The sequence below is a fragment of the Bradyrhizobium tunisiense genome (assembly GCF_042263385.1).
Taxonomy (GTDB): domain Bacteria; phylum Pseudomonadota; class Alphaproteobacteria; order Rhizobiales; family Xanthobacteraceae; genus Bradyrhizobium; species Bradyrhizobium tunisiense.
This window is the reverse complement of sequence record NZ_JBHLEV010000012.1, coordinates 111908-168978: the sequence shown is the minus strand read 5'-3', so window position 1 is coordinate 168978 and position 57071 is coordinate 111908. Positions and strand designations below refer to the sequence as shown.

The following is a 57071-nucleotide window of genomic DNA, read 5'->3' as shown; positions in this document are numbered from 1 at the left end:
GTTCAGCGTCGACCATTCGACGCGGACGGTGACGTCGCCGTCCATCAGCTCGGCTTCGTCGAACTGCGTCAGCGCGGCAGTGGTGCCCTTGTCCGCCTTGTCGACCCGGATCGCCTTGAATGTGGCCACGACTGAACTCCCTGACTTATGTTTGTCGGGGATGTTTAGCCGATCAGGCAGGCTGCGCAACTGCCCGATGAACCGGTTTCTCCACGATCGGAAGATTGATGAGCGCCGAGAGCACACCGAACAGGATCGAGAGCCACCAGATCGGCGTATAGGAACCGAACCGCTCGAAGACGATGCCGCCCAGCCAGACGCCGAGGAAGCCGCCGACTTGATGGCTGACGAAGGCGAAGCCGTAGAGCGTCGCAAACCAGCGCGTGCCGAACATCAGCGCCACCAGCGCCGAGGTCGGCGGCACCGTCGACAGCCAGGTCAGGCCGGAGACCGCACCGAATGCGATCGCCGAGAACGGCGTGATCGGAAACGAGATGAAGGCAAGGGTCGCCAGCGCGCGCGTGAAGTAGATGGTCGAGAGGATGTAGCGCTTGGGCAATGAATTCTGGAGATAGCCGACGCTCAGCGATCCCACGATGTTGAACAGGCCGATCGCCGCGATCACCCAGCCGCCGGTTTGCGCGGAGATACCGCGATCGACCAGGAAGGCCGGCAGATGCACGGTGACGAAGGCGAGCTGGAACCCGCAGGTGAAGAAGCCGAGCACCAGCAGCACGTAGGAGCGGTGGCCGAAGGCTTCGGCAAGCGCCTTGGTGAAGGTCTGATCATCCGCCGGCGTCGCGTTCGCCGCATGTGCGACCGGCGGCGTCGAGAGCGCCAGCGACAACGGGATGATCAGCAACATCAGGAAGCCGAACACGGAAATCGCCTGCTGCCAGCCGAAATTGTCGATCAAGGCGACGCCGATCGGCGCGAACAGGAATTGCCCGAATGAGCCCGCCGCCGTGCCGGCACCAAGCGCAAGCCCGCGCTTCTCGGCCGGCAGCAGCTTGGTGAACGCGGACAGCACCAGATTGAACGAACAGCCTGCAAGACCGAAACCGACCATGACGCCAGCACCGATGTTGAGCGACAACGGCGTCGAGGAATAGCGCATCAACAACAGTCCGCCGGCATAGAGCAGAGCGCCCACGCACATCACCCGGAACAGGCCGAAGCGATCCGCGACCGCGCCGGCGAGCGGCTGGCCCAGGCCCCACAACAGATTCTGCACGGCGATCGCGAGGCCAAACACGTCACGGCCCCAGGAAAATTCGTGGCTCATCGGCTGCACGAAGAAGCCGAGCGCCGAGCGCGGACCGAAGCCGAGCATGCCGATCGCGCAGCCGCAGAGAATGATGACGGCCGGAGTGCGCCAATTGGAGGAACGTGAGGCCGGAGCAAGTTCGCCCGCTGATGTCATGGTGTTCCTCGTCTTCTTGGTGGTCTCGCAAAGCGGCGGCTGCGAACATGCGACTTAATGCACTTGCATGAAAATCCCAAGTCAAAAACGGTTGCATTCCACGGGGGGCTACCGGGGGAGCATTGCATTTCGAGGCGGCCTCGCTCTGCCCGTCGGGCCTGTTTGACGGAAATGTGTGAAGCCGGATCTGGCGGCTTCAGCCCAAGCATGTTATCTTTGATTTGCTCAGAGTGAGTATATTTGACCTCGATGAAGTTCGTGCCGCCCCCTTGGGCGGATTATCTAGGCCTTACATATACTCATTATGAGTACAACTGACACGCAAGGGAGGCTTCGATGCCGATCGCTGGAATTTACGGCCCCGACGACTTTGCCAACCGGCCCCAGGGCCACCCCGAGAACCAGGTCGCCGCCTCCCGTGCCGCACCGGCACGAACGGGGCCCGCGCTGCCGGCGCCCTCGCTGGCATGGACGCCGGAAGTCGCGCACGCCACCGCCCCGCTCTATGAGCGTGTGAAGCATGTGATCCCGCCGATCGAGTGGCCGCTGATGGCGCCGACCATCCAGGCGATCAACGAGCTGAAGCGCGCGCGGGGCGCGGTGATCCTCGCGCACAATTATCAGTCCCCGGAGATCTTCCACTGCGTCGCCGATATCGGCGGCGATTCGCTTCAGCTCGCCATCGAAGCCAGCAAGGTGAAGGCCGGCATCATCGTGCAATGCGGCGTGCACTTCATGGCGGAGACGTCGAAACTGCTCAATCCGGACAAGACGGTGCTGATCCCGGATTCACGCGCCGGCTGCTCGCTCGCCGCCAGCATCACCGGCGCCGACGTCCGCCTGCTCCGCGAGAGATTTCCCGGCGTGCCGGTCGTGGCCTATGTCAACACCTCCGCCGAGGTGAAGGCCGAGGTCGACATCTGCTGCACCTCGTCGAACGCGGTCCAGGTGGTCGAGAGCCTGGGCGCTCGAAGCGTGATCTTCCTGCCCGACCGCTATCTCGCAACTTACGTCGCCTCGAAGACCGATGTGAAGATCATCGCCTGGAAGGGCGCCTGCGAGGTGCACGAACGCTTCACCGGCCAGGAACTGCGCGCGTTTCGCGAGGCCGATCCCTCGGTGCAGATCATCGCGCATCCGGAGTGCCCGCCCGACGTGCTGGCGGAAGCCGACTTCACCGGCTCGACCGCGCACATGATCAACTGGGTGCGCGACAAGCGGCCGCGACGGCTGGTGATGATCACGGAGTGCTCGATGGCCGACAATGTCCGCGCCGAGCTGCCCGACGTGGAGATGCTGCGCCCCTGCAATCTCTGCCCGCACATGAAGCGCATCACGCTCGCCAACATTCTGGACAGCCTGCTGACGCTCCGCGAGGAGGTCACGATCGACCCCGCGCTTGCGGCGCGCGCGCGGCGTTCGGTCGAGCGGATGATCAATCTGAAGAACTAGCGTCGCACATAGCCGTCGTACCGGACGAGCGCAGCAAAGCGGAGCGCAGATCCGGGACCCATAACCACGGGAAGATGTGGTGCGAAGAACGACGTTGAACAGCTTCGCACGACAATCTCCGCCGCGGCGTTTGGGTCCCTGCGTTCGCAGGGACGACAGATGAGCAAGAGGAAACATCATGACCAACAACATCCACAACCTCAGCCGCCGCACCGACGACGTCGTCATCGTCGGCGGCGGCCTTGCCGGACTGTTCTGCGCGCTCAAGCTCGCGCCGCGGCCGGTGACCTTGATCTCCGCGGCGCCGCTCGGACAGGGCGCATCATCCGCATGGGCGCAAGGCGGCATCGCCGCGGCGGTCGCCGAAGGCGATACGCCGGAAGCGCACGCCGCCGATACCGTTGCGGTCGGTGGCGGTCTCGTCGATGAGGCCGTCGCATTCGGGATCGCCCGCGAGGCCGCGCCGCGCATTCACGATCTCCTGGCCTATGGCGTCCCTTTCGACCGTGATCTCGAAGGCAGGCTCGCCGTGGGACGCGAAGCCGCACACTCCGCCCGGCGCATCGTGCACGTGCGGGGCGACGGGGCGGGAGCGGCGATCATCGCGGCCTTGAGCGAAGCAGTGCGCCGCACGCCGTCGATCCGTGTCATCGAAGGTCTCGTCGCTGAAGCGCTCCTGACGGAGGATGGCGCCGTCGCCGGCCTTCAACTGCGCGAGGCCGGCAACGCGGCGGCACGGCCGGTCCTGCTCGCCTCGCGCGCGGTCGTGCTTGCAACTGGCGGCATCGGGCATCTCTATGCCGTCACCACCAATCCGGTCGAGGCCAGCGGATCCGGCCTCGCCATCGCGGCGCGCGCCGGTGCCGTGATCGCCGATCCCGAATTCGTGCAGTTCCATCCCACCGCCATCATGGTCGGGCGCGATCCGGCGCCGCTTGCCACCGAAGCGCTGCGCGGCGAAGGCGCAACGCTGGTCAACGGCAACGGCGAACGCTTCATGGCAGCGCGCCACCCGCTCGCGGAGCTCGCGCCGCGCGACATCGTAGCCCGCGGCGTGTTCGCCGAGATCGCGGCCGGGCGGGGCGCCTTCCTCGATGCGCGGCAGGCGCTGGGCGTGCGCTTCGCCGACAAATTTCCGACCGTGCATGCGAGCTGCATCGCCGCTGGAATCGACCCAGCCACGCAACTCATCCCGATCGCGCCCGCCGCGCATTATCATATGGGCGGCATCGCGGTGGACGAACGTGGCCGCAGCTCGATCGACGGGCTCTGGGCCGGCGGTGAGGTGTCGTCGACCGGCGCACACGGCGCCAATCGGCTCGCCTCGAATTCGCTGCTCGAGGCCGTGGTCTACGCCGCACGAATTGCCGACGACATTGCCGGCCGCGCGCTCCCCTCGCCTGCCCGCCTCCCCGACGCACCGGTCGCAGCGCGCGGCGGCACGCCGGATGCCGCGGTCGTGCAGCGGCTGCGGGCGACGATGAGCGCGCATGTCGGCGTGGTCCGCGACGACGACGGTCTGACCGATGCCGTGCACCACTTCGCCGCGCTCGAACGCGAGGCAACGAGCATCGCGCTCCGCAACATGGCGATTTCGGCCCTGCTCGTCGCGGCGTCAGCCTGGAGCCGACGCGAGAGCCGGGGCGCGCATTTCCGCTCCGACCATCCGGCCGAAATCCCTGCGCCGGCGCAGAGAACGATGACCACACTCGCCGCGGCGCGCGAGATCGCAGAAGGCCTGCGCCCGTTGCCGCGCACGGCCCACCCCATGATCGCCTGATGGAGTCCCCCATGATCAATCCGACCTCGTTGCTCAACCCCGACGCCTTCCTTTCCCCGCTCGTCATCGACGACGCCGTGCAGCGCGCGCTCGACGAGGACCTCGGCCGTGCGGGCGACATCACCTCGCTTGCGACGATCCCGGAAGCGACCCGGGTAGAGGCAGTCCTGGTCGCGCGCCAGTCCGGCGTGATCGCCGGCTTGCCGCTGGCGCTGGCGACGTTGCAAAAGCTCTCGCCCGACATCGAGGTGCGCGCGCATGTCCGCGACGCCGCACGCGTGGCCCGCGAACAGCAGGTGCTGACGATCTCCGGCCCCGCGCGGGCCATTCTCACCGCGGAGCGGACCGCGCTGAACTTCGTGGGCCGCCTCTCGGGCGTCGCAACGTTGACGGCCGAATACGTCGCGCGCACCGAAGGCACGCGGATGCGCATCTGCTGCACGCGCAAGACCACGCCGGGCTTGCGGGCGCTGGAGAAATACGCCGTGCGGTGCGGCGGCGGCTTCAATCACCGCTTCGGCCTCGACGATGCGGTCCTGATCAAGGACAACCACATCGCGGTTGCCGGCGGCGTCGGTGCCGTGCTGGAGCGCGCCCGCAGCCACGCCGGCCATCTCGTCAAGATCGAGATCGAGGTCGACACGCTGGCGCAACTGCGCGAAGTGCTGGCGACGGGAATGGCCGACGCCGTGCTGCTCGACAACATGGATCTTGCGACGCTGCGTGAGGCGGTGCGGATCAACGAGGGCCGCCTCAAGCTCGAGGCGTCCGGCGGCGTCACGCTGGATTCGATCGCGGCGATCGCAGCCACCGGCGTCGACTACGCGTCGGCCGGCGCGCTGACCCATTCGGCGCCGAACTTCGACTGCGCGCTGGATATCGAGGCGTGAGGGCACGCAGCCTGCACGAGGTCGTCATGCCCGGGCTTGTCCCGGGCATCCACGGCCTTGCCGCGCGGACCTAAGAACGTGGATGGCCGGGACAACCCGGCGATGACGCGATGGAGACCTTGGCGCTCAGCTACCGCCGCTCGCTCATGCCCATTTCCGCGGAGCTCTTGGCTTCCTGCGCGAGCTCGGCGGAGAGCGCGGCGGTCTGTGCCGGCGTGCCCCAGGCCGGCGCCTCGCTGCCGTCGCCCCATTTGCGTGGGCGGTAGAAGGTGTGCACGCCGGTCTTGTACATCTTCTTCATCTCGGCGACCCAGGACGGGCGCACCCAGTAGGCGTGATAGTGCGTGGACTTGCCGACCTCGGGCAACCAGATCTGGCCGTCGAGCATGGCCTTGGCGATCTTCTTGGCGCGCTCCCACATCTCGGGCTCGCGGATCACGTCGGTGTTGTTGTCGCAGGCGAAGGTGAACTGGCAAGCGAGATGACGGTGCTTGTTCTGATAGACCGCGCCGCACACGGTGTCGGGATATTTGCCGGAGAACACACGGTTCATCACGACCTGCGCCACCGCCATCTGGCCCCGGACGGCCTCGCCGCGGGATTCGAAATAGATCGCTTCCGCAAGACACTTCTCGGACTTCGCGCGCGACTTGTCGTCGAGCGCGAGCCGTTCCGCCGGCGATCTGGTGCGCTGGTTGTCGGCGTTGACCTCGCCCTTTGGCGCGACACTCTCGCCGCTCTCGATGTCCTTGGCAATGTCCACGGTCGGCGGCGATAGCGAGGCCGTCACCTTCATGTCCGGATCGGGCATCACGATCAGCGGCTCGGCGCCGGGCTGCCAGCTCTCGATGCTCTCCAGATTGCCGCCGAGCGAGGCGCTGCCGAAGAACAGGTTCGATGTCTTGACGCGGAAGGGATCGCGCGCCGGTGCCGGCGGAACAGTCGCCTGCTTCAGCGCTTCGAGCGGCTGGACCGCGAACGCACGCGCCGCGTCGCTGGCCTGCGGTGGATTGGCATATTGCGGCAGCGGCGGCGCACGCAGCGCTTCCTGGAGCTCGGGGTCGAGCGCAGCCGCAGTCTCCGGCGACATCGCCTGTGGCAACGCGGCGGTCTTGGTGCCGAATACCGAGCTGTTCGACGTCGCGGGATCTTCCTGCGCCGGTGCCGCAGCCGGCGCGGCCGTTTCGGGAGCCTGGCCCGGTGTGACGATTGCGAGGCGATCACCCTTCATGGAGCGATCGACCTTGGGAAAGTCGGAAGCCTGGTAGCGCGACGGCGCCTGCAGCGCCGGATTGCGGCTGATCGCGCCGGTGACGTCGCGGCCATCGAGGCTCGCGAGGCGAACCATCGCGCTCTGCGGAATGGAGGTGCCGATGGGGCGCGAGAAACTGTAGGTGGCGAGCTGGATGGAGGACGCCGCGGAGAACACCTGCTTCTGCCAACGCTCGGCGACGCCGGGTTGGCGCGCCAGCAAGGAGGCAATGTCCTGATAGCCGGTCTCTCTCGGCATCAATGCGAAGATGCAGAGACCGATGCCGAAGGACGCGAACCGCGCGCCCTTCGGATGGTTACGCAACACTGACATCGTTACGCTCACGCTACGCTTACGCCAGAAAAATCGAGCCGCAGTACATCCGTGCAATTCGATCTTTATCGTAAGTATCTAATTTAGGTTGCCGGGGCGTTAATCCGCGTTGCGCGTGCGGCACACTCAAGCGAACACAGGTGTTTTCACGGGGCGATCGCGCGCGGTGGTAAACGCGTCCTCACGTGAAGCGGTAAACAACCGGTCAACGCAAATGGTGAAGGAACCCTTGCGGGCGCGTATCATTACGGGACGCGCGGTGTTCCCGTTGTCGGTGCGGTGCTTCAACAACCTCGTCATTGCGAGCTTAGCGAAGCAATCCAGAATCCCTTCGCGGAGACGTCCTGGATTGCTGCGTCGCAAGGGCTCCTCGCAATGACGAAGGAGAGAGCATCGGACAAATAGAAAGAGGCGGGGCTTTCGCCCCGCCTCTTTCATTCCAGCATTCCAGTTCTTCTTACGCCTGGCTTGCGATCGCCTTGCCGAGCGCGGCTTGCGCGGCGGCGAGGCGGGCGATCGGCACGCGGTAGGGCGAGCAGGAGACGTAATCGAGGCCGATGTTGTGGCAGAAGGCGACCGAGGCGGGATCGCCGCCGTGCTCGCCGCAGATGCCGACCTTGAGCTTCGGGCGGGTCTTGCGGCCGCGCGCGACGCCGATCTTGACGAGCTCGCCGACGCCCTCCTGGTCGAGCGCCACGAAGGGATCGACCGAGAGGATGCCCTTCGCCACGTAGGGACCGAGGAAGCTCGCCGCGTCGTCGCGGCTGATGCCGTAGGTCGTCTGCGTAAGGTCGTTGGTGCCGAACGAGAAGAACTCGGCCGACTGCGCGATCTCGCCCGCGAGCAGGCAGGCGCGCGGCAGCTCGATCATGGTGCCGACCTGATAGGCCAGCTTGGTGTTGGTTTCGCGCATCACCGCCTGCGCGGTGGCATCGATGCGCGCCTTGACGAGGTCGAGCTCCATCTTGGTGGCAATCAACGGCACCATCACCTCGAGGCCGACGGCCTTGCCGGTGCGCTTCTCGGCCTCGACCGCCGCTTCGAAGATCGCACGCGCCTGCATCTCGGCGATCTCGGGATACGCGATCGCGATACGGCACCCACGGAAGCCGAGCATCGGATTGAACTCCGAGAGCTCGCGGGCGCGGTCGGCCAGGCGCCGCGGGTCGGTGTTCATGGCGCGCGCCACTTCCTCGACCTCGGCATGGGTGTGCGGCAGGAACTCATGCAGCGGCGGATCGAGCAGGCGGATCGTGACGGGCAGGCCCTTCATGATCTCGAACAGCTCGACGAAGTCGGCACGCTGCATCGGCAGCAGCTTTGCGAGCGCGGCGCGGCGCGACTGCTCGTCCTCGGAGAGGATCATCTCGCGCACCGTGCGGATTCGGGTCTCCTCGAAGAACATGTGCTCGGTGCGGCACAGGCCGATGCCTTCGGCGCCGAACTTGATCGCGGTGCGCGCGTCATCAGGCGTGTCACCGTTGACGCGGACGCCAATCTTGCGGACCTGGTCGGCCCAGGCCATCAGCGTGCCGAACTCGCCGGACAGCTCCGGCTCGATCATCGGCATGCGGCCGGCCAGCACCTGGCCGAGCGAGCCGTCGATGGTGATGACGTCGCCGGTCTTGAAGGTGCGCGAACCGATGCTCATGGTGCCGCGGCCGTAGTCGACGCGGATGGTGCCGCAGCCGGAGACGCAGGGCTTGCCCATGCCGCGCGCGACCACCGCCGCGTGCGAGGTCATGCCGCCGCGCGTGGTCAGGATGCCTTCGGCGGCGTGCATGCCGTGGATGTCTTCCGGGCTGGTCTCGATGCGGACCAGGATGACCTTGCGCCCGTCGGCCTGAAGCTTGGCCGCTTCGTCCGAGGAGAACACGATCTCGCCGGAGGCCGCGCCCGGGGACGCCGGCAGGCCGGTCGCGATCACGTCGCGCTTGGCGTTGGGATCGATGGTCGGATGCAGGAGCTGATCGAGCGAGGCCGGATCAATGCGGGTGACCGCTTCCTTCTTGCTGATGAGCCCTTCATTGGCGAGTTCGACCGCGATGCGCAGCGCCGCTTTCGCGGTGCGCTTGCCGCCGCGGGTCTGGAGCATCCACAGCTTGCCCTGCTCGACCGTGAACTCCATGTCCTGCATGTCGCGGTAGTGCTTCTCGAGCAGCGTGTAGATCCGCGTCAGCTCCTTGAAGGCCTCCGGCATCGCCGCTTCCATCGACGCCTTGTCGGAGCCCGACTCTCTCCGCGCTTCCTCGGTGATGTCCTGCGGCGTGCGGATGCCCGCCACCACGTCCTCGCCCTGCGCGTTGATCAGGAACTCGCCGTAGAGCTTGCTCTCGCCGGTCGAGGGATTGCGGGTGAAGGCAACGCCGGTCGCCGAGGTCTCGCCCATGTTGCCGAACACCATGGCCTGCACGTTGACCGCGGTGCCCCAGGATTCCGGAATGTCGTGCAGCTTGCGGTAGGTCACCGCGCGCGCGTTCATCCAGGATGAGAACACCGCACCGATCGCGCCCCAGAGCTGGTCGTGCGGGTCCTGCGGGAACTCCTTGCCGGTCTCGCGCGCGACCGCGTCCTTGTACTTGCCGACCAGGTCGACCCAATCCTCGGCGGTGAGGTCGGTGTCCAGCGTATAGCCCTGGCTGTCCTTGAAGGTGTCGAGGATTTCCTCGAAATGGTGATGCTCGAAGCCGAGCACCACGTCCGAATACATGGTGATGAAGCGGCGATAGCTGTCATAGGCGAAGCGGCGATCGCCCGACAATTCCGACAGCGCTTCCACGGTCTGGTCGTTGAGGCCGAGGTTGAGCACGGTGTCCATCATGCCCGGCATCGAGGCACGCGCGCCGGAGCGCACCGAGACGAGCAGCGGGTTCCTGGTGTCGCCGAACACCTTGCCGGTCAACTTGCCGACATGGTCGAGCGCTTTCTCAACCTGGGCCTGCAATTCCTTCGGATAGGATTTGTCGTGCGCGTAGAAGTAGGTGCAGACCGAGGTCGGAATGGTGAAGCCGGGAGGCACGGGAAGGCCGAGATTGGCCATCTCGGCGAGGTTCGCGCCCTTGCCGCCGAGCAGGTCGCGCATCTCCGTCCGGCCCTCGGCCTTGCCGTCACCGAACGTGTAGACCCATTTGCCGGCCTTGACCGATGCCGGCGCCGCCTTCGCGGGCCCAGCCTTTTTCGGTGCGGGCTTGGCTGCGACCTTCGGCAGAACCGCCTTGGTCATGGCCTTTGCCGCCGGCTTTGCAGCGGATTTGGCGACGGGCTTCGGCGCGCTCTTGGCCAGCGCCTTGCGGGCCGGCGGTGCGGCCTTAGCGGCGGCCGAGGACTTTGATTTCGCTGGGATTTTCGCCGGGATTTTCTTGGGCTTCGAGGCGGCTTTGGCCATAGCTTGCACACAACCTGCGAGAGGAATGGGAAATCGCGGGCCTTACACCACTTTGGGCGGGCCCGCGCAAGTCGGACGGTTCCGAAAAGTGAACACCTAGAAGCGGAGCCACTTCAGGAGCCCGAGCCCGATCGCGCCGTTCACGATGAGGAAGATCGCGACGATCAAGTTGAGGAGCCGCGGCATGATCAGGATGAGCACGCCCGCAATCAACGACAGGATCGGCGAAATGTGGGCGACGGTGATGTGCATGAACTATCTTTCTGTGGAGGATGAGGCGAATCGCGGGCGGATCATAGCCCTCCCGGTTCCGCGAGTAGAGACGCACAACGGGCAGTGCGAGTTCCGGCGCACACGAAAACTGCCTGAAATTGCCGCGAATGCGGCGGGCCTTTTCCCGGAACATTGCGAAGGGTGCATGCATTGGCCAATCGGCTGCGCCACTGGCGCGTCCGAAATAAAATCACGTCGAAGGAGTTGTCCATGCGGAACAGGATTCTTGCTCTTGCAGCGCTCGCGGCCGCGGTCGGCTCGCCCCTTGCGGCGCAGGCGCAAAGCGGTGTCACCGTCGGACGCGCGCCGGCCGCGACCGACAGCATCCCGACCATTACGACCGATCAGCGGCCGGCCTTCCGCGACTATGTCGTCGAACAACGTGTGCCGCCCTTCCGGATTCCGGATCGTGTGGTGGTCGGTGCCACCTTACCCGAAAGCGGCGTCACTTATTATGACGTGCCGCAACGCTTCGGCGCGACCACCTACCGCTACACCGTCGTGAACGGCGAGACCGTGCTGGTCGAGCCGCGCTCGCGCCGCATCGTCGAGGTGCTGGACTGACATCGAATCATCGACATCGACTAGATGTCCGGCGCGTCACTTCAATCAGGCTGGCGCGAGCAGTATAAATCGGACATCAGGCCCCGCCCGGTCTTCCCCCCGCCGGGCGGGGCACTTCTTTTTGCTCCTGTCATTCCGGGCTCGCGCCAAGTGGCGCGCCCCGGAATGACAGCAGTGTTTGCCGCGCTATCGCGTTTCAATCCTGGATCTTCGAGAAATCCGCCACCGCGCGCGTGGCGCTGCGGATCTCGTTCAGCAGCTTCAGGCGATTCTCGCGCACCTTGGCATCGTCGTCGTTGACGCGAACTTTTTCGAAGAACGCATCGACCGGCGGACGCAGCTTCGCCATCGCGCTCATCGCGGCGGCGAAGTCCTCCTTGGCGACGGCAGCGCTTGCTTCCGCCTGCACCTCGCCGATCGCCTTGGCCAGCGCCCTCTCCTCATCGAGGCTGTAAAGCGCAGCATCCGGAGCGCCGTCGAAGCTGCGCTTGTCCTTCTTCTCCTCGATCGAGAGGATGTTGCTGGCGCGCTTGATGCCGGCGAGCAGGTTCTTCCCATCGTCGCTCTCGAGGAATTTTCCGAGTGCCTCGACGCGGCGGACGATCATCAGGAGATCGTCCTGGCCGCCGAGCGCGAATACGGCGTCGACGAGATCGTGACGCGCGCCTTGCTCGCGGAGCTGGACCTTGAGGCGGTCGGCGAAGAAGGCCAGGAGGTCGCTCGGAAGCCTCGAGATATCGGCCGGCTTCACCGACAGGCCGGCAAGCGCGGACGCAGCCAACTTCATGAGCGACAGACGCAACGTATTTTCGGCGATCAGCCTGATCACACCCAACGCCGCACGACGCAGCGCATACGGATCCTTGCTGCCCGTGGGCTTCTCGTCGATGGCCCAGAAGCCCACCAGCGTATCGATCTTGTCGGCGAGCGCCACCGCGACACTCACCGGATCGGTCGGCACGCGATCTGTCGGCCCTTGTGGTTTGTAGTGCTCTTCGCAGGCGGCGGCGACGGAGGCGTCCTCGCCCTGGGCCAGGGCGTAGTACTTGCCCATCAGGCCCTGCACTTCCGGGAATTCGCCGACGACTTCCGTCAGCAAATCAGCCTTCGCCAAATGCGCGGCGCGCTTGGTCTTGGCGACATCGGCGCCGACCAGCGGCGCGATCTCCGCGGCCAAGCGCTCGATGCGCTTGATGCGCGCCGCCTGCGTGCCGAGCTTCTCGTGGAATACGATCTGATCGAACTTCGGCAAACGGTCCTCGAGCTTCGTCTTCAGGTCCGTCTCATAGAAGAATTTCGCATCCGACAGACGCGGACGGATCACGCGTTCGTTGCCTGATACGATGACCTTGCCGCCGTCGGTCGCCTCGATATTGGCGGTGAGGACGAACTTGTTGGTCAGCTTGCCCGTCTTGGGATCCTTAACGACGAAACACTTCTGGTTGTTGCGGATGGTGGCGCGGATCACCTCGTCCGGAATCGCGAGATATTCCGGCTCGAACGACCCCATCATGACGACGGGCCATTCGACGAGGCCCGACACCTCGTCCAGCAGCACCTGATCCTCGACCAGTTCGAAACCTTGCGCGAAGGTCAGCTCCTTGGCGTCGGCAAAGATGATGTCCTTGCGCGCCTGCGGATCGAGAATGACTTTCGCAGCCTTCAGCTTCGCTTCATAGTCCTCGAAGCGGCGCACGTTGATCGCATCCGGCGCCATGAAGCGATGGCCGTACGTGGTCTGGCCGGTCTCGATGCCATCGACCTCGAACTTCACGACATCGGGCTCTTCGGTCTCCGGCCCGAAGGTCGCGGTGATCGCGTGGAGCGGACGCACCCAGCTCAGCGAGCGGGGTTTGCCGGAACGCGCGCCCCAGCGCATCGATTTCGGCCACGGGAAGGTGCGGATGATCACGGGGAGGATTTCCGCGAGCACCTCGATCGCATCGCGGCCGGGCTTCTCGATCAAGCCGATGTAGAAATCACCCTTGGGGTCGCGCTGGATTTTGGCTTCATCGAGCGACTTCAGACCGGTCGCCTTCAGAAAGCCCTGCACGGCCGCGTCGGGCGCGCCGATTTTCGGGCCCCGGCGCTCGGTCTTGAGATCAGGCTGGCGCGCGGGGATGCCGTGCACCGTGAGCGCAAGCCGGCGCGGCGTCGCGAACGCTTTCGCGCCCTCGTAGACGAGGCCTTCGGCGACGAGCTTGTCGGTGACCATGCGGCGCAGATCGTCGGCCGCCTTGGCCTGCATGCGCGCGGGGATTTCTTCCGAGAACAGTTCAAGCAAAAGATCGGGCATCAGGCCGCTCCGCCCGCTTCAGTATGGATCCAGGCCTCTCCGCAGGCCTTTGCCAACTCGCGCACGCGAAGAATGTAGCTCTGCCGCTCCGTCACCGAGATCACGCCGCGCGCGTCCAGGAGATTGAAGACATGGCTCGCCTTGATGCACTGGTCATAGGCCGGCAGCGCCATCAGATGCGCTTCGCGCTTGTCGTCCTTCCAGCCTGCGTCGAGATATTTCCTGCAGGCAGCTTCGGCCATCTTGAACTGCTCGAACAGCATCGCGGTATCAGCGACTTCGAAGTTGTGCTTCGAGTATTCCCGCTCGGCCTGCAGGAAAACGTCACCGTAGGTGACCTTCTGATCGCCGTCGCGGCCGTTGAAATTGAGATCGTAGACGCGGTCGACGCCCTGCACATACATCGCGAGCCGCTCCAGCCCGTAGGTGAGCTCGCCCGCGACCGGCGCGCATTCGAAGCCGGCCACCTGCTGGAAGTAAGTGAACTGGCTGACTTCCATACCGTCACACCAGCACTCCCACCCGAGGCCCCAGGCGCCCAGCGTCGGGCTCTCCCAATCGTCCTCGACGAAGCGGATGTCATGCACGGCGGAATCGATGCCGATCGCGGCGAGCGACTTCAGGTACAGCTCCTGAAGGTTCGGCGGCGACGGCTTCATGATCACCTGAAACTGGTAGTAGTGCTGCATCCGGTTCGGGTTCTCGCCGTAGCGGCCGTCCTTGGGCCGGCGCGAGGGCTGCACATAGGCGGCGTTCCAGGGTTTTGGCCCGAGCGCACGCAGGGTCGTCGCCGGATGGAAGGTGCCCGCGCCCATCTCCATGTCGTAGGGCTGCAGGATCACGCAGCCCTGCTCGGCCCAGAACCGCTGGAGCGCGAGAATAAAACCCTGGAACGAGCGTTCCGGGCGCATATGGGCGGGCAATGAGGCGTCCATCGTCAGATCAGGCTCTCGCGGGGGGTTTTGAATCGCGCGGGACCGTATCGACGGCGGGGGTGGGAATCAAGGCAAACGGGGCGAATTGGCCGTCATTCCGGGGCGCCCGCAGGGCGAACCCCGGAATCCATCGGGCCGCTCGCTTCGTGGTTCGATGGATTGCGGGTTCTCGCTTCGCGAGCCCCGGAATGACGCTTGAGCGGAGCGCCCCCTAACCGGGCCGATACGCTCCGGTGACGGGATCACGTTTCAGCTTCTGGATATCCCCTACATGGGCGGCTTCGGCGACGCGCGACAGGCGCATCTCCTCCAGCTCCTGGTTGATCCGGACAGCGGTCTTGTAGGCCCAGCGGACCACGGCAAGCCCACCCAGGACGCCCGCAAAAGCGACGAACGGCGGCATCGGTCGATCCTTGTTGAGTGCTCAGCCCCCAGGTGCATTGTTGCGCAGATGGTCCTGCGCCGCAATCGGCAGGCTGAGGGACCAAATGGCGCGGGAGCGTAGCGCCTAGAACCCGAATTTCGCCCAGATCGCCCGCGTCTCGACCGCCGAGATCAGCTCGTCCGGCAAGCCGCCCACCGCTTCCAGGGCCGAAAGCTGGCCCGCGCCGGGCGATTTCCGGCCCAGAAGACCGGAGAGCAGCCCGGTCGGCTGGGCAATCACGGGGGTGAGAACCTTCTCGCCGTATCGGGCACGAAGAGTTGAGCGGAGATCGCCGATGCTGTCGGCCAGCCCGAGCGCGACTGAACTCTCGCCGGCCCAGTATTCTCCCGTGAACAGCGTATCGTCGTCGCCCTTCAGCCGCGCGCCGCGGCTGTCCCTCACCAGCGAAATGAAGATCTGGTGGATCTCGCGCTGGATCGCCTTCAGCTTGGCGACGTCATCGGGGTTCTCGGGGAGAAACGGATCGAGCATCGCCTTGTGCGCGCCGGCGGTGTACAGGCGCCGCTCGATGCCGAGCCGCTTGATCGCCTCCTGGAAACCGAAGCTGCCGCCGACCACGCCGATCGAGCCGAGGATCGAGGAAGGATCGCAGATGATCTCGTCGCCCGCGCAAGCGATCATGTAGCCACCGGAAGCCGCGACGTCCTCGACGAACACCAGCACCGGCAGCTTCTTCTCCGCCGCGAGCTGCTTGATGCGCAGGTAGATCTGACGCGACTGCACCGGCGAGCCGCCGGGCGAGTTGATCACCAGCGCCACCGCCTTGGCGTTCCGATACGAAAACGCCCGCTCCAGCACGCGCGCGACGCCCGCCAGCGTCATGCCCGGACGCAGCGGCGTCACCGCGCCGATCACGCCTGAGAGTCGCACCACCGGCACCACCGCAGTGCCCGGTCGGAACCGCACGGGAAGGTATTGCATGAGCTTGTCGGCCAGGCCGGAACTCTCATGATCGTTCAATTGTTCGGCCATGCCGTTACCTCTGATTAACCATTTCTTATCACGCGACTGTCATTGGAAGTGCCTGGAACGTGTTTTGCAGATTTCCGGTTGGGAGGCTGCAATGAGGCAGTGGAGAACACCATGAAAATCTATCTGCTGATGTTGCTGATCGGTGCGCTGTTCATGGCGATCCGCCTGACGTCTCCGCACGAGCAACAGTCGGAATCGCTTCCGCAGTAAGCTTTCACGGATCCACCAGCGGCAAGGCCGCTCTCCCCTCCAGAATTTCCGTCGTCTCGTTCTTAGGCACGCGTGACTCGTCGTTGAGCACAAGCCCCGGCAGCAACCGCGTCGGGGCCCGGCCGCCTTTGACTGCCCGCACCAGCACGCGGATCGCGGGCCGTCCCGCCTCGCCGTGAACCGGCAGGATCGAGAGTCCGCCGAAGCCGCGCGACAGCGCCGCCAGCACCTCCGTGATGCCGTCTGCACGCCAGATCAATGTCAGCACACCATTCGATCGGAGAATCCGCCGTGCGGCATGCACCCACGCATGCAGGGTTTCCTCCGTCGCCATATGCGCGGTGTGACGCGCCTGATCCGGCGAGCCGCGGTGTCGAGCCGGATCGTTGAAGGGCGGATTCATCAACACCACGTCGACGCTGTCGGGCGACAACCCGTTCGCCGCAAAGGCCTCGGCGCCAGCAGTGACGTCGAGCACGATCGTCTCGGCGGCAATCGCATTCGCCGCTGCGTTGTCGCGCGCGAGCCCGGCCAGCTCCGGATCGATCTCGACCAGGGTGAGCCTGACACCGGGAATGCGCCGCGCCAGCGCCAGTCCGGCCGTGCCGATACCGGCGCCGAAATCAACCACGCGGTCCTCTGCCCGGGCGTCGGTCGCCGCCGCAAGCAGGATGGCATCATGCCCGGCGCGATGACCGGACCGCTTCTGCCTCAGCCGCAGGCGCCCTCCGAGAAAGGCGTCCTCGGTCATATTTGCGGCCTCACTCATCGCCGCGCAGTTCGTGACCAAGGCCGGCGTCGGTGAGGAGCGCCCGCGCCTCCTGGGCATCATCCTCATGAACCAGGATCCGCCGCGGCAAAATGCCGAGCGAGCCCTCGATGATGCTCATGTTCTGGTCCAGCACCAGATGATGGATGTTGGCGCCGTCGAGCAGCGCGCCGATCGCCGACACCAGCACCATATCGTTGGTCCGAACCAGTTCACGCAAACGAGAGATCTCCTGCCCGAAGTAGCTAAAAGCGGCAAATGTCAATGGTTCCGCGGCACTTGCCGCATCCGCCGCCAGTTTCTATTGTCTTTCCATCAGAATAGCCCTTCCGGGGCAAATATTGGAGACCGGCGTGGCCGTCATCGTACCTTTCGAAACTCCCGGCGCGTCGATCGAAGAGCTGGTTGCCCTTGTCGCCCCTGATATGGAGCGCGTCAACGCCACGATCCTGTCGCGGACCGGTTCGGACGTGACCATGATCCCGGAAGTGGCCAACCATCTGATCTCCTCCGGAGGCAAGCGCCTGCGGCCGATGCTGACGCTCGCCATGGCCAGCCTCGCCGGCTACACCGGCGACGGCCATATCAAGCTCGCCGCCTCGGTCGAGTTCATGCACACGGCCACCCTGCTCCATGACGACGTCGTCGACGAGAGCGAGATGCGCCGCGGCAAGCTGTCGGCGCGCATGCTCTGGGGCAACGAGGCGAGCGTGCTGGTCGGGGACTTCCTGCTCGGCCAGGCCTTTCGCATGATGGTCGAGGTCGGCTCGCTCCGTGCGCTCGACATCCTCTCCGCGGCCGCCGCCACCATCGCCGAAGGCGAGGTGATGCAGCTTGCCGCCGCCAAGAACACAGCGACCACCGAGGACGAATATCTCGCCGTGATCCGCGGCAAGACCGCCGAACTGTTCGCCGCCGCCTGCGAGGTCGGGCCCGTCATCGCCAATCGCCCGAAGGCCGAGCAGACCGCCTGCCGCTCGGTCGGCATGAATCTCGGCATCGCCTTCCAGCTCGTCGACGACGTGCTCGACTATGGCGGCAAGAGCGCCAAGCTCGGCAAGAACACCGGCGACGATTTCCGCGAGGGCAAGATCACCCTGCCCGTCGTGCTCGCCTTCCGCCGCGGCAACGACACCGAGCGAGCGTTCTGGATCCGCGCGCTGGAGCGTGGCGAGATCGGCGATTCCGACCTCGACCACGCCATTGGCCTGATGAACAAGCACCGCGCGCTCGAGGACACGCTGAGCCGCGCCCAGCACTACGGCGCCATGGCAGTCGACGCGCTGGCGCTGTTCCCCTCCTCGCCGATGAAGGGCGCGCTGGAGCAGGTCGTGGCGTTCTGCCTGGCGCGGTCGCATTAGGCGAAATATGAGCGAAACGAACTTCTGGCTGTTCCTGGCCGCAGCCCTGCTGATTGCCGCTATTCCCGGCCCGGGCATCTTCTACGTCGCGGCGCGGACCCTGTCCGAAGGACGTGCCAGCGGTTTCGCCTCGACCGCCGGCACAGCGCTGGGCGGGCTGGTTCATGTGCTGGCGGGCAGCCTCGGCATCTCCGCGATCATCCTTGCCAGCGCCGAGCTGTTTGCCGCGGTGAAGTTCGTCGGCGCGCTCTATCTGGTCTGGCTTGGCATCAAGACGTTTCGCGGCGCCAGCCGCACGCTGTCCTTCGACAACGAACCTGTCGGCGACAAGCGCGCGTTTCGCGACGGCGTGCTCGTCGAGGCGCTGAACCCGAAGACGGCCGCGTTCTTCCTCGCCTTCATTCCGCAGTTCCTCGATCCCACGGGATCGAACATCACGCTGCAATTCATCATGTTGGGTGCGATCTCGGTGGCGTTGAACACGCTCGCCGATATCGCCGTGGTGCTGATGGCCTCCGCGACGCGCACTCAGCTGGTTGGACGTCCGCATCTGATGCGGCGGCTCACGCAGGGCTCCGGCGTCTTCATCGCAGGACTCGGCCTCTCGCTGGCATTGGCGCGGCGGCCGGCGAATGGATAGCGCCCCGCAGGACCGCTTCTATGAATCGCACGGCCTGCGGCTGCATTACGCCGATTGGGGCAATGAGAGCGCGCCGCCTCTCATTCTGGTCCATGGCGGCCGCGATCACTGCCGGAGCTGGGACGTCATTGCCCGGTCGTTGCAGCCGCATTTCCGCGTGCTCGCGCCAGATCTGCGCGGCCACGGCGATTCCGAATGGACCAGGGGCGGCAGCTACGCGCTGACCGAATATGTCTACGATCTCGCCCAGCTCATCCGCGTTGTCGCAGCGCCTCAGGTGACTCTCGTCGGGCACTCGATGGGCGGCATGGTGAGCCTGATCTTTTCAGGATCATTCCCAGAAAAGGTCTCGAAGCTGGTCGTGCTCGACGGCGTGACCATGTTGCCGGATACGCCGAAGGCCCCGACGCACGAGCGCATCAGCAAATGGGTCGGCCAGCTCGACAAGCTGCATGACCGTACACCCCGCCGCTACGCGACCCTCGAGAACGCGGCGGCGCAGATGGTCCTTCACAACAAGCGTCTGTCCCGCAACCTCGCGCTGCATCTCGCCACGCACGGCGCGAGGCAGAATGAGGATGGCACCTATAGCTGGAAGTTCGATCCCTATCAGCGCGCCTCGGCGCCGCACCGGCTCTGGCCCGACGATCACGTCGCGCTGTGGGCGCGCATCGCCTGCCCGACGCTGTTGCTCAATGCCGGTGAAAGTTTTCTCGCCGGGGCCAGGGCCGCGGGCCTGGAGCGTTATTTCCCGCAAGCGCGCGTCGAGACCATCGCCGGCGCCGGGCACTGGCTGCAGCACGACAAGCCGCAGGAGGTGTTGGGCGAGATCCGGAAGTTTTTGGGACTGGCTGAGGACGACGGCTAGCTCAACTACCGTAGGGTAGGCAAAGGCACGACAGCGCCGTGCCCACGTTCTTGGAAGTGGTGGGCACGCTTCCGCCTTCGCTCTTCGAGCTGCGGCGGGACAAGTCGCTTTGCCCACCCTACGGCAGCGTCTTTGACGAAGCGCTGGATTAGCTCAAGGTCCCCGCGTGCACCCACCAGCCGGAGTGATCGCGCCGGATCTTTTCGGCGGCGGCGTGCGCATCGGCGGCCGAGCCATAGATCGCAAAGCACGTCGCGCCCGAGCCGGACATGCGGGCGAGCTTGACGCCGGCGGAAGAGCGCAGGGCTTCCAGCACGTCGCCGATGACAGGTTGGATACGCAGCGCAGGTGCTTCGAGATCGTTGGCCACGGTTTCGAGCACGTCGACCCAATCGGTGATGGTGGCCCCCTCGTCCGGCCAGGCCGGAGCGCGGATGACGTCGGTCACGCCGACCAGCAGTTCGCCGTTGCGCAGGCCCAGCGCCTGGAACACGTCCTTGGTGGCGACGGGCACGCGCGGATTGACCATCACGCAAGGCATGCTCGGCAGCGCGAGCGGCAGCAGCTGCTCGCCGACGCCGGTCATGTCGCAGGCGCGCGAGACGAGGCACACCGGCACATCGGCGCCGGTCGCGAGCGCGACCTTTTGCAGTCGGGGATCATCGAGCGACAGATCGTTGAGACGGGCAAGCAGCCGCAGCGCCGCCGCGGCGTCGGCCGAGCCGCCGCCAATGCCGGCAGCAACCGGCAGTACCTTGTCGAGTGCGAAGGCGCCCAGCTTCAGGCCGGGCACCGCCTCGGCCAGAAGCTTGGCAGCCTTGAGCACGAGATTGTCGGCGGTATCGCCGCAGGCCGCGGCCAGCGGCCCTGTGGTGGCGAGCTTCAGCTCGCCGCCTGGCTCCAGCGTGAGCCGGTCGGCGCAGTCGGCGAACGCGACCACGCTTTCGAGATCATGATAGCCATCGGCACGACGGCCGACGACGCGAAGGCTGAGATTGACCTTCGCCCGTCCTTCTTCAATCAACGCCGGCATCGGCGAACGCCCCCAACTTCACTTGTTTGTCGCGCATGATCTAGTCGGAAAACCGCCACACACTTTTCCGGATCATGCGACGGCCTAGCCGCCCCTGCCGTCGTCCTTCTTCTTTTCCGCCTGCGCAGCCGAAGAGTTCGAATTGTCGTCGGTCAGCCCGTTCGCAATCTTGGCCTCGATCTTCGGCAGCTCTTCCGGCTCCGGCTTGAGATCCCGGGCGTGCGACCACTGGAATTTGGCCTCCAGCGTGCGGCCGACGCGCCAATAGGCGTCGCCAAGGTGATCGTTGATGGTGGGATCCTCGGGTTTGAGGTCGATCGCTCGCTCGAGATTCTTCACCGCTTCCTCGTAATTGCCGATGCGGTAATAGGCCCAGCCGAGGGAATCGACGATGTAGCCGTCGTCGGGACGCTGCTCGACGGCGCGCTTGATCATCTTCATGCCTTCGCTGAGGTTCACGCCCTGGTCGATCCAGGAATAGCCGAGATAGTTGAGGACGTGGGGCTGGTCGGGCTGCAGCTCGAGCGCCTTCTTCATGTCGGCCTCGGCCTTGGCCCACTGCTTGGAGCGCTCCTCGCAGATGCCGCGATAATAATACCAGACGCTGTTGGCCTTGTCGTTGCCGGCCGGCAGCACGTCGATGCCTTGCGAATAGGTCGCGCCGCAGTCGCCGAACTTCTTGCGGCCGCGCTGGATGTTGCCGAGCGCCATGATGGCTTCGAGGTCCTTGGCATCCTCCGTGGTGACGCCCTTGAGGATCTTGATCGCCTCGTCGGTGCGGTCGGCGGAATCCAGATCAATGGCGAGCTGGATCTGCGCGTTGCGCTTGAGCGGCGAGCTCGACGGCACACGCTCGTACACCTTGATCGCCATCTGCGGCCGCTTCACCGATTCGTAGAGATCGGCGAGCGAAAGCAGCGCCAGCGGATGCGTCGGCTGGAGGTAGAGCGACAGCTGGAGATAGACCAGCGCCAGATCCTCGCCGCCGCGGCGGGTCAGCGTGGCGCCGATACCGTAGAGCGCTTCGGCGGCGCCCGCCTGGGCGGAATCGACCAGCGGCGGCATTTTCTTGCCGGCTTTGGTCTCGCGCAGGCCTTCCTGAATTAGCGGATGGCGGGCGAGCTTCTTGTCGAAGGCCTGATAGACGGTGGTCGCTGCAGCGGATTCCTTGTTGCGCGACAGCCAGCGCGCATAGGCCTCGGTCACGCGCAGCATGGAATCATCGAGCTTGTAGGCGCGCTCGAAGCGGGTGCCGGCGTCCTTCTCCTTGCCGGAGAGCTCGAGGATCATGCCGGCATGAAGGTCCTTGAACAGCGGATACCATTCGGGACCCGCCAGCTTGTCGATGGTGGCGACACCGCCCTTGGCGTCGCCCGCACCGTAGGCAGCCCAACCCGACAGCAGCGTGGCGACGAGATCGGTAATCGGACCGCGGATCGACTGGTTGATGTTGGTCTGCGCGGCCGCGTATTTCTTCACCTTGAGGTCATGCACGCCGACGACGAGACGCGCGACGCGGTTGGTCTTGTCGATGGCGAGGACGCGCTCGGCGAGCTTGACCGCCTCCTCGATGTCGCCGTCGGCGACCGACGAGATGAAGGCGCGGTCGAGCAGCTCGTTGTTCTTCGGATCGGTGCGCAGCGCCGAGCGGTAGAACGCGGCGGCGGAGGCGGCATCGCGCTCGACGCTGGCGTGGCGGGCAGCGAGATAGCTGCCGGCACCCGTGAGCGACTTCAGATCGTTTCGGGTCGGAAACTGCGCCGCCGTGTTCTCCGGGTGATCCGGCGTCTGCGCCGAGACGCTGCCCGGGACGGTCGCGATCGCTGTGCCCATGAGGGCGATGGCGGCAACGGTCCAGCGGTTGAAACGATTTGAAAACATCAGGGCTCGCCTTGAGTTGGTAGTGCCTGGGTTTGCAGCAGAAGGCCGTTTCGCATGCGAACGCGGCCGGTGGCATCGGGACCCGGAACCGTCGGGCCAACAATGCCGCTTTTGGCGCTTCGCCGCAAGGATTCGGGCCGGACGATCCCCTCCGCACGGCCCAAATCGGCCAGGTCACCGGTCCGGAGCAGCCCCAAGACGCCGCTACTATGGCCTTATCGTGGCCGCGACCGGTGGTCGCGGCCCCCTCCTCACGCGAACGTGCGCCCGATCACCTTTGGCGTCAGGCCTACATCGCCTCGTAGTTCGGGCCGCCGCCGCCCTCCGGAGGGACCCAGGTGATGTTACCGTTGGGATCCTTCACGTCGCAGGTTTTGCAGTGGACGCAGTTCTGCGCGTTGATTTGGAAACGCGGGCTCGATCCCTCCTCGACCCACTCATAGACGCCGGCCGGGCAATAGCGATTCGAAGGACCGGCGAACACGTCGTGCTCGGAAGTCTTCTGCAGGTTCATGTCCGTGACCTTGAGATGGACCGGCTGGTCCTCCTCGTGATTGGTGTTGGACAGGAACACCGAGGACAGCTTGTCGAACGAGATCTTGCCGTCCGGCTTCGGGTAGTTTTTCGGGGCATGCTGCCTGGCCGGATCGAGCGTGGCGCGATCGGGCTTGGCATGCGACTGGGTCCCGAACGGCGAGGCGCCGAACAGCGTGTTGCACCACATGTCGAGGCCACCGAGCGCGACACCGAGCACGGTGCCGAACTTCGACCACAGCGGCTTGACGTTGCGCACCAGGAACAGGTCCTTGCCAACGGATGACGAGCGCCAGGCGTTCTCGTACTCGACCAATTCGTCATTGGCGCGATCGGCGGCGAGCGCTGCCGCGACGTGCTCGGCTGCGAGCATGCCGGTGCCCATCGCATTGTGCACGCCCTTGATGCGCGGCACGTTGACGAAGCCGGCCGCGCAGCCGATCAGCGCGCCGCCGGGGAAGCTGAGCTTCGGCACCGACTGATAACCGCCTTCGGTGATGGCGCGCGCACCGTAAGCGAGCCGCTTGGCGCCCTCGAAGGTGCCGCGGATCGAGGCATGGGTCTTGAAGCGTTGGAACTCGTCGAACGGCGACAGATAGGGATCGTCGTAGTTCAGATGCACGACGAAGCCGACGGCGACGAGATTGTCGTCGTAGTGATAGAGGAAGGAGCCGCCGCCGGTCTTCATGTCGAGCGGCCAGCCGAAGGAATGCTGGATCAACCCCTTTTGATGCTTCGCCGGATCGATCTGCCAGACTTCCTTGAGGCCGATGCCGAACTTCGCCGGCTCGCTCTTGGCATCCAGCGCGAACTTCGCGATGAGCTGCTTGGTCAGGCTGCCGCGGGCGCCCTCGGCGAACAGCGTGTACTTGCCGAGCAATTCCATGCCGCGGGTGAAGGAGTCCTTCGGCTTGCCGTCGCGGCCGATGCCCATATCGCCGGTGGCGATGCCCCTGACCCTGCCCTCCTCGTCATAGAGCACTTCGGCAGCGGCAAAGCCCGGATAGATCTCGACGCCGAGCGCCTCGGCCTTTCGCGCCAGCCAGCGGCAGACATTGCCGAGCGAGCCGATGTAGCAGTGATGATTGTTCATCAGCGGCGGCATCATGAAGTTCGGCAACTTGATCGCGCCGCCGGCCGTCATCCAATAGAAGCGGTCGTCCTTCACCTGCGTCTTCAGCGGGCAGTCGGAATCCTCGCGCCAGTCCGGGATCAGCTTGTCGAGGCCGGCCGGATCGATCACGGCACCCGAGAGAATATGCGCGCCGACCTCGGAGCCCTTCTCCACGACGACGACGTTGAGATCGGCATTGAGCTGCTTCAGCCGGATCGCGGCGGACAGGCCCGAGGGGCCGGCACCGACGATGACGACGTCGAATTCCATGGATTCGCGCGGAGGAAGTTCTTCGGTGCTCATCTGATCTCAGCCCTTGAGACGGTCCTTGGTCATTTGCGCCCTCTTGTTTCCGATTTTTCCGGGGAGGACAACCACGGAAATGCATTCCGCTGGGATGCAAGGCGCCTTAAACTGAACTAATAGTCAGACTTTCTCATGATACCCGAACCCGCACCCACCGTCCGCGAGCTTCTCGCCTTCTATCTGGAGGCCGGGGTCGATTGCGCGCTCGCGGAGGACCCGATCGACCGCCTGGCGGAATTGGCTGCCCCACCGCCAGCCCCGCGCGTCGCACCGCCGGTCGAGGCGCCGCGGCCGGCCGCGCCGGCGGTCATGAGGGGCGAGACCGCTCCCGCCCCCGACGTCGCGATCGCGTCGGCGCGCGAGGCCGCGCGCACCGCGCCGACGCTGGAGGCGCTGCGCGAGTTGATGCAAAGCTTCGAGGGCTGCGCGCTGAAGCACACGGCGACGCGGCTGGTGTTCGCCGACGGCAATCCGCAGGCGCGCATCATGTTCGTCGGCGAGGCCCCGGGGCGCGACGAGGACATCGAGGGACTGCCCTTCGTCGGGCGCAGCGGCAAGCTGCTCGACCTCATGATCGGCGCGATCGGCCTCAACCGCAGCACCGCCTATATCGCCAACGTGATCCCCTGGCGGCCACCCGGCAACCGCACGCCGACGCCGCAGGAGACGCAAGTGTGCCTGCCCTTCATCCAGCGCCAGATCGAGCTGGTGAATCCCGACGTGCTGGTGACGCTCGGCAACCCGTCGACGCAGACATTGCTGGGAACGCGCGAGGGCATCATGCGCACCCGCGGGCGCTGGTTCGACTACGAGACGGGCCAGCGCACCATCCGCGCGCTGCCGACGTTCCATCCGGCGTATCTGTTGCGCTCGCCGTCGTACAAGAGGCTGGCCTGGCAGGATCTGCGCGCGATCGCGAAGGCGCTGGCGGTGGTGTGAGGGACGGAACGCTCTCTCCCCGTCATTGCGAGCGCAGCGAAGCAATCCAGACTGTCTCCGCGGAAAGATCCTGGATTGCTTCGTCGCAAGGGCTCCTCGCAATGACGACGGAAAGAGCGCGCGTGCTTTCTCACGTTCCCTTCGGCCGCACGATGGCCCAGCCGATCCGCAGCAATTGCTGCCGACCCGTCACCAGCCATTCGAAGGCGCGCGGCACTTCCGGCACGATGCCGGGAAAGCGCTTGAGGATGTCGGGCGGCGGCGTGCCGGCGGTATCGGAGGCGCGCCAGACCACGACGCCGCCGGTCTCGCTGAACTTGGCCTGATTCATCCACGGCGTCCGCGCGGGGTCGGCGTCGATGAACAGATGCGGCCGGCCGGAATGCAGCGTGATCAGGCTCGCAAGCTGGGTCTCACCGGCGACAGCGCGCAGGCGATGGTTGGTGCGGCGGGCAAAGCTCTCGTCGAAGAAATCCGAGATCGCACGCGCCGGCATCGAGGTCGCGATCTCGCTTGTCCCCGTCCAGGGCAGGAGAAGGACGGCGAGCACGACGCCGACCGCGGGCGCCACGACGGCCGCGGCCCACACCATGCGCAGCATCCGCGCGCGGCGCATGGCAATGAGATCGCCGGCGGTGACGACCACGGCAAGCCCGGACATGACCAGGACGACGCCGGCGCCACCGACGACGGTATCGAGCCCGAGCAGGCCGGAGATCAGCGTTGCGCCCAGCATGGGGGCGAGCGCGAAGAAATAGACGAAGTTGCGCGCGAGCGGCGCGACCGGCGGCCGAAAGATGATCGGCGGCTCCTCGCCCTTGGTGGCGAACAGGCCGGTGTTGAGGAAGGTCAGCGCCGGGATCGCGGCAGCTCCGAGCACGAGGCCGCCGAGCAGCCAGGCCGCGTGCAGGGCGCGGGCACTCAGCTCGGTCATTTGCGGCAGAGCCGGCATCGCAAGCGTCTCGGCCCGGATCAGCCAGACCGCATAGGGCAGCGCCAGAACCGCCACGACGATCAGCGCAAACAACGGATCGAGTGCGCGCAGCGTCCGGCGGCCGCCGGCGGTCGAGACCGCGAACACGACGAGCAGCAACAGCAGAAAGATCGCCGCGGGCGTCGTCAGCAACAGGAGGCCGGCTTCGATGGACCAGGCAAACCAGGCATTGCCGCGGCGCTGGCCGATGATCTGCCAGGAATGCAGCAGCAGCAGCGCCCAGAGCGGCCTGGCCAGGATAAGCGGGCCGAAGTCGAGCGCCGACGAGGAGAAGGCAAGCACGGTCATGGTCAAGAGCACGGCGAGCACCGCCTGCTGCGAGCCGACCACGGCGCGGGAGAGATGATAGAGCGCGATGAAGGTCGCGATCTCGCAGAGCTGGGCCAGCACATAGACGCCGAACATGTGGCCGCCGGCCGCGCGATAGGCGATGTCGGCGAGCCAAAGCGGCAAGGGTGGACCAAGGTCAGTGCCGACCTGGTATTCGCGTCCGAAAGCCAGCAGCGTCGCGAGGGCGCCCGGCGGGCTGCGGTAGAACACCAGCGCCACGAACAGCCACATCCCGGCCTGGAGCAGCACGGCGATCCAGACGATCAGCCGCGGCCGGGCGCGAATGAGCTCGATAACCAGGGAGGTAAACCGCATGCAATGCCCGACAGATGCAGCCAACCCGTCCAGCCGGCCCTATTCGCTGACGGCTACTTTGATAAGGGGCGTGACGCGCTGTGGCAACTTCGGTCTGCCCGTCATGCCCGCCCATGACGAATGAGAGGCTGGGTTAGGCACCTAGAGACTTGCCGGTGCGTCGATCTCGACGGCCGCTTCCACCTGCACCGCGATCTCGGTGACCGAGAACAGATCCCGCACCGGCTCGACCGTCCAGGGCATGTGCTTGGCACGCGCCGCCGCTACGGGAGCGAAGAAGGTGCGGTGGTGGATCGAAGGGCCGAGACGGTCGAGTGCGTCGAGATGCTCCGGCACGGCGTAGCCCTTGTGCTGCTCAAAGCCGTAGCCTGGGCAGTCCTGCGCCAGTGCACACATCAGCCGGTCACGGGTAACCTTGGCGACGATGGACGCTGCGGCGATCGACAACACGATGCCGTCGCCGCCGATCACGGCTTCGCAGTCGCATTCCGTGTCGAGCCGGTCGCGGCCATCGACGAAGACATGCCTGGGCGTCTCCGGCAGCGCCACCACCGCACGCTTCAGCGCCCACAGCGAGGCGCGCAGGATGTTGTCGCGGTCGATCCGTGAGGGCGAGGCGACGGCAACCGAAACCTGCGCGGTGGCGCAGATCTTGTCGAACAGCTTTTCGCGTTCCTCCGCCGTCAGGCGCTTGGAATCGTCGATACCACGCGGGATGCGGTTCGGATCGAGAATGACGGCGGCCGCCACCACAGGACCTGCCAGCGGTCCGCGCCCGGCTTCGTCGCAGCCTGCGACCGGCCAGACGCCGCGCTTGATCAGCGCACGCTCGCGGCGGAAGCTCGGCGGAGCAATCGCGATGACGCCTTTCTTGCCCGCGCCCTTGCCCGTCGAAGCCTTTGCCTCGGCGGCTTTGGCCGCCCGGGCAGGCGCTGCCTTCTTCGCGGCATCCTGCGTTGGCGCGCCCTTGGCCGGCTTCTTGGCTGACTTGTCCCGAATCATGGCCGGGATCGTGCGCAAGCGGTCCGGCCAGCGCAACCGGGAACCCCGGACAATTCCCGTTATTCAGATCGCCCTACTCCGCCAGATGCACCCGCCGGTCCTCGCCGACATCGATGCCCGGCGCGACCACGACCTCCCAGGGATGGCCGTCGGGGTCAGTGAAATAGCCGGAATAGCCGCCGTAATCGGTCTCGTGCGCGGCCTTCAGCAAGCTGGCCCCCTTGCCGAGGGCGAAAGCCAGCACCGCATCGACCTCCTCGCGCGTCCGACAGTTCCAGGCGAGCGTCATGCCACGAAAGGTCGACGGCCTCGGCTGGTCCGGCAACGCCGCGTCGGCAGCGAGCTGATCCCAGGGATACAGGGCAATCACCGGACCACCAGTATCGTAGAAGGCGACGGCCTCGCCGGTCGCCTTCAGCCGCCGCGAGAAACCGAGCGCGTCGTAGAAGGCGATGCTGGCGCGGATGTCGCTGACGCCGAGGGTGACGACGGTGAGCCGGGGCACCGGGGGCGGAACTTCCTTACTCATGCTGCGCCTCTTTCATTCCGTTCAGAACAGGCTGAGCTGATCGCCGTTCCGCTTCGGCCGCGCAAAATGATCCGTCGTTAGCTTCGAGCGCCGTTTGTTGAGGCCGAGCCTGTCGCAGGCGATCTCGAAGCGGCGGCCGATGGTCCACGCCATCGGTCCCGTGCCCTTCATCCGCTCACCCCATTTCGCGTCGTAGTCGCGCCCGCCGCGCATGTCGCGGATCAGCGTGAAGACGTGGCGATAACGATCCGGGTAGTTGGCCATCAGCCATTCGCGGAAGAGATCGCGCACCTCCAGCGGCAGCCGCAGCAGCACATAAGAGGCTTCCTTGACGCCGGCATGGGCGGCGGCATCGAGAATGCGCTCGATCTCGGCATCGTTCAGCGCGGGGATCACGGGCGCGACCATCACCGTGGTCGGAATGCCGGCGTCCGAAAGCTGCTTCAGCGCCTCCAGCCGCTTCGGCGGCGTCGCGGCCCTCGGCTCCATGGTGCGCGCCAGTCCTGGATCGAGCGAGGTGACCGAGATCGCGACCTTGGCGAGGTTTCGCTTTGCCATCCGCGCGAGAATGTCGATGTCGCGCACCACCAGCGCCGACTTGGTGACGATGCCGACGGGATGCCCGGCACGCTCCAGCACTTCGAGGATGCCGCGCATGATTTTCCGCTCGCGCTCGATCGGCTGATAGGGATCGGTGTTGGTGCCGATCGCGATCATCCGCGGCTCGTAGCCGGTCGCGGCGAGCTCTTTCTCCAGCAGCGCCGGCGCCTCGGGCTTGACGAACAGTTTTGACTCGAAGTCGAGCCCGGGCGACAGGCCGAGATAGGCATGGGTCGGCCTCGCGAAGCAGTAGACGCAGCCGTGCTCGCAGCCGCGATAGGGATTGATCGAACGGTCGAAGCCGATATCGGGGCTGTCGTTGCGGGTGATCACCTTGCGCGAAGTGTCGATGCCGACGCTGGTCTTGAACGGCGGCAGCTCTTCGAGGCTCTGCCAGCCGTCGTCGAAGGCGACGCGCGCCTCGGCCTCATAGCGGCCGCTGGCGTTGGACTGCGCACCCCGCCCCCGCCTGCGCGCGCGGTCGATGGCGACGCCGAGCTCGGGAAAATCAGAGTCCGCACCCGCCGGCTCGGAGGGCGCCGTGACCGGCGGGTGCTTGAGAGCATGAGAGGATGCTGCTGGACTCATGAGGGCAAGATAGCACGCCAAAGGAACAAATCAAGAACACAAACGAAAAACTGAAAAACAACCCCATGCAAAGTGCCGCCCAATTTTCGGGCGCGATCCTTTGACCTCACGCAACACCCCGGTCATCACGATCTCGTCTGATGCCGGTCAGGGATCAATCACCGCGGAACAATGTTGGTGACGATCGCCGGGTGAAGGTCAGCACGAACATGACAAATCAACGACAATCGGCCTCCTTGAGCAGCGACCTCGATCTCCTCGACCGCTACTGGCGCGCCGCGAACTACCTCTCCGTCGGGCAGATCTACCTGCTCGACAATCCGCTGCTGCGCGAGCCCCTGCGGCCCGAGCACATCAAGCCGCGTTTGCTCGGCCATTGGGGTACAACGCCCGGCCTGAACTTCATCTACGCCCATCTCAACCGCGTCATTCGCGCACTTGATGTGAGCGTGCTCTATGTCTGCGGCCCCGGCCATGGCGGGCCGGGCATGGTCGCCAACACCTATCTGGAAGGCAGCTACAGCGAGATCTATCCCGATATCGCGCGCGATGTGGACGGCATGCGCAAGCTGTTCAGGCAGTTCTCCTTCCCGGGCGGCATTCCGAGCCATGCGGCGCCGGAAACGCCGGGCTCGATCCACGAAGGCGGCGAACTCGGTTACGCGCTGGTGCATGCCTATGGCGCGGCCCTGGACAATCCTGATTTGATCGTCGCCTGCGTGGTCGGGGACGGCGAGGCCGAGACCGGACCGCTCGCTGCGTCCTGGCACTCCAACAAATTCCTGAACCCCGCTCATGACGGCGCGGTGCTGCCGATCCTGCATCTGAACGGCTACAAAATCGCCAATCCGACCGTGCTCGGGCGGATGGGAGATGCGGAGATCCGCGATCTCTTCCGCGGATTCGGCCACGAGCCGCTGTTCGTCGAGGGTCATGATCCCAAACTGATGCACCAGGCCATGGCGGACGCGCTCGACGTCGCGCTCGCCAGCATCCGCTCGATTCAGCAGCACGCACGGGACGGACGCGGAAGCGTGGAGCGGCCGCGCTGGCCGATGATCGTGCTGCGCAGCCCGAAGGGCTGGACCGGTCCGAAGGAGGTCGACGGCAAGAAGGTCGAGGGCTTTTGGCGCGCGCATCAGGTGCCCGTCGCAGGCTGCCGTGAAAACCCGGCGCATCTCAAAGTGCTCGAAGACTGGATGCGCAGCTACGAGCCGGAAAGACTGTTCGACGCGAGCGGTGCCCTCGTCCCCGAGCTTCAGGCGCTGGCGCCCGAAGGCCTTCGCCGCATGGGCGCCAATCCGCATGCCAATGGCGGCCTCCTGAAGAAAGAGCTGAAGCTGCCGGACTTCCGGAACTTCGCAATCGAGGTGCCGCAGCGCGGCGTCGTGGCCGAAGCGACGCGTGAGCTCGGCAAATTCTTGCGCGACGTCATCCGCCTCAACGCGAAGGAACGCAACTTCCGCATCATGGGACCGGACGAGACCGCGTCAAACCGCCTGGACGCGGTGTTCGAGGAAACCGAGCGCGTCTGGATGGAGCCGATCGAACCCTACGACGTGCATCTGGCGCAAGACGGCCGCGTCATGGAGGTGCTAAGCGAGCATCTCTGCCAGGGCTGGCTCGAGGGCTATCTGCTCACCGGCCGGCACGGCTTCTTCTCGTGTTACGAGGCCTTCATCCACATCATTGATTCCATGTTCAACCAGCATGCCAAATGGCTGAAGGTGACGCGGGAGCTGCCGTGGCGGCGCCCGATCGCCTCGCTCAATTACCTCTTGACCTCGCATGTCTGGCGTCAGGACCATAACGGCTTCAGCCATCAGGACCCCGGCTTCGTCGATCTCGTCGCCAACAAGAAGGCCGATATCGTCCGCATTTACTTCCCGCCTGATGCCAACACGCTGCTGTGGATCGCCGACCACTGCCTGCGCACCTACAACCGCATCAACGTGATCGTCGCCGGCAAGCAGCCGGCGCCGCAATGGCTCTCGATGGAGGAAGCTGCCACGCATTGCGATGCCGGTATCGGCATCTGGACCTGGGCGGGGACGGAAGATGCAGGCCGGGAGCCCGATGTGGTCATGGCCTGCGCCGGCGACGTGCCGACGCTGGAGACGCTCGCCGCCGTCGACCTGCTGCGCAAGGCGCTGCCGGACCTGAAGATCCGCGTCGTCAACGTCGTCGACCTCATGACCCTGCAGCCGAAGAATCAGCATCCGCACGGCCTGTCCGACCGCGACTTCGACAGCCTGTTCACATCGGACAAGCCTGTCGTCTTCGCCTATCACGGCTATCCCTATCTGATCCACCGGCTGACCTATAGCCGCACCAACCATGCCGGCATGCATGTGCGCGGTTTTGCCGAGGAAGGCACCACGACGACGCCGTTCGACATGGTCGTGCTCAACGAGCTCGACCGCTACCACCTCGCGATCGAAGCGATCGAACGCGTGCCCGGGCTCGCGGCCAAGGCCGCGCAGGCGAAGCAGCAATTCCGCGACAAGCTGATCGAGCATTCGCGCTATGTGCGCGAGCACGGCGAGGACATGCCCGAGATCCAGGACTGGGTCTGGCCCAACAGCTCTGGTGGTAGCACCCCGACCGAGGCCGGCGACTAGCCATGTCGGACACGGTCCTCGTCCTCAACTCGGGATCGTCGAGCATCAAGTTCGGCCTGTTCGAGATTTCGGCGGACGAACCCAGGCTGCTTTGCAGGGGCCTGCTCGACGAGCACGAGGCAAGACCCCGGCTCGTGGTGAAGAGCCCCGCGGGCGAAGATCTGTTCGAGACACGAAGAGATGCGGCGGATGCCGAGGGCGGCCATTTGTTCGCCGACGTGCTCGCCTTCATCGAGGACCGGTTCGGCCAAGGCAATTTGCGCGCGGCCGGCCACCGCATCGTTCACGGCGGGCCGAATCATTCAGGCCCGGTCGCACTGACAGACAGCGTCATAGCGAAGCTGGAGGCATTGACCCCACTGGCACCGCTGCACCAGCCGCGATGCCTCGCGCCAATTCGCGCGCTTGCGGCGATCCGTCCTGCACTGACGCAGATCGCCTGCTTCGACACTGCCTTCCATCACAGCATGCTCCCGCCCGCGAGCCGCTTCGCGATTCCGAGGCGGTATGAGGCGCGCGGCGTCCGGCGCTACGGCTTTCACGGACTCTCTTTCGAATATGTCGCGGGGCGCCTGGCTGAGATCGCGCCCGAGCTCGCGGCCAGGCGCTGTGTCATCGCGCATCTCGGCAACGGCGCCAGCCTGTGCGCGTTGCACGACGGCCGCAGCATCGACACCACGATGGGACTGACGCCGCTCGACGGCCTCGTGATGGGCACGCGCTGCGGCGCGATCGATCCCGGCGTCCTGCTCTATTTGCAACAGCACGAGAACATGTCGGTCGAGGATGTCCAGCACCTGCTCTATCACGAGTCCGGCCTGCTCGGCGTCTCGGGCCTCTCCGCGGACATGCGCACGCTGCTCGCGAGCAATGAAGCTGCGGCGCGGGAAGCGATCGATCTGTTCGTCTTCCGGGCGGCGCAGCAAGTCGCGATGATGGCCACCACGCTCGGCGGCTTGGAGTGCCTGGTCTTCACCGGCGGCATCGGCGAGCATGCCAAGGAAATTCGCAGCGCGATCTGCGAGCGCATCGGCTGGCTCGGCGTGCACGTCGATGCTGCGGCGAATGACGCGACGCGCGAGCGGATCAGCGCGGGCGAGAGTGCCGTCGAAATCTTCGTCGTTCCGACGAATGAAGAGCTGACGATCGCGCGGCACTGCAAGACGGTGCTCGTGGGGTGAAGTGCCATCGGCGGCCCCAGTCTGAATTGCGAGTTGGAGTCACGGAGACAGACCCCTCACCCGAGTGAGATTGCATTTCCCAGCAGAGCTGCCCTCTCCCGCAGGGGGAGAGGGCACAGTCACGCGCAGCCCTCTCGCTGCCCTAATGCGTGCCCGTCAATATCTGGTAACAGCTAATCACGACCTCGATCACGATCAGCACCACCACCGCAATCTCGAGGCGGAGCGAGCGCCTTGTGTCGATGATGTCGGTGAGCGCGTTGGCGGTCTCCGAGATGGCGGTGAGCTTGCGCTCGAGCGTGTCGAGGCGCTCCTTCAATTCGTACTCGTCCTCGAGACGTGAATAGAGCCGGTCGAGCTCGGGCTTCTCCCAGAGCACGTCGGGTTTTTCGGCCACGGCGACGCGGCCGGCAACGCGCTGCTGGACCAGCAGCGCGTTGCCGATCAGTTGCAGGATGCCCTTGCGGCCGGGCGGCGTGCGGCCGTGCTCGGCAAGCTGCCGCGCAAGCGGCTCGATCACGTCGAAGACCGCGGCGACGCGGCGCTCGTCACGCGCCAGCGAGGTGCTCTTGGCGAGCGCATCAGCGATCAAGAGAAGACGGTCGTCCGAGAATTTGGCGAGGCAGATCGGCCCGCCCGGCTGGATCGCCTCGGCGGCCTCGTCGTTGCAAAGCTGGGCCTGCGCGATCTCCTCCTCGAAGGGGCTGAACTCTCCGATCAGGCGTGACTTCAGGTTGTCGACGAGAACCTTCTCCTCCGAAGGAAGCAGCCCGATCAGCACCACGACGCCGTACCGGAAGATCACGGCAAGTCCGGCATGGACGCGGAAGGCGGCCGGGGTGGACGAGACCAGCGTGCCGATCTCCAGCCCGGAGGCATTGATGCGGTCACCCAGCATCAGAGCCCGGATCCGCAAGGTCGGCGCGCCGTCCGCCTTCGGAGATGTTGCAGGAGCACTAACAGCGAGTTGATCGGCGTTCATAGGACACTCTCGTCAGTCTTACGGATGGCAGGCCGTTCCTGTGTCCGCGGTCGTTTGTCACGCATCATCCCCTTGCGGGATTGCGATCTGCCCGCATGGCGCGCAATATCGGAGCCGAACTCCGGACTAACACTGGGCCGGCGGGCCTGCGCCGAAATATTCGGCAACATTGCCCGCCCGGCAGCGGACATATTTGAATGCGATGGTTCTGGTAGTTTACCATCGAATACCGAGGCCCCCGGCCAAAAGTTGCTCTCGGCGCCGTCGCGTGTTTATGACAACATCATAACGGACTACGCTTCTCCCGAATTACGGACATCGAAGCCTCACTCATGCTGAGCGTCATCATACCGACCGAAGGTGTCGAGCAGACGGCGGTGGCGACTCTGGCCGCGCTGGTGCCCGGCGCCGCCGCGGGCATCATCAAGGAAGTGCTCCTTGTCGACGGCACTCGCAATGGTGTCATCGAGCGTGTCGCCGACGTTGCAGGCTGCCGTTTCGTCGGTTTCGAAGGATCCTCGCAAGGCGCGGCGCTCGCGGCCGGCGCGCTCCAGGCCCGTTCGCCCTGGCTCATGTTCCTCCCCGCAGGCGCGGTGCTGGACACGGGCTGGATCGAGGAGACGACCCAGTTCATCCAAAGCGTCGCGTCCAGCGGCCGCGATCGCGCAGCGGTGTTCCGCTATGCGCGCTCCCCCTACGCCGATACCGGTTTCCGAGATACCCTCTGGGCCGTGGTGCGCAAGCTCGTCGGTCCCTTGGGCGATCAGGGACTTTTGATCGCGCGCGATCATTACGACCGGATCGGCGGCTACCCACCCCAGGCTCGCCGCTCCGAGGCGCGGCTGCTGCGGCGGCTCGGCCGCTCCCGGACCATGCTGCGCAGCCGGATCGTCATGGTCGGCTGAGGCCAAGCCGATACTTGCCAAAGTCAAATAATTAATTGACAATGGCAAATATCGAGATGTCCCATGCCTTCAAGATCTTCGCCGTTAAGCCCGGTAGCCGAACCGGTCGCCGACCGTCAAATCGCAGCGGTCCGCGCCTTCAACCGCTTCTATACCCGCAAGCTCGGTGTGCTCGACCAGCACCTCGGAAAGAGCCCGTTTTCGCTCAGCGAGGCCCGGGTGCTTTATGAGCTCGCGCATCGCGACGACGTGGCGGCAAAGGAGATCGGAATCGAGCTTGGTCTCGACCCCGGCTATCTCAGCCGCATCGTTCAAAACTTCGACGAAAAGGGGCTGATCACGCGAAAGCCCCTGCCCGCGGATCGCAGGCAACACCAGCTCAGTCTGACCGCCAAGGGCCGCCAGACCTACGCCAAGCTGAACCTGAACTCGCAAAACGAGGTCGCCGCCATGCTGGCTCAGCTTTCGGCCAGCGATGCAAAGCGGCTCACGCAGGCCATGGCGACCATCGAAGCTGTGCTGGAGCAACGTCGAGCTCAGCCCGCGGCGTTCATGCTGCGCAGCCATCGCGTCGGTGACATGGGCTGGGTCATCTCCCGCCAGGCCGCTGCCTATGCCACCGATTACAACTGGGACATCAGCTACGAGGCGCTGGTCGCCGAGATCTGCGCACAGTTCATCAGGAACTACGACGCCGCGCGCGAGCACTGCTGGATCGCGGAAGTGGGTGGCGAGCCGGTCGGCTCGGTCTTTCTGGTCAAGGCCACCGACGAGATCGCCAAGCTGCGCCTGTTGCAGGTGGAGAAGAAGGCGCGGGGCCTCGGCGTCGGCCGCGCGCTGGTCGATCAATGCATCCAGGGCGCCCGCGAGAGGGGCTACAGAAGGATGACGCTGTGGACACAGAGCATCCTGGTCGCCGCGCGCGGGATCTATCAGAGTGCGGGATTCGAGCTGGTCGCGACGGAGCCGCATCACAGCTTCGGACAGGATCTGATCGGAGAGACATGGGAAATGGATCTGTGATCATCTCGCAACGAGCGAGATGCGTATAAATGTGCCCTCGCCCCTTGCGGGAGAGGGCAACGACGCTGGTAGACACAAGCTCACGCGGGTGAGGGGTATCTCTCCGAGCACTCCGTGCCGATAGATACCCCTCATCCGGCGCTTTCGCGCCACCTTCTCCCACAAGGGGGAAAAGGGAAGAAGAAACAGCGAGCAGCTAAACCGTCGCACCTTGCGCCTTCGGCCTTCGCAGATGCTCGTCCAGGCGCGGCATGATCTCGACGAAATTGCAGGGCCGCGTGCGGTAGTCGAGCTGGGCTGCAAGGATGCCGTCCCAGCCGTCGCGGCAGGCGCCGGGGGAGCCCGGCAGGCAGAAGATATAGGTCGCCCCCGCAACGCCCGCCGTGGCGCGGCTCTGGATCGTCGACGTCCCGATCTTGGCGTGGCTCAGCATGTGGAAGGCGATGGAGAAGCCGTCCATGCGCTTCTCGAACAGCGGCTCGATCGCCTCCGGCGTGACGTCGCGTCCCGTGAAGCCGGTTCCGCCGGTGGTGATGACGACGTCGACGCCGGCATCCGCGATCCAGCGGCGGATCACGGTGCGGATGGCTTCGACATCGTCGGTGACGATCTCGCGCGCGGCGAGATGATGGCCGGCAGCCAGCAGACGGTCGGTCAGCGTCTGGCCCGACTTGTCGTCAGCGAGGACACGCGTGTCGGACACGGTGAGCACCGCGATGTTGAGCGGGATGAACTGTTTTGCTTCATCGATAGACGCCATAGCGCTGCACCCTCTCTCAACACCGACCACCGCCATCCTTCGAGGCTCGCCGAAGAGGCGAGCACCTCAGGATGACGGCACTACTCCCGGATTCCGAGATGCGCAATCGCGCATGATAATGCGCGCTGCGTCCAGGGCACGGAGCCTTCGTTACATCGCCCCGGCGCCGAACGTATTGCAGGCCTGGACCGTGCCCTGCTGGTAGCCGGTCATGAACCACTGCTTGCGTTGCGCGGCCGAGCCATGCGTGAAGGAATCCGGCACGACGCGGCCCGTGGCCTGGCGCTGCAGCGTGTCGTCGCCGATCGCGCTCGCCGTTGTCAGCGCGGCGTCGATGTCGCCGGGCTCCAGGAAGTTCGGGCGCTTCTTGGCCTCGCGATTGACCCAGACGCCGGACAGGCAGTCGGCCTGCAATTCGACCTTCACCTGGAGCGCATTCGCCTCGGCCTTGGAGCCGGCCTGCTGCTGCAGCCGCGTCACGCGCGGGATGATGCCGAGCAAGTTCTGGATGTGATGGCCGACCTCGTGGGCGATGATGTAGGCGGTGGTGAAGCTGCACGCCGACTTGCCGGAGCAGCCGCGGAAGCGCGTCTCGACCTCGCGGAAGAAGCTGGTGTCGAGGAAGATGGTGCGGTCCGGAGGACAATAGAAAGGACCCATTGCCGACTGCGCCATGCCGCAGCGGCCGCCATTGGTGGCGTTGCGGAACAGCACGATCTTGGGACCGGTATAGGACTGGCCGCTGGCCTGGAAGATTTCGGTCCAGCGATCGTCGATCTCGCCGAGAATGCCGGAGATCATGCTGCCCATCTCGTCGGTCGGCGCGCCGCGCTTGCCGGAGGAGGCCTGGCGATCGGTCTGGTAGGTCGGTGCCTGGCCGCCGCCGGTGAGAATCTCGGCGCCGCCGATCAGGATGCGCGGGTCGATGCCGAAGGCGTAGCCGACCAGGCCAAGGATGATGATGGTGCCGATGCCGAGCCCGCCGCCGCCCATGGGCAGGCCGAACCCGCCTCCTCCGCCGCCGCCACCACCATCATCGCGACGATCCTCGATGTCGTCGCTGCGGCGGAAATCATCGTAGCGCATGGCGGGTTTTCCCTCAGTCCTCGATTGGCGTCGTCCGGGCGCAGGAGCGCGAAAGCTCAACGCGCCACACACGTAAAATTTCCGTTGCTTTTATCAATATCGTGGCCGGCAAAAATTGCCTAGTGCGGCAACATGCCGATGCCAGCAATTTTTTCCGAGGGTCGAGCAATTTTTTCCGAGAGAAATTTGCAGCCGTTTTGAAGCCATGATTGCTTCCGCGGCGCAAGCAAACGCGAAATCTCCTGCAAAACACGACGAATGCGCGCGACGACATGCACGCAGAACGCGACGCGAGGTCTGCTCACCAAAGCGGCGGGTTAAGTCGATTTTTACTTTGCCGCTTCAATGTAACGGTCAGTCGGTTGTTTGGTCCCGCGTCGCCGACAGCGTCGCCTGAGTCAGAGTTCTTGAGTCATGGTAGAGTCGCGTCGCGGGGCGTCTGCAAGGGCGCCCCGCACAAATTTCGAGTCCCCTTCGCATCGCATCATCCTCGGCGATTGCGTCGCCGAGATGTCGAAGCTTCAGGCTGGTTCGGTCGATCTCGTGTTCGCCGATCCGCCCTACAATCTTCAGCTCAAGGGCGATCTCAAGCGCCCCGACGAATCCCATGTCGACGCAGTCGACGACGACTGGGACAAGTTCGATTCGTTCTCCGCCTATGACGATTTCACCCGTGCCTGGCTGCTTGCCGCCCGCCGCGCGATGAAGCCGTCGGCGACGATCTGGGTGATCGGCTCCTACCACAACATCTTCCGCGTCGGCGCCATCATGCAGGACCTCGGCTTCTGGCTCCTGAACGACATCGTCTGGCGCAAGTCGAACCCGATGCCGAACTTCCGCGGCCGCCGCTTCACCAACGCGCACGAGACCATGATCTGGGCCGCGCGTGATGAAAAGGCCAAGGGCTACACATTCAATTACGAGGCGCTGAAGGCCGCCAACGAGGACGTGCAGGCGCGTTCCGACTGGCTAATTCCGCTCTGCACCGGCGAGGAGCGCCTCAAGGGCGCCGACGGCAAGAAAGTGCATCCGACGCAGAAGCCGGAAGGCCTGCTCGCGCGTGTGCTGCTGTCATCGTCGAAACCCGGCGATCTCGTGATCGATCCGTTCAACGGCACCGGCACCACCGGTGCGGTCGCAAAACGGCTCGGTCGCTCCTATATCGGGTTCGAGCGCGACAAGACCTATGCGAAAGCAGCCGAAGCCCGCATCGCCGCGGTCGAGCCGCTGCCGGAGGCGAGCCTCGCCCCGTTCATGACCGCGCGCGAAGCGCCGCGGGTTGCGTTCTCCGAGCTGATCGAGCGCGGCATGATCATGCCCGGCACCAAGCTGTTCGACGCCAAGAAGAAGCTCGGCGCTCTCGTGCGCGCCGACGGCGCCATCATGTTCGGCGACAAGGTCGGCTCGATCCACCGCATGGGCGCGGTGGCGCAAGGCGCGCAAGCCTGCAACGGCTGGACGTTCTGGCACATCGAGACCAAAAAGGGTCTCAAGCTGATCGACGAGCTGCGCGCCGAAATCCGCGCCGGCATGGCGGCAGACTGATCCGACCCTGCTCTCGCAGGACCTCGTACCCGTGGGACCTCTACCCGTGGGCACGGCACTTTACACCTTTGCCCACGCTACGGCACCTTGAATGGGGAGCCAGCCGGGATTAGATTCCGCTGATCAGCCCCGTCTGACCGGCCGGCTCCCATGCGACGACAGTCCGAGACATTGCTGCTGGTGCCGCTGCTGCCGATCTTCCTGGTCGGCATGTTTCCGATGTTCCTGATCGCCCTGCTCGGATTCTTCGGCCTCGCGCTGTTCGGCGTGCTCGTGATCTGCGTCGGGCTCGCCAGCAGCAACGAGGCTCACGACAATTTCAATCACGACGTCATCGTTCACGGCTATGCGCGCGGATCTGAGCGCAAGGCGCGGGCCGGCGACATGCATCTCGCCGCGCGGCTCGGGCTGCGCCTGGAAGCGGTCGGCGCGGCGATGGTCATTACGGCGGCGATCGGCCTTTGTTACGCCGGCTGATCTGCGCAGAGCGCAGATACCGCACGGCAAACTCGCCGGTTGCCCTCCCCAACGAGGTTCGGGCAAGAGAAGCGACCAAGCGACGATGACGCCGCGTTTGCTCTCGGCAAGAACACTGGGGAGATGTGTGATGCTCAAGTTCTATTTCAACGGTTCGCCGAATCCGACCAAGATCGCGCTCTATCTCGAGGAGGCGGGACTGCCCTTCGAGCCGGTGAAGATCGATACCCGCAAGGGCGAGCAGTTCACGGCGGACTATCTGAAGATCAATCCGAACGGCAAGGTGCCGGCGATCGACGACAATGGGACGATCGTGTTCGACTCGAACGCGATCCTGCTCTACCTCGCCGAGAAGACCGGCAAGTTCCTGCCCTCGGCCAGCGTGCGCGGCGAGACGCTGTCATGGCTGATGTTCATCGCCACCGGCGTCGGGCCGTACTCGGGCCAGGCGGTGCACTTCAAGCATTTCGCGCCGAAGGACCAGAACCACGACTACGCTCATAACCGCTATCAGTACGAGACCGATCGCCACTACCGGATTCTCGACGGCCACCTCGAAGGCCGCCGCACCATGGTCGGCGACAGCTATTCGATCGTCGACATGGCGCTGTGGGGCTGGGCGCGGATGCTGCCGTTCAAGCTCGGTGACGACGCCTTTGCGCGATACCCGAACGTGAAGCGACTGGTGGAGGAGATTTCGGCGCGCCCGGCAGCGGCGCGCGCGACTGCGCTGAAGGACAAGTTCACCTTCAAGGCCGAAATGGACGATGAGGCGAGGGCCAATATGTTCAAGCACATGACGACCAAGGTCGCCTGATCGCGCCACAAACGATGAAAGGCCACGCGCGCGCGTGGCCCTTTGCTTTCAGCTCAGGCGGCGTGAACCGAGCTCAGGAACTTGGCGACTTCCTGCTTCAGCCGGTTGCTGTCGGACGACAGCAGGCGCGCTGCCGAGAGCACCTGCGAGGAGGCCGAGCCGGTCTCGGACGCCCCGCGCTGCACGTCGCCGATATTGGTCGAGACCCGCTGGGTGCCCTGGGCGGCCTGCAGCACGTTGCGCGAGATTTCCTGCGTGGCCGCGCCCTGCTCTTCCACGGCCGCGGCGACCGCAGAGGAGATCTCCGACAGCCGTTCGATGGTGCCGCTGATCTCCCTGATGGCGCCGACCGACTGCTCGGTGGCGGCCTGGATGTTCGCGATCTGCTGGCCGATCTCGCCGGTTGCCCTCGCGGTCTGCTCGGCAAGCGCCTTGACTTCGGTGGCGACGACGGCAAAGCCGCGGCCGGCATCGCCCGCACGCGCCGCCTCGATGGTGGCGTTGAGCGCGAGGAGATTGGTCTGGCCCGCGATGGTGCTGATCAGTTCGACGACGTCGCCGATCCGGGCCGCCGCCTTGGAGAGCTCGCCGACGCGATCGTTGGTTCGGCTGGCCTGGCCGACGGCCTCACCCGCGATGCGCGCGGACTCCTGCACCTGGCGGGCGATCTCACCGACCGAGGACGACAGCTCCTCGGTCGCGGTGGCGACGGCCTGGACATTCGCGGTGGCTTCCTGGGATGCGGAGGCCACCTCGGTCGACAGATCCTGGGCGCGCGAGGCGGTCGTGGTCAGGGTGCCGGCCGAGGCTTCGAGCTCGCTCGATGCCGACGACACGGTGTTGACGATCTCGCCGACGGCCTGCTCGAACTGGTCGGCGAGCCTCTCCATGTCTTTCTTGCGGCTTTCGGCCTGCCGCGCCTCGAGCTCGCTCTGCTCGGCGCGCATGCGCTCGGTGTCGATCATGTTGTCCTTGAACACCTGGATCGCCTTGGCCATGTCGCCGATCTCGTCCGCCTTGCCGCGGCCGGGGATCTCGACCTCGAGATTGCCGCCGGCAAGCCGCCCCATCGCGCTGGTCATCGAGGCCAGGGGACCGACGATGCTGCGGGCGATCAGGAAGGCGACGATGCCGCCGAACACGACGGCAAGCCCGCCTGCAATCTCCTGAACGGTCGTCGTGCCGGCGATCACCGCTTCGGCATGGCTGCGCGAGTCCTGATAGTCCTTCTTCAGGGTCGTTTCCGCGGCCTTGAGCCTGCCGATGCTGTCGACGATCAGCGGTGCGAGGCTCTTGTGGTAGATCTCGTCGGCCTGAAGCATCGCGGCCGACGTCGTCTCGAACGCGGATTTGTAGATTCCGAGCGAGGTCTTCACCGGCGCGAGGGTGGCGCGCAACTCCGCTGCCTGCGGGCTCTTTTCGAGAGCCGCGAGCCGCTGCGCCGCCCTGTCCACACTCGCCCGGAAGTTGGCCGGCCCCTGTGTATCGCGCAGGGCGAGGAAACGCCAGTTTGCGACCCGAACAAGAAGGGTCCTGGTTTCGAGGTCGGCGACGAGGGCGGCAGTGTCTTCGTCGACGGCCGCGCGCGCCGTATCGACCAGCTTGCCCATCTTGACGGCCAGCTCCTCGCCGCTCGGCAGCAACGTCGCCTTGCCCGTCCTTGCCTCGTTGACGGCGTCTGCGAGGTTGTCGCGCAGGCGTCGCATCTTGACGACGTCGTCAATGAGACCGTTGTAGAGCGCTCGCCGCTCCTCCGAGAGCGTCCCCTTCGCGCCGACCCGCAACAGCTCGGTCGCCGCGGTTTCGCGCTCCTGCGCCTCCTTCATCGCGGATTCGTTGGCATCGTAGACGTAGCGCAGATTGGCGCGCTGGATCGCCTGAAGGTGGGTCGATATCTCCAGCACTCGCGCCGTGCTGTCAGAGAGAGCGGACTGTCTTGCGACCTGATCCTGGACCGCCCACAAATTCCCGACGGCAACGACCGCCATCACGAGACCAACCGCCACCAGGGCCATGAAGCCTGCGTACAGGCGCCCCCTGATCCGCAAACGAAACTTCGGCATTCCCACTGTCCACCCAGATGCATTCCACTTCGAGCGACCGAACGATTCCGGCGATCATCGCCGGCCACCCTGGCAGCCGCGCGCCGCATTCTCGCGACCCACGCTGCACCGCGACACAATGGAGGACACTCGTTAATTGAACCTTCAAATTGTTCGCGCGTGCACGCCTCGTCGCATACAGACCTGCTGATTTTATCGGCAGCTATGCGAAGTCATGCAGGAATCCGCAGCGGCATGCATAGCGTCGCATGCAAGCCCTCAGAGGGCGCTGGCTTGCTGCAGCTTGCCGAGGGCGTGGTCGACCACTTCCAGCGTGTACGGCTTCTGGATGACCGGCACCGAGGCAAGCTCGGCCGGAAGCGGCGCGCGCTCGCCATAGCCGGTTGCGAAGATGAAAGGCACGCCGATCTCTTTCAGCTTCTGCGCCACCTTGATGCTGCTCTCGCTGCCGAGGTTGAGATCGAGCAGGGCAAAGCTCGGCCGCGTGCGTTCAATCGAACGCAGCGCCTGATCGACGCTCGCGGCGGTGTCGACGTGGCGCGCGCCGAGGTCGAGCAGGATGACCTCCGCCGCCATGGCGATGATCAGATTGTCCTCGACGATCAGCGCTGTGTCGGACAGCCGCGGGCGGCTGGACTGCTGCTCTTCGACGCGCATGGCGGCTCCTGCTATTGATGGCACGAATTCAACGAAATTTGCGGGGATGACGAACTTCGCCTGCACGCCCAGCAGATCGAAGCGGATCTCGGCATCGCCCTTGAGATCGAACGGCACCGAGCGCTCGATGATCGTGGTGCCGAAGCCCCGCCGCGACGGCGGCTGCACCGGCGGGCCGCCGCTTTCCTTCCATTCGATCACCAGGCTCGACGAGGGATCGAGACGCCAGACCACTTCGACGCTGCCGGTGGAATCGGCGAGCGCGCCATATTTGGCGGAATTCGTCATCATCTCGTGGACGACGAGAGCCAGCGTGGCAAACGCCTTGGGATCGAGCGCGACGTCAGGCCCGCCCATCTTGACCCGGTCTGCACGCGCCCCGAGATAAGCGCCGGCCTCGGATTCGACGAGGGTCCGCAGCGCCACCGGCGCCCAGTTCAGATTGGTGATCTGGTCGTGGGCGCGCGCCAGAGCCTGGATGCGGCCGCCGAGAACGCTGGCGAACTCCTCGACGCTCGTCGCGGTATCCTTGCTCTGCGCCACCAGCGCGCGGACCAGGCTCAGGATATTACGGACGCGGTGGTTGAGCTCGGCGATCATCAGCTCCTGCCGCTCCTGCGCGCCGCGGCGCTCGCGCGCGGCGAGGTCGGACAATTGCAGGATCACTTCCAGCAGTGTGACGCGCAGGCTCTCGGCGATGCGGATGTCGGCCACCGACCACGGCTTCGACTGGCCGGCCACCGTCTCCTGCCAAAGCTCGAAGCTCTTGCGCGGCGTCAGCCGTGGTCCGTTCGGACCTTCATCATAGACCTTGTCGGGGGCGCCGGCCCAGTTCACGGACCGCATGACCTCGCGGCGGAAAAAGATCAGGCAATCACGCGGGGTTCGCGAGATCGGAATGGCGAGAAAACCCGCCGCGCGGTCGCGGAAGGACTGGCCGGCGGCATAAACCTTGGCGATCTCGGCGCTCGCCAGGATCCGCCCCGGCGAGGTCCGGTTGATGAAGGCGACGAGGTCCTTCACTTCGTCCTCGGTCGGCGTGTCTCCTTGAAGCGCGATCTTGTTATCCGACCACACAGCGACGCCGTCGCAGTCGATCATCTTGCGATAGTCGCCGAGGAAGTCGACGATGGCGCGGCGGCTGTGCTCATGCGCGGCCGCGATCTCGATTAACCGCTCCTGAACCTGGTGGGCACGGGCTTCATAGGCGACGTCGCCCTCGCGCTCGCGCCCCTCGACGATCCAGGAGAACATCTGCCCGAACAGCTCGGAGGCCGTACGTTTGTCGAATGAGATGTAACGCGGTGAATAATGATGGCAGGCAAACAGCCCCCACAGCTTGCCGTCGCGCAGGATCGACACGGACATCGAGGCGGCGACGCCCATGTTGCGCAGATATTCGATGTGAATCGGCGAGACCGAGCGCAGCACGCTCATCGAGAGGTCGAGCAGCCCGGCATTGTGCGTCGCCGTGGACGTCAACGCCGCCGGCACGGCATTGACGTCGGCGATGATACGCAGCCAGTTGCGTTGGTAGAGCGCACGGGCCTGCCTCGGGATGTCGGAGGCGGGATAACGCAGACCGAGGAAGGATTCGAGTCCGGCCTCCGCGGTCTCGGCGATCACCTCGCCCGATCCGTCCGGGTGAAACTGATAGACCATCACCCGGTCGAAGCCGGTCAGCGCCTTGAGCTGGCGCGCCGCCTCGCGCGCGAGATCGCTCATGCCGCGGGTCTTGCGGATCCGGTCGAGCATCAGGCGGACGAGCTCGCCGGAATTGACGCCCGGCTCGTGGACGCTCGGCTCCGCCTCGATGATGAGATAGACGCCGGAGAAATGGATCGAGAGATCGTATTGCGGCTTGCCGGCCTGGAGCTCGATACCGAACAGGCGCTCGGTCGCATCCGGCCCGCTCAAATGATCGACGCGGCTGCGGATGGTCTCGACGGCCGCTTCGGAGATGACGGTCGCCAACGGCCGCTGGAGGAGGTCGGCAATTTCGCTTCCGAGAAAGCGGCCGACATTGTCCGAGGCCATGCAGATCGTGAAATCCGAGAGGACGACGAGCATGAAGCCGAACGGCTGCACGCTGCCCGGAATGTGGATGGGCTCGCGATCGCAATTGGTGAGATTGACGGCCTCGTTCATGCGCGATCCGCCGCCTGCTCAAACGCGGCGAACGCCATCCGCGCCGCCGCGATCACCTCGACCTCGTCGCAGACCTCGCTTTCGAGCTTCGACAGGAAGCTTTGCCAGAGCCGTTTGCCTGTCCCGTGGCGGAGATAGAGGGTGGCCGCACCGATGCGCGGATCGACGGCCTCCGTGACCTCTTTCAGCAGGAACTTGGCCCCGAGCCGGGAGCCCTCCAGCACATACATGGTCCCGAGCAGGCCACCGGGCGTCAGCGGCGGCACCGACACGGAAGACGTCGCATTGCCGCCGAGCCGTCCGAGATCGGCCGTGATCGCCGCACTGCGCGACCGCTCCGGCCAGTCGGGAAACATGCTGGCGACGCCAGCCGCCTCGAGCGCGGCTTCGAGCGGAAGCAGCGCGCCGGCGCTGGCTTGGAGAAAGCGGCGATAGCCCGTCAGAACGGTAAGATCAAATGACGACAATTGCGCATCGAGCTCCCGGTGCGCAGCTGCGGTTGCATCTCTTAGTCGGTCACGAAGTCCAGGGAAGCCCGGGTTCACCTGCGTCGAGACGTCCGAAACCCCAGCCAGCATGAAATTCCCAAACACGCGCAGTGTCGGGGGCGCGATTGCCCCGGAAGCGAAGAAAACGCCGGCGGAACCCAAAAGGTTCCACCGGCGCTGGAGAATCTGAGCAGCGAACGGACCATGCCCACGCGCCTCTATGTCCGGCGGTGGGACTTGTACAGCTCGTACGTGATCTCGGCCCTGGTCATCCCGCAGTCCAGAAGCTCCCGGTCGGTCATCGCAGCGAGTTGAGCCCGGGCCCGGGATCGTTCGCGCTTGTTCCAGAGCATCTCGACCAGAGCCTGCCAGGCCCGCGTGACCCTCGCCGGCTCGGCCCGATGACACCGGCCGGCGGAGGTGGTGCTCACTCTCCTCAGCTCGCAGCTCTCACCGGCGCCTGCGGAAAAGGACCGAGCGCCCTCTCCGTCAGGATCGAGTCGCAGTACTCGCGGATTTCCTCGATCTTACCGTCCGCGAGACGAAACACTAGGCAATAGTCATTGTCGTAGCGCACGCCCTCAGGCGTGACATTGTCGCCCTTGGCCTCCACGACGACCACATCGCCGTCGGCGATGAAGCGGTGCGCGACCGTGCGCGTGCGGTCGCGCAGGCGGGTGCGCACATAGCCGTGCAGATCGCCAAGGATCGCCTCCTTGCCCGAAAAGGTGCGCGACCAGGAATATTGGCCGGTGACGACCCATTTGGCATCCTCGGCAAGGCTTGCGGCGAACAGGGCGCGATCGCGCGCGGCCGGATCGGGATCGGCGGCGGCGGCGAAAATATCCTGCATCAGTTTCTTGTTGGCGGCAGCGCTCATGGCGGCATCTCCGTTTGGTGAGAACACGGAGATCATCGCCGCCCGATGACAATTCTTCAAATCGATAGCGAATATGATATCTATTCGTTTGATGAATTTGAATTCGCTCGACCTCAATTTGCTGACCGCGCTCGACGCACTGCTGCGCGAGGCCAGCGTCAGCCGTGCCGCCATGCGGATCGGGCTGTCGCAACCGGCGACGAGCCACGCGCTGCAGCGCCTGCGCGACATCTTCGGCGATCCGCTGCTGGTGCGCACCGGCGCGCGGATGGAGCTGACGCCGCGGGCGCAAACCCTGCGCGCGCCGCTCGCCCAGGCGCTCGACCAGGTGCGCGGACTGTTCGTGCCAGAAGATTTCGACGCCGCGCGCAGCGAACGGCAATTCCGCCTGATGATGCCGGACCTGGCGGTCGAGCTATTGATGCCGCCGCTGATGGAGAAGGTGACGCGGGCCGCGCCCAATGTCCGCATCGACGTGGTGCCGTGGCGGGGACCTGCGATTTTCCACGCAGAGTTCGCCCAGACCATCGACGTCGTGATCTCGATCGGCAATGCCTTCAAGGGCTTTCACCGCCAATTGCTCTACACCGACAGCGATGCGCTGGCGGTGCGGCGCGGCCATCCGATGGGCGCGAAGCTGAAACGGCGCGAGACGTTCCTGGCGGCACGCCACGTCGGCGTGATCATTCGCGGCAGCAACGAGGATTTGATCGACACCTGGCTGCGCGCCAAGGGCATCGAGCGGCACATCGCGCTGGTGGTGTCAGGCTATCTCGAAGCCCTTCACGTCGCCGCCCGGACCGACCTGGTCGCCTTCGTACCGCGTCGCCTCATCGCAGCGCTGTCGAAACAGCTCGGCCTCGTCGCGGTGACGCCGCCGCTCGACCCGGGGATCGACGAGCAGTTCATGTTCCATCCCACTCGTGCACAGATGGACCCCGGCTCGATCTGGTTGCGGCGGCTGATGCTGGAGACGGGGCGCGAGCTGGAGAAGCGGAAGACCTTGTAGGGTGGGCAAAGCGAAGCGTGCCCACCATCTGTCGCGATCGGAAAGAGATCGTGGGCACGGCGCTGCGCGCCTTTGCCCACCCTACGAGAGCCGGGCCCTCACGCCTTCTGCGCGGCCATTACCTTTGCCACGGCGGGGCGGTCGGACATGCGCTTGAAGTGATCGGCGATCTTCGGCGTCGCGTTGATGTCGACGCTGTCGCCTTCGAGCCAGGTCGAGAGCGTGTAGAGATAGGGATCACAGATCGTGAATTGATCGCCCATCACCCAGGGTCCCCGGAACATCTTCTGCTCGATCAGGGAAAAGCAGGCCGCCATGGTCTTCGGCACCATCGCCTTCATGTCTGCGAACGAGCTCTCCTGCGTCGCCCAGCGCGCGCCGCGCATCTTGTGGGCGTGGTTGATGTGCACGGTCGAGCAGAGATAGGAGTTGAACGACTGCACCTGGGCGAAGTCGAAGGGATCGTCGAGCGGCGCGAGCTTCGTCTTGGGAAACGTCTGCGCGAGGTAGGCCAGCATCGCCGGCGTCTCGGTGAGGACGCCGCGATCGGTCACCAACGCCGGCACGCGGCCCTTCGGGTTGATCGCGAGATAGTCCGGGCTGGTCTGCTGGTTGTCCTTGAAGCTCAGCCGTTCGGCCGTGTAGTCGGCGCCGGCTTCCTCCAGGGTGATGTAGGTGGCGAGCGCGCAGGTGCCGGTGGCGTAGTAGAGCTTGAGCATGGCGGACCTCATGGGGAAAAGTCGAGGTTAACGGGCCCCCGCCGCGCCGTCCATAGGCGAACTCTTCGCAGTTGCCCACCGCCGCCCTGCTATGCGAAGACGCGTGAATTGGAGGGGGACCTTGTCATGACCGTACTCATCGCCGGTGGCGGCATCGGCGGGCTGACGCTCGCGCTCAGCCTGCACGGAATCGGCATTCCCGTAAAAGTGTTCGAGAGTGTCGCCGAGTTGAAGCCGCTCGGCGTCGGCATCAACGTGCTGCCGCATGCGGTGCGTGAGCTGATCGAGCTCGGTCTGATGGACAAGTTGGACGCCAGCGGTGTCCGGACACGCGAGCTCGCCTATTTCTCCAAGCACGGCAAGCCGATCTGGAGCGAGCCGCGCGGGCTGGAAGCCGGCTACAAATGGCCGCAATTCTCGATCCATCGCGGCACGCTGCAACAGCTCCTGCTCGACACCGCGGTCGAGCGGCTCGGCCGCGACAACATCCTCACCAGCCACCACCTGGCCGGTTGGACCGAGACGGCCAATGGCGTGCGCGCCGACTTCATCGACCGGGCAACCGGCAAGGCCGCAGGGATGTACGACGGTGCGATCCTGATCGCCGCCGACGGCATCCATTCCGCCGCGCGCGAAAAGCTCTATCCCAATGAAGGTCCGCCGATCTGGAACGGCCGCATCCTCTGGCGTGGCGTCACGCCGTCCAAGGCCTTCCTCACCGGCCGCACCATGATCATGGCCGGACACGAGATCCTGAAATTCGTCTGCTATCCGATCAGCAAGGCGCCGGACGCATCCGGCAATCACCTGATCAACTGGGTCGCCGAGCGCCACATGCCCCCGACCTATCAGTGGCGGCGCGAGGACTATAACCGCACCGCGCGGCTGGAGGAGTTTCTGCCCTGGTTCGAGAGCTGGCAGTTCGACTGGCTCGACGTGCCCGGCCTGATCAGGAACTGCCCGCACGCCTACGAATATCCGCTGGTGGACCGCGATCCGGTCTCGCGATGGACCTTTGGCAAGGTCACGCTGATGGGCGATGCCGCGCACCCGATGTACCCGATCGGATCGAACGGCGCCTCGCAGGCGATCCTCGATGCCCGCACCATCACCCGCGAGATCCTCGCGCACGGACCGACGACCGCGGCGCTGCTCGCCTATGAGGCCGAGCGCCGGCCCGCCACCACCGACCTCGTCCTGCTCAACCGCAAGAACGGCCCCGAGCAGGTGATGCAGCTCGTCGAGGAACGCGCGCCCGACGGCTTTGAGGTGGTCACCGACGTGCTGTCGCAAAAGGAGCTGGAGGACATCGCGGCCAACTACAAGCGCGTCGCGGGATTCCAGGTGGAAGCGCTGAATGCCAAGCCGCCGATCGTGAGCAAGGACGCGCGGGCGGGAGCTTAGGACTTCGCACGAAGCGGGATGCGCATGGATGCGCCCTCGCCCCTTGTGGGAGAGGGCAGCGACGCAGGCAAACACAAGCTCGCTTGGGTGAGGGGTATGTCTCCCCGCGTTCAACTCGCGATGAGAGTTCGCGGAGAGATACTCCTCATCCGGCGCTTCGCGCCACCTTCTCCCGCAAGGGGAGAAGGGAAGAGGAGCGGCCTATTTCCCCACCACCCTCGCCGCCTCCAGCAATCGCTCGCTCGCGCTTGCCGTTGCCAGCACCGTGCCGTCTTCGGCCATCAGCTTCGCCTCGACGAACGCAATGGTCTTGCCGAGCTGCGTCACCGTCGCTTCGCCAATGATCGTCCCGGGCTTGGCGGGACTGAGGAAGTTCACCGTCATGCTGATGGTGGTGGCGTAGAGCCGGCCCTCGCTCATCACCAGCACGGCCGGACCCATGGTGTCGTCGAGCATGGCCGAGAGCATGCCGCCCTGGATGAAGCCGGCCGGATTGCAGAACTCCGGCTTGCCCTCGAAGGCGAGCTTGATCCAGCCTTCCTCCGGACGGGCATCGAGCAGACGCCAGCCGAGCAATTCGGCGCAGGGCGGCCGTGGAAAGTTGTCGAGCGCGGTCTTGACCATTGGCAGCCTCCGTTCGCAATGCCCTAGCGTAGCGCTGCTGCCAGCGTGCTGTCAGGAGGATCGCCCCGGTGACAGGTCCAGCGCGTGCGCGATCACCTTCCGCATGACGTTGGGCAGTGCTTCACCGGCAAGGGTCGCGGTCGGCACCCACCGCATGCCCTCCGGCGCGCCCATGCCCGCCTCCGCCTTCGCCGTATAGACCACCAGCTCTAGCGGAAAATGCGTGAACACGTGGGTGACGACGCCCACCTTGCGCTGCCAGCGTGACAATCCCTTCAGCGCGGGCGCCTGCCGCTTCGCCGTCGCGTCGTCTTGGCCGGCGAGCCAGTCCGAGCCCGGCACTTCCGTCATGCCGCCGAGCAGCCCCTTTTCGGGACGGCTGCGCACGAGCAGCTCGCCGCCGCGTGTGACGACAAAGGCGGCGCCGCGCCGCAGCGTGCCACTCTTCTTCGGCGCCTTGCGCGGAAAGCTCTCCTGCGTGCCCTGCAGCCGCGCCGTGCAATCCTCGTTCAGCGGACACAGCGAGCAGGCCGGCTTTTTCGGCGTGCAGATCGAGGCGCCGAGATCCATCAGCGCCTGCGCGCTGTCGCCGGCGCGGGAGTTTGCAAGCAGCGTCGCCGCCAGTTGCTGGATCAAAGGTTTCGCCAGCGGGAGTTCATCTTCAACCGCAAAGAGCCGCGACACCACGCGCTCGATATTGCCGTCGACCGGCATGGTGTGGCGATCGAAGGCGATCGCCGCGATCGCCGCCGCCGTGTAGGGCCCGATCCCCGGCAGAGCACGCAGCCCCTCCTCGGTGTCGGGAAAGCTGCCGCCATGCTCGCGCGTCACAGCGACCGCGCAGGCGTAGAGATTGCGCGCACGCGAATAATAGCCGAGCCCGGCCCACATCCGCAGCACGTCGTCCTGCGAGGCGTTGCCGAGTGCCGCGACATCAGGCCAGCGCGCCACGAATTTTTCGAAATAGGGACCGACCGCCTTTACCGTGGTCTGCTGGAGCATGATCTCCGACAGCCAGACGCGGTAAGGATCGGATGCCTCTCCAGGCGCTGCGCGCCAGGGCAATCGGCGGCGGTGGCGGTCGTACCAGGCAAGCAGGAGCGTCGGGCGCGATGATGCTTTCGAGGGGGCGGGTTCCGGCCTGGCCTTGAGGGCAGATTTGGGGCTCATGCTCTCACCCTAACGGCGTTACGCCGATCTCTCCACGTCAGGCCCGCGCTCGGCGCAGGCATCCACGTCTTTTCTTCGCAGGAGAACGTGGCCGGCCTTCGCCTCGCCGAAGCGGCCGCGTCCGCGCAGGCGGGACAAGCCCGGCCATCACGCGCCGCGGGGCCTGTGGCCCACCCGACGAAGTGCTATAAGGGCCCATGTCCAAATTCCCCCCCAAACCCGGTCCGATCAGCGCCAAGCCGCTCGGCATCCTGCTCAACGACGTCTTTGCCGAGGCCTATGCCAAGCAGGGCTTTGCGGCGCGCGAGCTGGTGACGCGGTGGGCGCAGATTGCCGGCCCGGAGATCGCGGCTCATGCCGAGCCGCTGAAGATGCAATGGCCGCGGCCGGTAGAGGGCCAGCCGCAGGAGCCGGCGACGCTGGTGCTGCGGGTCGAGGGGCCGATGGCGCTGGAGATCCAGCATTCCGCCGACGTGATCCTGGAGCGGGTCAACCGCTTCTTCGGCTGGAGCGCGGTCGGCAAGCTGGCCTTCCGGCAGGCTCCCCTGTCGCGGCCCCGGGTCCGGAAGAGGCCCGCTCCGCCAGACCCCAAGAGCGTCGCCAAGGTAGCCGAGGGCCTGGGGGACATCGAAGATGAAGAGCTGAAGACGGCGCTTGCGCGGCTCGGGGCCGCCATCAAGCGAAATTGAGCCTTATTTCGCGGCCAATCTGGACCTGTCCTGACCGCTCGCCATTGCCTCAATCGACGTTTCAAGCTAGCGACAGGCCGCCCGGGAAAGATAGATCCCTGGGGCGACATTTTTGCCAAATCTGGAGCCGACCGTGATCATCACCCGCCGCGCCTTCACCACGATGCTGTCGCTGACCGGGCTTGCCGCGGTCGCCGGGTTCTCTCCTCTGCGCTTCATCTCCGAAGCCATGATCCCTGAAGCAATGGCGCAGTCCGCAGGCGATGTGGCCAAGCCGGTATCACTTCCCGACATGGCGCTCGGCCCGAACGATGCCGCCGTCACCATCACCGAATACGCCTCGATGACCTGCCCGCACTGCGCGGCCTTCAACGAGCAGGTGTTCCCCAAGCTCAAGAAGGAATACATCGACACCGGCAAGGTGCGTTACATCTTCCGCGAGTTCCCGCTCGATATCAAAGCCGCCGCCGGCTCGATGCTGTCGCGCTGCATCGCCAATGGCGACGCGCCGAAATACTTCGCGGTCACCGACATGCTGTTCCGCCAGCAGAACGACTGGGTGATGAAGAACACCACGGAGACCCTGACGCGGATCGGCAAGCAGGCCGGCCTCACCCAGCAGCAGGTCGAAGCCTGCCTGAAGGACCAGGCGCTGCTCGACAAGATCGCCGCCGACCAGAAATATGCCAGCGACGTGCTGAAGGTGGATTCGACGCCGACCTTCTTCATCAACGGCGAGAAGATCAAGGGCGAAGCCTCGTTCGAGGATTTCGCCAAGAAGATCAATCCGCTGCTGAAGAGCTGATTCGCGCGCGACAATCCTGATTCGCGCATCTGAGGCCGTATCTTTCCCGGCATAAATCCCTTGGGAAAAACGGCTTTCGCCGGTTGCCCTCACGGCACACCGCGGCCATTGTCCAGCCGCATGAGGCGCCTCGCGCGACTCACCCAGAGAGCGACATTGCCTTCCATGGTATTGTCCCGGCAGGGGATTCGCGCCTGCCAACAGAGATGCGTGCTTATGAAAATCACCCGCCTGCGCCTTCACGGCTTCAAGTCCTTCGTTGAGCCGACCGACTTCGTCATCGAGCCGGGCCTGACCGGCGTGGTCGGCCCCAACGGCTGCGGCAAGTCGAATCTCGTCGAGGCGCTGCGCTGGGCGATGGGCGAGACCTCCTACAAGAGCTTGCGCGCCGCCGACATGGACGCGGTGATCTTCGCCGGCTCCGGCAACCGCCCCGCGCGCAACCATGCCGAAGTGACGATGACGATCGACAACGCCGATCGCACCGCGCCGGCGGCGATGAACGACAGCCAGCTCCTCGAAATCTCCCGCCGCATCGAGCGCGAAGCGGGCTCGGTCTACCGCATCAACGGTCGCGATGTGCGCGCCCGCGACGTGCAAATCCTGTTCGCGGATGCCGCCACCGGCGCGCGTTCGCCGGCGCTCGTCCACCAGGGCAAGATCGGCGAGATCATCCAGGCCAAGCCCGAGCAGCGCCGCCGCGTGCTGGAAGACGCCGCCGGCGTCGCCGGCCTGCACGCGCGCCGCCATGAAGCCGAGCTGCGGCTGAAGGCGGCCGAAACCAACCTCACCCGCGTCGAGGACGTGATCGGCCAGCTCGCAGGGCAGATGGAAGGCCTGAAGAAGCAGGCCCGCCAGGCGGTGCGCTATCGCGAGGTCGCCGCCAAGGTCCGCAAGGCCGAAGCCACCCTGTTCCATCTGCGCTGGATCGGCGCCCATGCCGACGTCAACGAATCCGGCCAGACCCACGATCTCGCCGTCCGCGAGATGGCCGAGCGCACCCAGCACCAGGCCGAAGCCGCCCGCATCCAGGCGATCCGCGCCGCCGAAATGCCGGCGCTGCGCGATGCCGAAGCGCGCGCCGCTGCCGGGCTGCAGCGCCTGACCAATGCCCGCGAGCTGCTCGACCGCGAGGAAGAGCGCGCCAAGGAACGCGTCGCCGAACTCGAGCGCCGCCTCGCCCAGTTCGAAGGCGACATCTCCCGCGCCCAGCAGCAGACCATGGATGCCGACGTCGCGCTGCAGCGGCTCGACACCGAAGATTCCGAGCTGAAGGAAGAGATCAAGTCGCGCGTCGAGAAGCGTTCCGGCGTCGACGAGCGCGTCGGCGAAGCCGAAGCGGTGCTGACCGAAACCGAGCAGCAATTCGCCGAGCTCACCACCGCGCTCGCCGACCTCACCGCCAAGCGCAATCAACTCGAAGCCAACGTCCGCACCCACCGCGACAAGCTTGCCCGGCTCGACCAGGAGATCGCGAATGTTGCCGCGGAAGAGCAGAAGCTTGCCGCCGAGACCGGCGGCTTCGGCGATCTCGACGAGCTGACGGCCGCGGTCGAGACCGCCGAGCAGACGCTGGCGGCCTCGGAGGCCGCGGCGCAGGCCAGCGAAGCCGCGCACGTCGCGGCGCGCCAGACGCTGGAATCGTCGCGCTCGCCACTGGTCGAGGCCGACAAGCGCGCGCAGCGGCTCGAAACCGAGGCGCGCACGATCTCCAAGATTCTCAACGGCGAAACCAAGAATCTGTGGCCGCCGATCATCGACGGCATCACCGTCGACAAGGGCTTCGAAAAAGCCATCGGCGCCGCGCTCGGCGACGATCTCGACGCGCCGGTCGATCCGTCGGCGCCGATGCGCTGGACCAATGTCGGCGTCACCGAGGCCGATCCGGAGCTGCCCGAAGGCGTCACCCCGCTCGCGAACCACGTGCAGGCGCCGGCCGAGCTGGCGCGCCGCCTGGCCCAGATCGGTGTGGTGCCGCGCGAGCGCGGCGCCGAGCTGGTCTCGCAGCTCAAGACCGGCCAGCGGCTGGTCTCGCCCGAGGGCGACGTCTGGCGCTGGGACGGCTTCGTCGCGGCCGCTCACGCCCCGACCGGTGCCGCGCGGCGTCTTGCCGAGCGCGCTCGTCTCGTCGACATCGAGAACGAGCTGGAGCAGGCCCGCATCGACGCGCAGATCAAGCGCCATGCGCTGGAGAACGCCGAGTCCGAGCTGCAGATGGCGGCCAGCACCGAAGGCGCGAGCCGCGAAGCCTGGCGCGCCGCGCAGCGCGAGCTCAACGTCGCGCGCGAGCGCCATGCCAATGCCGAGCGAGAGATCAGCCGCCACGCGGCGCGCAAGGCGACGCTGTCGGAAGCGCACAGCCGCCTCGCCGCCGACCGTGCCGAAGCCGAAGCTGCCTATGAATATGCCGAAGCCGGCATCTCCGAGCTGCCGTCGAGCGAGGACACCGAGACCCGTCTCGCCGCCGTCCGCAGCGACATCGAAGGCCATCGCCGCATGGCCGCCCAGGTCCGCGCCGAGGCGCAGGCGCTGGCCCGTGAAGCCGAACTCGCCGATCGCCGCGTGCAGGCGATCCTGGCCGAGCGCACCGAGTGGCAGAACCGCAAGGAGAGCGCGGCCTCTCACATCGACACCATCCAGGCTCGCATCGCCGAGCTCACGATCGAGCGCAGCGAGCTCGAAAACGCGCCGCAAGTGTTCGCCGAGAAGCGCAGCGCGCTGATCACCGAGATCGAATACGCCGAAAACGACCGCCGCATGGCCGCCGACGCGCTTGCCACCGCGGAGACCGCGATGGCCGAGACCGACCGCGTCGCCAAGCTGACCCTCGAGGCGCTCTCCAGCTCGCGCGAGGCGACCGCCCGCGCCGAGGAACGCATGGAAGGCGCGCGGCGGCGGCTCGAGGACATCGAGCGCGAGATCCGCGACATGCTCGAGGTCGAGCCGCAGGCCGTCGCCGGTCTCGCCGAGCTCGAGCCCGGTGCCGAGCTGCCGCCGCTGCACGA

49 protein-coding genes (2 of these 49 running past the window's edge) are annotated in these 57071 nt (G+C 65.6%); 20 read left to right on the top strand and 29 right to left on the bottom strand.

Translation table 11 applies throughout. The features are described from left to right. Positions 1–129: the start of an acrylyl-CoA reductase (NADPH) gene (gene acuI, locus ACFDR6_RS34265; protein ID WP_212089427.1), read on the bottom strand. It extends 858 nt beyond the left edge of the window; only the first 129 of its 987 coding nucleotides appear in the window; the start codon lies at positions 127–129; its stop codon lies off the left edge, out of view. Positions 130–172: 43 nt separating this feature from the next. Further along, entirely contained in the window at positions 173–1423 is a 1251-nt protein-coding gene (locus ACFDR6_RS34260) for an MFS transporter (RefSeq protein WP_375861058.1), read from the bottom strand. A gap of 336 nt (positions 1424–1759) precedes the next feature. Between ACFDR6_RS34260 and nadA the strand changes: the two genes are divergently transcribed. The 3 genes from nadA (at position 1760) to nadC (ending at position 5545) form a co-directional block, all read left to right on the top strand. Continuing rightward, a complete protein-coding gene (gene nadA, locus ACFDR6_RS34255) occupies positions 1760–2875 on the top strand; it encodes a quinolinate synthase NadA (RefSeq protein ID WP_375861057.1) in 1116 nt (371 codons plus the stop codon). 178 nt (positions 2876–3053) lie between these two features. Continuing rightward, positions 3054–4655, top strand: coding sequence for an L-aspartate oxidase (locus ACFDR6_RS34250; RefSeq protein WP_375861056.1), 1602 nt, complete (start codon positions 3054–3056; stop codon positions 4653–4655). An 11-nt stretch (positions 4656–4666) separates the two neighbouring features. Then, positions 4667–5545, top strand: coding sequence for a carboxylating nicotinate-nucleotide diphosphorylase (gene nadC / locus ACFDR6_RS34245; RefSeq protein ID WP_375861055.1), 879 nt, complete (start codon positions 4667–4669; stop codon positions 5543–5545). A 130-nt stretch (positions 5546–5675) separates the two neighbouring features. Here the strand turns inward: nadC and ACFDR6_RS34240 are convergent, their stop codons facing one another. From ACFDR6_RS34240 to ACFDR6_RS34230, 3 genes are all read right to left on the bottom strand, one after another. Beyond that, positions 5676–7130 carry a cell wall hydrolase gene (locus ACFDR6_RS34240; RefSeq protein ID WP_375861054.1) on the bottom strand — a complete coding sequence of 485 codons (1455 nt, stop codon included), beginning with the start codon at positions 7128–7130 and terminating at the stop codon, positions 5676–5678. A gap of 457 nt (positions 7131–7587) precedes the next feature. Further along, positions 7588–10515 carry a pyruvate, phosphate dikinase gene (ppdK, locus tag ACFDR6_RS34235; RefSeq protein WP_375861053.1) on the bottom strand — a complete coding sequence of 976 codons (2928 nt, stop codon included), beginning with the start codon at positions 10513–10515 and terminating at the stop codon, positions 7588–7590. A 96-nt stretch (positions 10516–10611) separates the two neighbouring features. Beyond that, on the bottom strand, positions 10612–10767 hold the full coding sequence (locus tag ACFDR6_RS34230) for a DUF3096 domain-containing protein (protein WP_008562090.1): 156 nt from the start codon (positions 10765–10767) through the stop codon (positions 10612–10614). A gap of 231 nt (positions 10768–10998) precedes the next feature. On the opposite strand from ACFDR6_RS34230, the gene ACFDR6_RS34225 reads away from it, so the two are divergent. Continuing rightward, positions 10999–11352 (top strand): DUF1236 domain-containing protein, encoded by a 354-nt coding sequence (locus ACFDR6_RS34225; protein WP_317242834.1) that lies wholly within the window; start codon positions 10999–11001, stop codon positions 11350–11352. Between the two features lie 196 nt (positions 11353–11548). Here the strand turns inward: ACFDR6_RS34225 and glyS are convergent, their stop codons facing one another. The 6 genes from glyS to ACFDR6_RS34195 form a co-directional block, all read right to left on the bottom strand. After that, entirely contained in the window at positions 11549–13648 is a 2100-nt protein-coding gene (gene glyS / locus ACFDR6_RS34220; RefSeq protein ID WP_375861052.1) for a glycine--tRNA ligase subunit beta, read from the bottom strand. Continuing rightward, positions 13648–14583, bottom strand: a complete 936-nt coding sequence (locus ACFDR6_RS34215; protein ID WP_212030902.1) for a glycine--tRNA ligase subunit alpha — start codon at positions 14581–14583, stop codon at positions 13648–13650. Before ACFDR6_RS34215 ends, glyS begins: the two co-directional genes overlap by 1 nt. Positions 14584–14794: 211 nt before the next feature. Continuing rightward, positions 14795–14986 (bottom strand): hypothetical protein, encoded by a 192-nt coding sequence (locus tag ACFDR6_RS34210; RefSeq protein WP_212089405.1) that lies wholly within the window; start codon positions 14984–14986, stop codon positions 14795–14797. A gap of 105 nt (positions 14987–15091) precedes the next feature. Then, positions 15092–16000, bottom strand: a complete 909-nt coding sequence (locus ACFDR6_RS34205; RefSeq protein WP_375861051.1) for a S49 family peptidase — start codon at positions 15998–16000, stop codon at positions 15092–15094. Positions 16001–16214: 214 nt separating this feature from the next. Then, complete coding sequence (locus tag ACFDR6_RS34200; RefSeq protein ID WP_212089402.1) at positions 16215–16979, bottom strand: tRNA1(Val) (adenine(37)-N6)-methyltransferase; 765 nt, start codon at positions 16977–16979, stop codon at positions 16215–16217. Further along, positions 16972–17199, bottom strand: a complete 228-nt coding sequence (locus ACFDR6_RS34195; protein WP_212089400.1) for a putative signal transducing protein — start codon at positions 17197–17199, stop codon at positions 16972–16974. Before ACFDR6_RS34195 ends, ACFDR6_RS34200 begins: the two co-directional genes overlap by 8 nt. A gap of 133 nt (positions 17200–17332) precedes the next feature. Here ACFDR6_RS34195 and ACFDR6_RS34190 point away from each other — a divergent pair, with 133 nt between their 5' ends. The 3 genes from ACFDR6_RS34190 to ACFDR6_RS34180 are packed head-to-tail and all read left to right on the top strand — an operon-like array spanning position 17333 to position 19848. Continuing rightward, entirely contained in the window at positions 17333–18340 is a 1008-nt protein-coding gene (locus ACFDR6_RS34190; protein WP_212089397.1) for a polyprenyl synthetase family protein, read from the top strand. A 7-nt stretch (positions 18341–18347) separates the two neighbouring features. Beyond that, positions 18348–18980 (top strand): LysE family translocator, encoded by a 633-nt coding sequence (locus ACFDR6_RS34185; RefSeq protein WP_375861050.1) that lies wholly within the window; start codon positions 18348–18350, stop codon positions 18978–18980. Next, a complete protein-coding gene (locus ACFDR6_RS34180; protein ID WP_375861049.1) occupies positions 18973–19848 on the top strand; it encodes an alpha/beta fold hydrolase in 876 nt (291 codons plus the stop codon). The genes ACFDR6_RS34185 and ACFDR6_RS34180 overlap by 8 nt, the downstream gene beginning before the upstream one ends. Positions 19849–19996: 148 nt before the next feature. Here the strand turns inward: ACFDR6_RS34180 and ACFDR6_RS34175 are convergent, their stop codons facing one another. The 3 genes from ACFDR6_RS34175 to ACFDR6_RS34165 form a co-directional block, all read right to left on the bottom strand. Beyond that, entirely contained in the window at positions 19997–20881 is an 885-nt protein-coding gene (locus ACFDR6_RS34175; protein WP_375861048.1) for a 4-(cytidine 5'-diphospho)-2-C-methyl-D-erythritol kinase, read from the bottom strand. An 84-nt stretch (positions 20882–20965) separates the two neighbouring features. Next, positions 20966–22762, bottom strand: a complete 1797-nt coding sequence (locus ACFDR6_RS34170) for a tetratricopeptide repeat protein (RefSeq protein ID WP_375861047.1) — start codon at positions 22760–22762, stop codon at positions 20966–20968. Positions 22763–23051: 289 nt separating this feature from the next. Next, positions 23052–24713 carry an electron transfer flavoprotein-ubiquinone oxidoreductase gene (locus tag ACFDR6_RS34165; RefSeq protein ID WP_317242830.1) on the bottom strand — a complete coding sequence of 554 codons (1662 nt, stop codon included), beginning with the start codon at positions 24711–24713 and terminating at the stop codon, positions 23052–23054. A gap of 135 nt (positions 24714–24848) precedes the next feature. Here ACFDR6_RS34165 and ACFDR6_RS34160 point away from each other — a divergent pair, with 135 nt between their 5' ends. Then, a complete protein-coding gene (locus tag ACFDR6_RS34160) occupies positions 24849–25655 on the top strand; it encodes a uracil-DNA glycosylase (RefSeq protein ID WP_375861046.1) in 807 nt (268 codons plus the stop codon). A 130-nt stretch (positions 25656–25785) separates the two neighbouring features. Here the strand turns inward: ACFDR6_RS34160 and ACFDR6_RS34155 are convergent, their stop codons facing one another. From ACFDR6_RS34155 to ACFDR6_RS34140, 4 genes are all read right to left on the bottom strand, one after another. Beyond that, on the bottom strand, positions 25786–27294 hold the full coding sequence (locus ACFDR6_RS34155; protein ID WP_375861045.1) for a glycosyltransferase family 39 protein: 1509 nt from the start codon (positions 27292–27294) through the stop codon (positions 25786–25788). A gap of 141 nt (positions 27295–27435) precedes the next feature. Further along, positions 27436–28296 (bottom strand): ribonuclease HII, encoded by an 861-nt coding sequence (gene rnhB, locus ACFDR6_RS34150; RefSeq protein ID WP_375861044.1) that lies wholly within the window; start codon positions 28294–28296, stop codon positions 27436–27438. Positions 28297–28369: 73 nt separating this feature from the next. Then, positions 28370–28825 carry a VOC family protein gene (locus ACFDR6_RS34145; protein WP_317242826.1) on the bottom strand — a complete coding sequence of 152 codons (456 nt, stop codon included), beginning with the start codon at positions 28823–28825 and terminating at the stop codon, positions 28370–28372. Positions 28826–28846: 21 nt separating this feature from the next. Next, positions 28847–30013, bottom strand: a complete 1167-nt coding sequence (locus tag ACFDR6_RS34140; RefSeq protein WP_212089371.1) for a PA0069 family radical SAM protein — start codon at positions 30011–30013, stop codon at positions 28847–28849. Positions 30014–30222: 209 nt separating this feature from the next. On the opposite strand from ACFDR6_RS34140, the gene ACFDR6_RS34135 reads away from it, so the two are divergent. After that, entirely contained in the window at positions 30223–32634 is a 2412-nt protein-coding gene (locus ACFDR6_RS34135) for a phosphoketolase family protein (protein WP_375861043.1), read from the top strand. A gap of 2 nt (positions 32635–32636) precedes the next feature. Next, positions 32637–33815 (top strand): acetate/propionate family kinase, encoded by a 1179-nt coding sequence (locus tag ACFDR6_RS34130; protein ID WP_375861042.1) that lies wholly within the window; start codon positions 32637–32639, stop codon positions 33813–33815. A gap of 142 nt (positions 33816–33957) precedes the next feature. On the opposite strand, the gene ACFDR6_RS34125 is transcribed toward ACFDR6_RS34130, so the two are convergent. After that, on the bottom strand, positions 33958–34797 hold the full coding sequence (locus tag ACFDR6_RS34125) for an RMD1 family protein (protein ID WP_212089360.1): 840 nt from the start codon (positions 34795–34797) through the stop codon (positions 33958–33960). A 332-nt stretch (positions 34798–35129) separates the two neighbouring features. On the opposite strand from ACFDR6_RS34125, the gene ACFDR6_RS34120 reads away from it, so the two are divergent. Beyond that, on the top strand, positions 35130–35702 hold the full coding sequence (locus tag ACFDR6_RS34120) for a glycosyltransferase family protein (RefSeq protein WP_212089358.1): 573 nt from the start codon (positions 35130–35132) through the stop codon (positions 35700–35702). 63 nt (positions 35703–35765) lie between these two features. Then, positions 35766–36725, top strand: a complete 960-nt coding sequence (locus ACFDR6_RS34115) for a bifunctional helix-turn-helix transcriptional regulator/GNAT family N-acetyltransferase (RefSeq protein ID WP_375861041.1) — start codon at positions 35766–35768, stop codon at positions 36723–36725. Positions 36726–36921: 196 nt separating this feature from the next. Here the strand turns inward: ACFDR6_RS34115 and moaB are convergent, their stop codons facing one another. Beyond that, positions 36922–37485, bottom strand: a complete 564-nt coding sequence (gene moaB, locus ACFDR6_RS34110) for a molybdenum cofactor biosynthesis protein B (protein WP_375861040.1) — start codon at positions 37483–37485, stop codon at positions 36922–36924. 150 nt (positions 37486–37635) lie between these two features. Further along, on the bottom strand, positions 37636–38571 hold the full coding sequence (gene ypfJ, locus ACFDR6_RS34105) for a KPN_02809 family neutral zinc metallopeptidase (RefSeq protein WP_375861039.1): 936 nt from the start codon (positions 38569–38571) through the stop codon (positions 37636–37638). Between the two features lie 414 nt (positions 38572–38985). Here ypfJ and ACFDR6_RS34100 point away from each other — a divergent pair, with 414 nt between their 5' ends. The 3 genes from ACFDR6_RS34100 to ACFDR6_RS34090 all read left to right on the top strand — a co-directional run bounded on the left by ACFDR6_RS34100 (position 38986) and on the right by ACFDR6_RS34090 (position 41410). Continuing rightward, positions 38986–40116, top strand: a complete 1131-nt coding sequence (locus ACFDR6_RS34100) for a site-specific DNA-methyltransferase (RefSeq protein ID WP_283818780.1) — start codon at positions 38986–38988, stop codon at positions 40114–40116. 150 nt (positions 40117–40266) lie between these two features. After that, complete coding sequence (locus ACFDR6_RS34095; protein WP_212089349.1) at positions 40267–40593, top strand: hypothetical protein; 327 nt, start codon at positions 40267–40269, stop codon at positions 40591–40593. 130 nt (positions 40594–40723) lie between these two features. Then, on the top strand, positions 40724–41410 hold the full coding sequence (locus tag ACFDR6_RS34090; protein WP_375861038.1) for a glutathione S-transferase family protein: 687 nt from the start codon (positions 40724–40726) through the stop codon (positions 41408–41410). A gap of 53 nt (positions 41411–41463) precedes the next feature. On the opposite strand, the gene ACFDR6_RS34085 is transcribed toward ACFDR6_RS34090, so the two are convergent. The 5 genes from ACFDR6_RS34085 to ACFDR6_RS34065 form a co-directional block, all read right to left on the bottom strand. Continuing rightward, positions 41464–43473, bottom strand: coding sequence for a methyl-accepting chemotaxis protein (locus tag ACFDR6_RS34085; RefSeq protein WP_375861037.1), 2010 nt, complete (start codon positions 43471–43473; stop codon positions 41464–41466). A 258-nt stretch (positions 43474–43731) separates the two neighbouring features. Continuing rightward, positions 43732–46278, bottom strand: a complete 2547-nt coding sequence (locus ACFDR6_RS34080) for an HWE histidine kinase domain-containing protein (RefSeq protein WP_375861036.1) — start codon at positions 46276–46278, stop codon at positions 43732–43734. Next, the gene (locus ACFDR6_RS34075; RefSeq protein ID WP_375861035.1) at positions 46275–46856 is read right to left on the bottom strand and encodes a biliverdin-producing heme oxygenase; all 582 of its coding nucleotides are present in this window, start codon (positions 46854–46856) and stop codon (positions 46275–46277) included. The genes ACFDR6_RS34080 and ACFDR6_RS34075 overlap by 4 nt, the downstream gene beginning before the upstream one ends. A 128-nt stretch (positions 46857–46984) precedes the next feature. Continuing rightward, complete coding sequence (locus tag ACFDR6_RS34070) at positions 46985–47119, bottom strand: YjiS-like domain-containing protein (protein WP_375861072.1); 135 nt, start codon at positions 47117–47119, stop codon at positions 46985–46987. 83 nt (positions 47120–47202) lie between these two features. Continuing rightward, positions 47203–47646 (bottom strand): nuclear transport factor 2 family protein, encoded by a 444-nt coding sequence (locus ACFDR6_RS34065; RefSeq protein ID WP_375861034.1) that lies wholly within the window; start codon positions 47644–47646, stop codon positions 47203–47205. Between the two features lie 91 nt (positions 47647–47737). Here ACFDR6_RS34065 and ACFDR6_RS34060 point away from each other — a divergent pair, with 91 nt between their 5' ends. Then, positions 47738–48655: a LysR family transcriptional regulator gene (locus tag ACFDR6_RS34060; protein ID WP_375861033.1), complete on the top strand. Its 918-nt coding sequence runs from the start codon at positions 47738–47740 to the stop codon at positions 48653–48655. Positions 48656–48753: 98 nt separating this feature from the next. Here the strand turns inward: ACFDR6_RS34060 and ACFDR6_RS34055 are convergent, their stop codons facing one another. Then, positions 48754–49374 (bottom strand): glutathione S-transferase family protein, encoded by a 621-nt coding sequence (locus ACFDR6_RS34055; RefSeq protein WP_212089337.1) that lies wholly within the window; start codon positions 49372–49374, stop codon positions 48754–48756. A gap of 126 nt (positions 49375–49500) precedes the next feature. Here ACFDR6_RS34055 and ACFDR6_RS34050 point away from each other — a divergent pair, with 126 nt between their 5' ends. Beyond that, complete coding sequence (locus ACFDR6_RS34050) at positions 49501–50778, top strand: flavin-dependent oxidoreductase (RefSeq protein WP_375861032.1); 1278 nt, start codon at positions 49501–49503, stop codon at positions 50776–50778. A 201-nt stretch (positions 50779–50979) separates the two neighbouring features. On the opposite strand, the gene ACFDR6_RS34045 is transcribed toward ACFDR6_RS34050, so the two are convergent. Together ACFDR6_RS34045 and mutY are read right to left on the bottom strand one after the other, a co-directional pair. Next, positions 50980–51402 (bottom strand): PaaI family thioesterase, encoded by a 423-nt coding sequence (locus ACFDR6_RS34045; protein WP_375861031.1) that lies wholly within the window; start codon positions 51400–51402, stop codon positions 50980–50982. A gap of 51 nt (positions 51403–51453) precedes the next feature. Next, positions 51454–52572: an A/G-specific adenine glycosylase gene (mutY, locus tag ACFDR6_RS34040; protein WP_375861030.1), complete on the bottom strand. Its 1119-nt coding sequence runs from the start codon at positions 52570–52572 to the stop codon at positions 51454–51456. 197 nt (positions 52573–52769) lie between these two features. On the opposite strand from mutY, the gene ACFDR6_RS34035 reads away from it, so the two are divergent. The 3 genes from ACFDR6_RS34035 to smc form a co-directional block, all read left to right on the top strand. After that, positions 52770–53261, top strand: a complete 492-nt coding sequence (locus ACFDR6_RS34035) for a DUF721 domain-containing protein (protein WP_375861029.1) — start codon at positions 52770–52772, stop codon at positions 53259–53261. 133 nt (positions 53262–53394) lie between these two features. Next, a complete protein-coding gene (locus ACFDR6_RS34030; protein ID WP_375861028.1) occupies positions 53395–54066 on the top strand; it encodes a DsbA family protein in 672 nt (223 codons plus the stop codon). Positions 54067–54282: 216 nt separating this feature from the next. After that, positions 54283–57071, top strand: partial view of a chromosome segregation protein SMC gene (gene smc, locus ACFDR6_RS34025; RefSeq protein WP_375861027.1) — the 5' portion only. 676 nt of this gene lie beyond the right edge of the window; the window shows 2789 of its 3465 coding nt (coding positions 1–2789); the start codon lies at positions 54283–54285; its stop codon lies off the right edge, out of view.

What these genes read in the sequence shown, in the direction of transcription:
- ACFDR6_RS34080 (WP_375861036.1), bottom strand. Translation starts at nt 46,278, where the DNA reads ATGAACGAGGCCGTCAATCTCACCAATTGCGATCGCGAGCCCATCCAC.
- ACFDR6_RS34250 (WP_375861056.1), top strand. Translation starts at nt 3,054, where the DNA reads ATGACCAACAACATCCACAACCTCAGCCGCCGCACCGACGACGTCGTC.
- ACFDR6_RS34160 (WP_375861046.1), top strand. Translation starts at nt 24,849, where the DNA reads ATGATACCCGAACCCGCACCCACCGTCCGCGAGCTTCTCGCCTTCTAT.
- ACFDR6_RS34130 (WP_375861042.1), top strand. Translation starts at nt 32,637, where the DNA reads ATGTCGGACACGGTCCTCGTCCTCAACTCGGGATCGTCGAGCATCAAG.
- ACFDR6_RS34230 (WP_008562090.1), bottom strand. Translation starts at nt 10,767, where the DNA reads ATGCACATCACCGTCGCCCACATTTCGCCGATCCTGTCGTTGATTGCG.
- ACFDR6_RS34070 (WP_375861072.1), bottom strand. Translation starts at nt 47,119, where the DNA reads ATGCTCTGGAACAAGCGCGAACGATCCCGGGCCCGGGCTCAACTCGCT.
- ACFDR6_RS34155 (WP_375861045.1), bottom strand. Translation starts at nt 27,294, where the DNA reads ATGCGGTTTACCTCCCTGGTTATCGAGCTCATTCGCGCCCGGCCGCGG.
- ACFDR6_RS34065 (WP_375861034.1), bottom strand. Translation starts at nt 47,646, where the DNA reads ATGAGCGCTGCCGCCAACAAGAAACTGATGCAGGATATTTTCGCCGCC.
- ACFDR6_RS34210 (WP_212089405.1), bottom strand. Translation starts at nt 14,986, where the DNA reads ATGCCGCCGTTCGTCGCTTTTGCGGGCGTCCTGGGTGGGCTTGCCGTG.
- mutY (WP_375861030.1), bottom strand. Translation starts at nt 52,572, where the DNA reads ATGAGCCCCAAATCTGCCCTCAAGGCCAGGCCGGAACCCGCCCCCTCG.
- glyS (WP_375861052.1), bottom strand. Translation starts at nt 13,648, where the DNA reads ATGCCCGATCTTTTGCTTGAACTGTTCTCGGAAGAAATCCCCGCGCGC.
- ACFDR6_RS34225 (WP_317242834.1), top strand. Translation starts at nt 10,999, where the DNA reads ATGCGGAACAGGATTCTTGCTCTTGCAGCGCTCGCGGCCGCGGTCGGC.
- ACFDR6_RS34205 (WP_375861051.1), bottom strand. Translation starts at nt 16,000, where the DNA reads ATGGCCGAACAATTGAACGATCATGAGAGTTCCGGCCTGGCCGACAAG.
- ACFDR6_RS34185 (WP_375861050.1), top strand. Translation starts at nt 18,348, where the DNA reads ATGAGCGAAACGAACTTCTGGCTGTTCCTGGCCGCAGCCCTGCTGATT.
- ACFDR6_RS34055 (WP_212089337.1), bottom strand. Translation starts at nt 49,374, where the DNA reads ATGCTCAAGCTCTACTACGCCACCGGCACCTGCGCGCTCGCCACCTAC.
- ACFDR6_RS34125 (WP_212089360.1), bottom strand. Translation starts at nt 34,797, where the DNA reads ATGAACGCCGATCAACTCGCTGTTAGTGCTCCTGCAACATCTCCGAAG.
- ACFDR6_RS34090 (WP_375861038.1), top strand. Translation starts at nt 40,724, where the DNA reads ATGCTCAAGTTCTATTTCAACGGTTCGCCGAATCCGACCAAGATCGCG.
- ACFDR6_RS34180 (WP_375861049.1), top strand. Translation starts at nt 18,973, where the DNA reads ATGGATAGCGCCCCGCAGGACCGCTTCTATGAATCGCACGGCCTGCGG.
- ppdK (WP_375861053.1), bottom strand. Translation starts at nt 10,515, where the DNA reads ATGGCCAAAGCCGCCTCGAAGCCCAAGAAAATCCCGGCGAAAATCCCA.
- rnhB (WP_375861044.1), bottom strand. Translation starts at nt 28,296, where the DNA reads ATGATTCGGGACAAGTCAGCCAAGAAGCCGGCCAAGGGCGCGCCAACG.
- ACFDR6_RS34260 (WP_375861058.1), bottom strand. Translation starts at nt 1,423, where the DNA reads ATGACATCAGCGGGCGAACTTGCTCCGGCCTCACGTTCCTCCAATTGG.
- ACFDR6_RS34035 (WP_375861029.1), top strand. Translation starts at nt 52,770, where the DNA reads ATGTCCAAATTCCCCCCCAAACCCGGTCCGATCAGCGCCAAGCCGCTC.
- ACFDR6_RS34100 (WP_283818780.1), top strand. Translation starts at nt 38,986, where the DNA reads ATGGTAGAGTCGCGTCGCGGGGCGTCTGCAAGGGCGCCCCGCACAAAT.
- ACFDR6_RS34215 (WP_212030902.1), bottom strand. Translation starts at nt 14,583, where the DNA reads ATGGACGCCTCATTGCCCGCCCATATGCGCCCGGAACGCTCGTTCCAG.
- ACFDR6_RS34165 (WP_317242830.1), bottom strand. Translation starts at nt 24,713, where the DNA reads ATGAGCACCGAAGAACTTCCTCCGCGCGAATCCATGGAATTCGACGTC.
- ACFDR6_RS34170 (WP_375861047.1), bottom strand. Translation starts at nt 22,762, where the DNA reads ATGTTTTCAAATCGTTTCAACCGCTGGACCGTTGCCGCCATCGCCCTC.
- ACFDR6_RS34045 (WP_375861031.1), bottom strand. Translation starts at nt 51,402, where the DNA reads ATGGTCAAGACCGCGCTCGACAACTTTCCACGGCCGCCCTGCGCCGAA.
- ACFDR6_RS34175 (WP_375861048.1), bottom strand. Translation starts at nt 20,881, where the DNA reads ATGCCGGCGTTGATTGAAGAAGGACGGGCGAAGGTCAATCTCAGCCTT.
- ACFDR6_RS34075 (WP_375861035.1), bottom strand. Translation starts at nt 46,856, where the DNA reads ATGCTGGCTGGGGTTTCGGACGTCTCGACGCAGGTGAACCCGGGCTTC.
- ACFDR6_RS34200 (WP_212089402.1), bottom strand. Translation starts at nt 16,979, where the DNA reads ATGAGTGAGGCCGCAAATATGACCGAGGACGCCTTTCTCGGAGGGCGC.
- ACFDR6_RS34135 (WP_375861043.1), top strand. Translation starts at nt 30,223, where the DNA reads ATGACAAATCAACGACAATCGGCCTCCTTGAGCAGCGACCTCGATCTC.
- nadC (WP_375861055.1), top strand. Translation starts at nt 4,667, where the DNA reads ATGATCAATCCGACCTCGTTGCTCAACCCCGACGCCTTCCTTTCCCCG.
- ACFDR6_RS34060 (WP_375861033.1), top strand. Translation starts at nt 47,738, where the DNA reads ATGAATTTGAATTCGCTCGACCTCAATTTGCTGACCGCGCTCGACGCA.
- ACFDR6_RS34140 (WP_212089371.1), bottom strand. Translation starts at nt 30,013, where the DNA reads ATGAGTCCAGCAGCATCCTCTCATGCTCTCAAGCACCCGCCGGTCACG.
- moaB (WP_375861040.1), bottom strand. Translation starts at nt 37,485, where the DNA reads ATGGCGTCTATCGATGAAGCAAAACAGTTCATCCCGCTCAACATCGCG.
- ypfJ (WP_375861039.1), bottom strand. Translation starts at nt 38,571, where the DNA reads ATGCGCTACGATGATTTCCGCCGCAGCGACGACATCGAGGATCGTCGC.
- ACFDR6_RS34050 (WP_375861032.1), top strand. Translation starts at nt 49,501, where the DNA reads ATGACCGTACTCATCGCCGGTGGCGGCATCGGCGGGCTGACGCTCGCG.
- ACFDR6_RS34145 (WP_317242826.1), bottom strand. Translation starts at nt 28,825, where the DNA reads ATGAGTAAGGAAGTTCCGCCCCCGGTGCCCCGGCTCACCGTCGTCACC.
- ACFDR6_RS34085 (WP_375861037.1), bottom strand. Translation starts at nt 43,473, where the DNA reads ATGCCGAAGTTTCGTTTGCGGATCAGGGGGCGCCTGTACGCAGGCTTC.
- ACFDR6_RS34120 (WP_212089358.1), top strand. Translation starts at nt 35,130, where the DNA reads ATGCTGAGCGTCATCATACCGACCGAAGGTGTCGAGCAGACGGCGGTG.
- ACFDR6_RS34115 (WP_375861041.1), top strand. Translation starts at nt 35,766, where the DNA reads ATGCCTTCAAGATCTTCGCCGTTAAGCCCGGTAGCCGAACCGGTCGCC.
- nadA (WP_375861057.1), top strand. Translation starts at nt 1,760, where the DNA reads ATGCCGATCGCTGGAATTTACGGCCCCGACGACTTTGCCAACCGGCCC.
- ACFDR6_RS34095 (WP_212089349.1), top strand. Translation starts at nt 40,267, where the DNA reads ATGCGACGACAGTCCGAGACATTGCTGCTGGTGCCGCTGCTGCCGATC.
- ACFDR6_RS34240 (WP_375861054.1), bottom strand. Translation starts at nt 7,130, where the DNA reads ATGTCAGTGTTGCGTAACCATCCGAAGGGCGCGCGGTTCGCGTCCTTC.